This is a genomic window from Ruegeria sp. SAZD013 (assembly GCF_059612525.1).
In genome coordinates this window covers 57,672-114,619 of sequence record NZ_JBXWQT010000013.1, presented here as the reverse complement: position 1 = coordinate 114,619, position 56,948 = coordinate 57,672, and the positions used below count along the sequence as shown (strand labels likewise).

At 57.2% G+C, this 56,948-nt stretch carries 53 protein-coding genes and 1 tRNA gene (1 of these 54 only partly in view); 18 read left to right on the top strand and 36 right to left on the bottom strand.

Translation table 11 applies throughout. The annotated features are described in order from the left end of the window. The first annotated feature begins 133 nt into the window (after positions 1-133). Complete coding sequence (locus AC2FLU_RS02625; RefSeq protein WP_496808329.1) at positions 134-1,261, top strand: CAP domain-containing protein; 1,128 nt, start codon at positions 134-136, stop codon at positions 1,259-1,261. A gap of 48 nt (positions 1,262-1,309) precedes the next feature. Here the strand turns inward: AC2FLU_RS02625 and ppk2 are convergent, their stop codons facing one another. Beyond that, entirely contained in the window at positions 1,310-2,248 is a 939-nt protein-coding gene (ppk2, locus tag AC2FLU_RS02620; protein WP_267365547.1) for a polyphosphate kinase 2, read from the bottom strand. Positions 2,249-2,500: 252 nt separating this feature from the next. Here ppk2 and AC2FLU_RS02615 point away from each other — a divergent pair, with 252 nt between their 5' ends. Continuing rightward, positions 2,501-3,340 (top strand): CPBP family intramembrane glutamic endopeptidase, encoded by an 840-nt coding sequence (locus AC2FLU_RS02615; RefSeq protein ID WP_496808330.1) that lies wholly within the window; start codon positions 2,501-2,503, stop codon positions 3,338-3,340. Between the two features lie 3 nt (positions 3,341-3,343). On the opposite strand, the gene AC2FLU_RS02610 is transcribed toward AC2FLU_RS02615, so the two are convergent. Next, entirely contained in the window at positions 3,344-3,802 is a 459-nt protein-coding gene (locus tag AC2FLU_RS02610) for an Lrp/AsnC family transcriptional regulator (protein ID WP_209506641.1), read from the bottom strand. A 135-nt stretch (positions 3,803-3,937) separates the two neighbouring features. Between AC2FLU_RS02610 and ald the strand changes: the two genes are divergently transcribed. Beyond that, entirely contained in the window at positions 3,938-5,056 is a 1,119-nt protein-coding gene (gene ald / locus AC2FLU_RS02605) for an alanine dehydrogenase (protein ID WP_267366958.1), read from the top strand. Between the two features lie 161 nt (positions 5,057-5,217). On the opposite strand, the gene AC2FLU_RS02600 is transcribed toward ald, so the two are convergent. Together AC2FLU_RS02600 and mscL are read right to left on the bottom strand one after the other, a co-directional pair. Continuing rightward, on the bottom strand, positions 5,218-6,006 hold the full coding sequence (locus tag AC2FLU_RS02600; RefSeq protein ID WP_480506817.1) for a mechanosensitive ion channel family protein: 789 nt from the start codon (positions 6,004-6,006) through the stop codon (positions 5,218-5,220). A gap of 130 nt (positions 6,007-6,136) precedes the next feature. Further along, positions 6,137-6,565, bottom strand: coding sequence for a large conductance mechanosensitive channel protein MscL (gene mscL, locus AC2FLU_RS02595; RefSeq protein ID WP_480474950.1), 429 nt, complete (start codon positions 6,563-6,565; stop codon positions 6,137-6,139). Between the two features lie 143 nt (positions 6,566-6,708). On the opposite strand from mscL, the gene AC2FLU_RS02590 reads away from it, so the two are divergent. Beyond that, positions 6,709-7,407: a glutathione S-transferase family protein gene (locus tag AC2FLU_RS02590; protein WP_496808331.1), complete on the top strand. Its 699-nt coding sequence runs from the start codon at positions 6,709-6,711 to the stop codon at positions 7,405-7,407. Between the two features lie 47 nt (positions 7,408-7,454). Here the strand turns inward: AC2FLU_RS02590 and AC2FLU_RS02585 are convergent, their stop codons facing one another. After that, positions 7,455-7,904: a YtoQ family protein gene (locus AC2FLU_RS02585; RefSeq protein ID WP_480494371.1), complete on the bottom strand. Its 450-nt coding sequence runs from the start codon at positions 7,902-7,904 to the stop codon at positions 7,455-7,457. 75 nt (positions 7,905-7,979) lie between these two features. Further along, the gene (locus AC2FLU_RS02580; protein ID WP_496808332.1) at positions 7,980-8,612 is read right to left on the bottom strand and encodes a class I SAM-dependent methyltransferase; all 633 of its coding nucleotides are present in this window, start codon (positions 8,610-8,612) and stop codon (positions 7,980-7,982) included. Between the two features lie 86 nt (positions 8,613-8,698). Between AC2FLU_RS02580 and AC2FLU_RS02575 the strand changes: the two genes are divergently transcribed. After that, positions 8,699-9,583: a LysR family transcriptional regulator gene (locus AC2FLU_RS02575; RefSeq protein WP_480554257.1), complete on the top strand. Its 885-nt coding sequence runs from the start codon at positions 8,699-8,701 to the stop codon at positions 9,581-9,583. Between the two features lie 43 nt (positions 9,584-9,626). On the opposite strand, the gene pheT is transcribed toward AC2FLU_RS02575, so the two are convergent. From pheT to AC2FLU_RS02535, 8 genes are all read right to left on the bottom strand, one after another. Then, a complete protein-coding gene (gene pheT / locus AC2FLU_RS02570) occupies positions 9,627-12,023 on the bottom strand; it encodes a phenylalanine--tRNA ligase subunit beta (protein ID WP_496808333.1) in 2,397 nt (798 codons plus the stop codon). A gap of 78 nt (positions 12,024-12,101) precedes the next feature. Beyond that, positions 12,102-12,908 (bottom strand): CE1 family esterase, encoded by an 807-nt coding sequence (locus AC2FLU_RS02565; protein ID WP_496808334.1) that lies wholly within the window; start codon positions 12,906-12,908, stop codon positions 12,102-12,104. 315 nt (positions 12,909-13,223) lie between these two features. Next, positions 13,224-13,505, bottom strand: coding sequence for a hypothetical protein (locus AC2FLU_RS02560; RefSeq protein ID WP_496714689.1), 282 nt, complete (start codon positions 13,503-13,505; stop codon positions 13,224-13,226). 224 nt (positions 13,506-13,729) lie between these two features. Next, a complete protein-coding gene (gene pheS, locus AC2FLU_RS02555) occupies positions 13,730-14,803 on the bottom strand; it encodes a phenylalanine--tRNA ligase subunit alpha (RefSeq protein WP_496714690.1) in 1,074 nt (357 codons plus the stop codon). A 71-nt stretch (positions 14,804-14,874) separates the two neighbouring features. Continuing rightward, the gene (locus tag AC2FLU_RS02550; RefSeq protein WP_496714691.1) at positions 14,875-16,245 is read right to left on the bottom strand and encodes a glutamate--cysteine ligase; all 1,371 of its coding nucleotides are present in this window, start codon (positions 16,243-16,245) and stop codon (positions 14,875-14,877) included. Between the two features lie 66 nt (positions 16,246-16,311). Continuing rightward, the gene (locus AC2FLU_RS02545; protein ID WP_496714692.1) at positions 16,312-16,839 is read right to left on the bottom strand and encodes a hypothetical protein; all 528 of its coding nucleotides are present in this window, start codon (positions 16,837-16,839) and stop codon (positions 16,312-16,314) included. Next, positions 16,836-17,564 carry an endonuclease NucS domain-containing protein gene (locus tag AC2FLU_RS02540; protein WP_480518330.1) on the bottom strand — a complete coding sequence of 243 codons (729 nt, stop codon included), beginning with the start codon at positions 17,562-17,564 and terminating at the stop codon, positions 16,836-16,838. The genes AC2FLU_RS02545 and AC2FLU_RS02540 overlap by 4 nt, the downstream gene beginning before the upstream one ends. Before the next feature lie 9 nt (positions 17,565-17,573). Continuing rightward, the gene (locus AC2FLU_RS02535; RefSeq protein WP_496808335.1) at positions 17,574-18,299 is read right to left on the bottom strand and encodes a 16S rRNA (uracil(1498)-N(3))-methyltransferase; all 726 of its coding nucleotides are present in this window, start codon (positions 18,297-18,299) and stop codon (positions 17,574-17,576) included. Positions 18,300-18,310: 11 nt separating this feature from the next. Here AC2FLU_RS02535 and ubiA point away from each other — a divergent pair, with 11 nt between their 5' ends. The 3 genes from ubiA (at position 18,311) to AC2FLU_RS02520 (ending at position 21,579) form a co-directional block, all read left to right on the top strand. Further along, positions 18,311-19,273 carry a 4-hydroxybenzoate octaprenyltransferase gene (ubiA, locus tag AC2FLU_RS02530; RefSeq protein ID WP_209598711.1) on the top strand — a complete coding sequence of 321 codons (963 nt, stop codon included), beginning with the start codon at positions 18,311-18,313 and terminating at the stop codon, positions 19,271-19,273. A 64-nt stretch (positions 19,274-19,337) separates the two neighbouring features. Continuing rightward, positions 19,338-21,257: an OmpA family protein gene (locus AC2FLU_RS02525; RefSeq protein WP_480474925.1), complete on the top strand. Its 1,920-nt coding sequence runs from the start codon at positions 19,338-19,340 to the stop codon at positions 21,255-21,257. 1 nt (position 21,258) lies between these two features. Further along, positions 21,259-21,579, top strand: coding sequence for a hypothetical protein (locus AC2FLU_RS02520; protein ID WP_267365430.1), 321 nt, complete (start codon positions 21,259-21,261; stop codon positions 21,577-21,579). Positions 21,580-21,633: 54 nt separating this feature from the next. Here AC2FLU_RS02520 and AC2FLU_RS02515 read toward each other — a convergent pair whose 3' ends face one another. The 3 genes from AC2FLU_RS02515 to pgsA are packed head-to-tail and all read right to left on the bottom strand — an operon-like array spanning position 21,634 to position 22,998. Beyond that, complete coding sequence (locus AC2FLU_RS02515; protein ID WP_480474924.1) at positions 21,634-22,077, bottom strand: molybdenum cofactor biosynthesis protein MoaE; 444 nt, start codon at positions 22,075-22,077, stop codon at positions 21,634-21,636. Between the two features lie 3 nt (positions 22,078-22,080). Further along, positions 22,081-22,326, bottom strand: coding sequence for a molybdopterin converting factor subunit 1 (moaD, locus tag AC2FLU_RS02510; protein WP_480474923.1), 246 nt, complete (start codon positions 22,324-22,326; stop codon positions 22,081-22,083). A 3-nt stretch (positions 22,327-22,329) separates the two neighbouring features. After that, the gene (gene pgsA / locus AC2FLU_RS02505) at positions 22,330-22,998 is read right to left on the bottom strand and encodes a CDP-diacylglycerol--glycerol-3-phosphate 3-phosphatidyltransferase (RefSeq protein WP_480518324.1); all 669 of its coding nucleotides are present in this window, start codon (positions 22,996-22,998) and stop codon (positions 22,330-22,332) included. Between the two features lie 174 nt (positions 22,999-23,172). Between pgsA and AC2FLU_RS02500 the strand changes: the two genes are divergently transcribed. Further along, entirely contained in the window at positions 23,173-24,057 is an 885-nt protein-coding gene (locus tag AC2FLU_RS02500) for a DMT family transporter (protein ID WP_496808336.1), read from the top strand. Here AC2FLU_RS02500 and uvrC read toward each other — a convergent pair. The 6 genes from uvrC to AC2FLU_RS02470 form a co-directional block, all read right to left on the bottom strand. Further along, positions 24,054-25,916 carry an excinuclease ABC subunit UvrC gene (gene uvrC, locus AC2FLU_RS02495; RefSeq protein ID WP_496808337.1) on the bottom strand — a complete coding sequence of 621 codons (1,863 nt, stop codon included), beginning with the start codon at positions 25,914-25,916 and terminating at the stop codon, positions 24,054-24,056. The genes AC2FLU_RS02500 and uvrC overlap by 4 nt on opposite strands. Positions 25,917-26,206: 290 nt before the next feature. Next, positions 26,207-26,986: an SDR family oxidoreductase gene (locus AC2FLU_RS02490; RefSeq protein ID WP_496808338.1), complete on the bottom strand. Its 780-nt coding sequence runs from the start codon at positions 26,984-26,986 to the stop codon at positions 26,207-26,209. A gap of 21 nt (positions 26,987-27,007) precedes the next feature. After that, the gene (locus tag AC2FLU_RS02485) at positions 27,008-27,970 is read right to left on the bottom strand and encodes a calcium/sodium antiporter (RefSeq protein WP_480518634.1); all 963 of its coding nucleotides are present in this window, start codon (positions 27,968-27,970) and stop codon (positions 27,008-27,010) included. Between the two features lie 171 nt (positions 27,971-28,141). Next, positions 28,142-28,939, bottom strand: a complete 798-nt coding sequence (locus AC2FLU_RS02480) for a S49 family peptidase (protein ID WP_480554264.1) — start codon at positions 28,937-28,939, stop codon at positions 28,142-28,144. Between the two features lie 114 nt (positions 28,940-29,053). Beyond that, positions 29,054-29,815 (bottom strand): ABC transporter permease, encoded by a 762-nt coding sequence (locus AC2FLU_RS02475; protein WP_209598717.1) that lies wholly within the window; start codon positions 29,813-29,815, stop codon positions 29,054-29,056. Then, entirely contained in the window at positions 29,812-30,741 is a 930-nt protein-coding gene (locus AC2FLU_RS02470) for an ABC transporter ATP-binding protein (protein WP_496714698.1), read from the bottom strand. Before AC2FLU_RS02470 ends, AC2FLU_RS02475 begins: the two co-directional genes overlap by 4 nt. Before the next feature lie 170 nt (positions 30,742-30,911). On the opposite strand from AC2FLU_RS02470, the gene AC2FLU_RS02465 reads away from it, so the two are divergent. Beyond that, positions 30,912-32,000 (top strand): CaiB/BaiF CoA transferase family protein, encoded by a 1,089-nt coding sequence (locus AC2FLU_RS02465; protein WP_496808339.1) that lies wholly within the window; start codon positions 30,912-30,914, stop codon positions 31,998-32,000. An 81-nt stretch (positions 32,001-32,081) separates the two neighbouring features. On the opposite strand, the gene hemE is transcribed toward AC2FLU_RS02465, so the two are convergent. After that, on the bottom strand, positions 32,082-33,116 hold the full coding sequence (gene hemE / locus AC2FLU_RS02460; protein WP_496808340.1) for a uroporphyrinogen decarboxylase: 1,035 nt from the start codon (positions 33,114-33,116) through the stop codon (positions 32,082-32,084). 106 nt (positions 33,117-33,222) lie between these two features. On the opposite strand from hemE, the gene hemC reads away from it, so the two are divergent. Beyond that, positions 33,223-34,188, top strand: coding sequence for a hydroxymethylbilane synthase (gene hemC / locus AC2FLU_RS02455; protein WP_496808341.1), 966 nt, complete (start codon positions 33,223-33,225; stop codon positions 34,186-34,188). Between the two features lie 223 nt (positions 34,189-34,411). Here hemC and AC2FLU_RS02450 read toward each other — a convergent pair whose 3' ends face one another. The 6 genes from AC2FLU_RS02450 to AC2FLU_RS02425 are packed head-to-tail and all read right to left on the bottom strand — an operon-like array spanning position 34,412 to position 41,998. After that, entirely contained in the window at positions 34,412-35,683 is a 1,272-nt protein-coding gene (locus AC2FLU_RS02450) for an aspartate aminotransferase family protein (RefSeq protein ID WP_496808342.1), read from the bottom strand. A gap of 1 nt (position 35,684) precedes the next feature. Then, a complete protein-coding gene (locus tag AC2FLU_RS02445; protein WP_496808343.1) occupies positions 35,685-36,788 on the bottom strand; it encodes a mandelate racemase/muconate lactonizing enzyme family protein in 1,104 nt (367 codons plus the stop codon). Continuing rightward, the gene (locus AC2FLU_RS02440; RefSeq protein WP_496808344.1) at positions 36,785-37,891 is read right to left on the bottom strand and encodes a mandelate racemase/muconate lactonizing enzyme family protein; all 1,107 of its coding nucleotides are present in this window, start codon (positions 37,889-37,891) and stop codon (positions 36,785-36,787) included. The genes AC2FLU_RS02445 and AC2FLU_RS02440 overlap by 4 nt, the downstream gene beginning before the upstream one ends. Beyond that, a complete protein-coding gene (locus tag AC2FLU_RS02435; protein WP_496808345.1) occupies positions 37,888-38,466 on the bottom strand; it encodes a dimethylsulfonioproprionate lyase family protein in 579 nt (192 codons plus the stop codon). The genes AC2FLU_RS02440 and AC2FLU_RS02435 overlap by 4 nt, the downstream gene beginning before the upstream one ends. Further along, positions 38,463-39,545: an alcohol dehydrogenase family protein gene (locus AC2FLU_RS02430; protein ID WP_480604624.1), complete on the bottom strand. Its 1,083-nt coding sequence runs from the start codon at positions 39,543-39,545 to the stop codon at positions 38,463-38,465. The genes AC2FLU_RS02435 and AC2FLU_RS02430 overlap by 4 nt, the downstream gene beginning before the upstream one ends. Beyond that, positions 39,545-41,998: an FAD-dependent oxidoreductase gene (locus tag AC2FLU_RS02425; protein ID WP_496811852.1), complete on the bottom strand. Its 2,454-nt coding sequence runs from the start codon at positions 41,996-41,998 to the stop codon at positions 39,545-39,547. Before AC2FLU_RS02425 ends, AC2FLU_RS02430 begins: the two co-directional genes overlap by 1 nt. A gap of 68 nt (positions 41,999-42,066) precedes the next feature. Between AC2FLU_RS02425 and AC2FLU_RS02420 the strand changes: the two genes are divergently transcribed. From AC2FLU_RS02420 to AC2FLU_RS02410, 3 genes are all read left to right on the top strand, one after another. Beyond that, positions 42,067-42,954 carry a MurR/RpiR family transcriptional regulator gene (locus AC2FLU_RS02420; protein ID WP_480518298.1) on the top strand — a complete coding sequence of 296 codons (888 nt, stop codon included), beginning with the start codon at positions 42,067-42,069 and terminating at the stop codon, positions 42,952-42,954. Further along, positions 42,951-44,039, top strand: a complete 1,089-nt coding sequence (locus AC2FLU_RS02415; RefSeq protein WP_496714705.1) for an aromatic ring-hydroxylating oxygenase subunit alpha — start codon at positions 42,951-42,953, stop codon at positions 44,037-44,039. Before AC2FLU_RS02420 ends, AC2FLU_RS02415 begins: the two co-directional genes overlap by 4 nt. 237 nt (positions 44,040-44,276) lie before the next feature. After that, complete coding sequence (locus AC2FLU_RS02410; protein ID WP_480604617.1) at positions 44,277-44,660, top strand: carboxymuconolactone decarboxylase family protein; 384 nt, start codon at positions 44,277-44,279, stop codon at positions 44,658-44,660. A gap of 6 nt (positions 44,661-44,666) precedes the next feature. Here AC2FLU_RS02410 and AC2FLU_RS02405 read toward each other — a convergent pair whose 3' ends face one another. Next, entirely contained in the window at positions 44,667-46,286 is a 1,620-nt protein-coding gene (locus AC2FLU_RS02405; RefSeq protein WP_496808346.1) for a hypothetical protein, read from the bottom strand. 32 nt (positions 46,287-46,318) lie between these two features. After that, positions 46,319-46,630, bottom strand: coding sequence for a hypothetical protein (locus tag AC2FLU_RS02400; RefSeq protein WP_480622989.1), 312 nt, complete (start codon positions 46,628-46,630; stop codon positions 46,319-46,321). Positions 46,631-46,698: 68 nt separating this feature from the next. Between AC2FLU_RS02400 and AC2FLU_RS02395 the strand changes: the two genes are divergently transcribed. Further along, the gene (locus AC2FLU_RS02395; RefSeq protein WP_496808347.1) at positions 46,699-47,640 is read left to right on the top strand and encodes a YcaO-like family protein; all 942 of its coding nucleotides are present in this window, start codon (positions 46,699-46,701) and stop codon (positions 47,638-47,640) included. Positions 47,641-47,648: 8 nt separating this feature from the next. On the opposite strand, the gene AC2FLU_RS02390 is transcribed toward AC2FLU_RS02395, so the two are convergent. After that, positions 47,649-48,857 (bottom strand): DUF8225 domain-containing protein, encoded by a 1,209-nt coding sequence (locus AC2FLU_RS02390; protein WP_480554278.1) that lies wholly within the window; start codon positions 48,855-48,857, stop codon positions 47,649-47,651. A 184-nt stretch (positions 48,858-49,041) separates the two neighbouring features. Beyond that, positions 49,042-51,024 carry a phosphatase PAP2 family protein gene (locus tag AC2FLU_RS02385; RefSeq protein ID WP_496808348.1) on the bottom strand — a complete coding sequence of 661 codons (1,983 nt, stop codon included), beginning with the start codon at positions 51,022-51,024 and terminating at the stop codon, positions 49,042-49,044. Between the two features lie 433 nt (positions 51,025-51,457). Here AC2FLU_RS02385 and AC2FLU_RS02380 point away from each other — a divergent pair. Both AC2FLU_RS02380 and AC2FLU_RS02375 read left to right on the top strand, forming a co-directional pair. Further along, positions 51,458-51,547: transfer RNA gene (locus AC2FLU_RS02380), tRNA-Ser, on the top strand. A gap of 399 nt (positions 51,548-51,946) precedes the next feature. Next, entirely contained in the window at positions 51,947-53,287 is a 1,341-nt protein-coding gene (locus AC2FLU_RS02375) for a DUF7986 domain-containing protein (RefSeq protein ID WP_496808349.1), read from the top strand. Between the two features lie 673 nt (positions 53,288-53,960). Here AC2FLU_RS02375 and AC2FLU_RS02370 read toward each other — a convergent pair. Beyond that, a complete protein-coding gene (locus tag AC2FLU_RS02370) occupies positions 53,961-54,875 on the bottom strand; it encodes an HNH endonuclease (protein WP_496811851.1) in 915 nt (304 codons plus the stop codon). A gap of 79 nt (positions 54,876-54,954) precedes the next feature. Beyond that, positions 54,955-55,413, bottom strand: a complete 459-nt coding sequence (locus tag AC2FLU_RS02365; protein WP_496811871.1) for a very short patch repair endonuclease — start codon at positions 55,411-55,413, stop codon at positions 54,955-54,957. A gap of 106 nt (positions 55,414-55,519) precedes the next feature. Here AC2FLU_RS02365 and AC2FLU_RS02360 point away from each other — a divergent pair, with 106 nt between their 5' ends. Beyond that, a protein-coding gene (locus AC2FLU_RS02360) for a DNA cytosine methyltransferase (RefSeq protein ID WP_496811850.1) crosses the window boundary here: on the top strand, positions 55,520-56,948 show its 5' portion. 104 nt of this gene lie beyond the right edge of the window; the window shows 1,429 of its 1,533 coding nt (coding positions 1-1,429); its start codon is at positions 55,520-55,522; the stop codon falls past the right edge of the window.

The window sequence follows — 56,948 nt, the reverse complement described above, 5'->3', positions numbered from 1 at the left end:
AGCGCAGCGAATCTCGTCTCGGTAGCATCGGGCCGCCAAAACTCGCCTAAATTGCGCCGCCCTCTATCACCCGCGACGTCCCCGCCTCTAAGTGAGCCCGTCCGCAAGGACACAAACACAAACGGAGGCAAATATGTCGACTGCAAGTACATACGAACGCGAGATGCTGGCGCTGATAAACCAGGAGCGCACATCCCGCGGTCTCAACCCGCTGCAACTTGAAACGCAGCTGAACGACTCGTCCGAAGATCACAGCACCTGGATGCTGAATACAGACACCTTCAGCCACACCGGTTCAGGCGGTTCCAGCGCAACCCAGCGGATGCAAAACGCGGGGTTCGATCTTGAAGGAAGCTGGCGCACCGGGGAAAACATCGCATGGCAGTCCGAACGCGGCGCGCCGGGTATCAGCGACGATGTCGCCCAGTTGCATCAAAACCTGATGAACAGTCCGGGTCACCGCGCCAATATCCTGAACCCGGATTTCAAGTATGTCGGGATCGGGATCGAAACCGGTGACATGCAGGGCTTCGATGCGGTGATGGTCACGCAAAACTTTGCTGCGACTGACGCGGCTGTCATGCTGGACAACGGCAATACAAACACACCGCCCGTTCCCCCGACAACACCGGATGAAGTTGCAGAGCCAGAGGAACCGGAAACCGAAACCCCAGATACTGACGTCACCGTGACCGAAGAGCCTGGGACTGAGACCCCCGAAACCGAGGAGCCGACACCCGAGACACCGGACACCGACGTCACAGAGACGGAAGAACCGGACCCCGAATCGCCTGATACCGACGTCACTGAGACCGAAGAACCGGAACCTGAAACCCCCGGTACCGAGGAACCAACACCGGAAACACCGGACACTGACGTAACCGAAACTGAAGAACCGGAACCTGAAGCGCCCGATACTGACGTAACCGAAACCGGGGAACCGCAACCTGAAACGCCCGATACCGAAGTCGTTGATGGCGGTGAGCCGGAAGCCTTCTGCTTTGACATTCAGGCCTTCCTGGATGAAATCGCCAGCTTCCTTGAAAACCTGCAAGCGCAGTTTGACGAGTTTGATTGGGCCGACGACATGAATGGCGGCACTGATGTGGCAGATGTCGACGACGTCGATATCATGCCGACCCTAGATACCACCCCGGAGACCGAGATTGAGCCTGTCGACACCGAAACATCCGAAGACGATAGCTGCGATGTCTTCATGATCAATATCTTCACCCATGACTGCATGATGGATGCAGCCTGATCACTTGAAATTGTGCGAGGTCGGCCCTGCCGACCTCGCATGCGTTGCTCAGTAGATCTTTGGAACGTAAAGCTCGTCTGGCAAAACCCGCCGCTCGTATTCAGGATTGTACCGCCGGTCCGGCAAATTGACCTTTTCCTGTGGCACGTCTTCGTAGGGGATTCTGGTCAACAGATGCTCAATACAATTCAGACGTTCGCGTTTCTTGTCATTGCCCTCAACGATATACCACGGTGCTTCGGGTATGTTGGTTCGGAACAACATGTCTTCCTTGGCCTTCGTATACGCCTCCCAGCGAATACGGGATTCAAGATCCATCGGTGACAGTTTCCACTGTTTCATCGGGTCGTGAATACGCATGAGGAACCGCAGTTGCTGCTCTTCATCCGTGATCGAAAACCAGTATTTCAGCAGAATGATCCCTGACCGCACCAGCATCCGTTCAAATTCGGGAACGTCCTGAAAGAACTGTTCGACCTGATCCTCGGACGCAAAGCCCATCACTCGCTCAACCCCCGCCCTGTTGTACCACGAGCGGTCGAACAACACGATTTCACCAGCCGCAGGCAGATGCGGCACGTAGCGTTGAAAATACCATTGGCTCTGCTCGCGGCGACTGGGGGCTGGCAGAGCGACCACACGGGCGACACGGGGGTTCAGGCGCTGCGTGATCCGTTTGATCACGCCCCCCTTGCCCGCACTATCACGGCCTTCAAACAGGATACAAACCTTGGCGCCAGTGTGCTGAACCCAATCCTGCACCTTGATCAACTCGGCCTGCAACCGCAGCAGGTTTCGGAAATAGACTTTGCGATCCAGCATTTCGGGGTGCTGGTCCCGATAGATTTTGCGGACTTCCATCGACAGCATAGGCTCGCTGAACTCGATTTCGAAATCTTCATCCAGCGTGTCTTCCAATTCGGCCTCAAGCCAGTTCTTGGTGCCCCCATCGTTCTCGTAAGCCAAGATCAGCTCCTTCTCAGTCATCGGGTTCGAACCATATCGGGCCTGTGTAACCGCCTGATGTCGTCGGATAAATCGAAGCCGATCCGTTGCAGCAGTCTCTATCGGAAATCAGGGTCTGGACGGGTATATGGTCTTTTACCCGAATGTGTACGCCTGGCCCAAAGGATACAAGCACAAGAATTGACACAAGGCGCCAATCGCGCGCTTTCAGGTTGCTTGCATTGCCTTGTTTTTGTGCGGCATGACTGGGTCCACAATTCAGACGAGAACGCCTTGACGTATTTCTTTTCGACATTGCCGGTCACCTGGCCCTGGCTGATCTTGATCACAGCGCAAGTCGCGGCGATGGGGCGACAATCCGGATTTGCGTATGCCCTGCTGATTCTGTTCGTCAGTGTCGCCTCGGTTACCGGACTGATGTCACCGACAACAATCGTGGCGGTGGCGCTTGGTCTGATCGTGGCCTTCTTCCTCCCACGCCGGACAGGTCTGCTGGCTATTGCGGGGCATACGCTGTTGATCCTGTGGTGCCTGGCATTGGGGGCACATCTGTTCCCAGGGTTCAACAATTTGAAACTGCTGGATCAAGTGCAGGCAAGTGCCTCGAGCACAAGTTTCACACTGCACCTGAATCTGGACAAACCCATGGTCTTCTTTGCCGTTCTTTTGGCTTGGCCCGGAATGCTGAACAGCGCAATCCAGACCAGAATAAGACCTTTGCTAGCGGGTTTTCTGATTCTGCCCGGCCTGTTTCTGCTGGGTCTATCGCTGGGCGCCGTGCGCTTGGACCTCTCAACCCCTTATTGGTGGATGGTATTTTGCCTGTCCAACCTGTTTCTGACTTGTCTTACGGAAGAGGCGTTCTTTCGCGGCTACTTGCAGTCGGCCATTACCTCGCGCCTTGGGGCAACAGGCGGTCTGGTCGCTGCCAGCCTGCTCTTTGGATTGGCGCATATCGGCGGAGGACCCGCGCTTGTAGTATTCGCAGCCCTTCTCGGGCTGGGGTGCGGGTTGGGATATTATGCTACCGGTCGGCTCTGGGTGCCTGTTGCGATGCATTTCGGGTTTAACCTGACCCACCTGCTGCTGTTCACCTATCCCGGCTCATTATGACGGTCAGACCGGCAAGGCCGTGGTCTTGAACACGGTACGCAGCGCAAATGAACTTTGCATCTGCGCCACCCCAGGCAAGCGCGACAAGTATTGCCGGTGGATACGCGCGAAATCTTCTGTGTTTTCCGCCACGACCTTCAGAATGTAGTCTGCGGTTCCGGCCATCAGATGGCACTCCAGCACATCTGGTATTCGGGCCACCGCCTTTTCGAACACATCCAGAACCTCTTCGGCCTGGCCTTGTAGCGTGATCTCGACAAAGACAGTGGTAGGCACGTTCATTTTCCGCGCATCCAGCAGAGCCACATAGTTGCGGATATAGCCGTCAACCTCCAACCGTTGAACGCGGCGGTGGCACGCAGATGGAGACAGGTTGACCTGTTCAGACAGTTCCGAATTCGACATCCGGCCATTCTTCTGAAGTGCGGCCAGAATCTTTCGATCAGTCGTATCCAGGCTCATTCCTGCAATTCCTTTGCGAGTTTTTTGAATAGTACGGGAAATTCTTCCAAAGAAAAGTCTACTGACACGTTTTCTTTCACAGAAATTGCGCCACGAAATGCACATAATTTAAGCAGCTTATGAACGGAGAGCCCAATGAAAATCGGTTGCCCCAAGGAAATCAAACCTCAGGAATTCCGCGTCGGGATGACGCCCAATGCTGCTCAGGAAGCGGTCGCTCGCGGACACCAAGTCCTGATCGAGTCCGGCGCGGGCATCGGCGCAGGTTTCGACAATGACGCCTATGTCGCCGCAGGCGCGCAAATTATCGACACCGCGGAAGAGGTGTTTGCCACCGCCGACATGATCGTCAAGGTCAAGGAACCGCAGGCCGTGGAACGCAAGATGCTGCGTGAAGACCAGCTGCTGTTCACCTATCTGCACCTGGCTCCGGACCCGGATCAGACACATGACCTGCTGGAATCGGGTTGTACCGCAATTGCTTACGAAACCGTAACGGATGCCAACGGCGGCCTGCCGCTGCTGGCACCTATGTCCGAGGTCGCCGGTCGTCTGGCCCCTCAGGTCGGATCCTGGACCCTGCAGAAGGCCAATGGCGGCCGTGGGGTTCTGATGGGTGGCGTTCCAGGCGTCGGCCCGGCCAAAGTTGTTGTGATTGGCGGCGGTGTCGTCGGAACACACGCAGCCAAGATTGCCGCCGGAATGGGGGCTGATGTTACCGTTCTGGATCGGTCGCTGCCGCGCCTTCGCTATCTGGACGATGTCTTTGGTGGAACTTTCAAGAACCAGTATTCGACGGCAGGCGCGACCGCTGAACTGATCCAGGACGCCGATATGGTCATCGGTGCTGTTCTGATCCCCGGCGCAGCCGCACCGAAACTGGTGTCGCGCGCTCAACTGTCGACGATGAAACCCGGCGCAGTACTGGTGGATGTCGCCATCGACCAAGGCGGGTGCTTTGAAACGTCAAAAGCCACTACCCATGCCGATCCGATCTACGATGTCGATGGCATTATGCATTACTGCGTTGCCAACATGCCGGGCGCTGTCGCGCGCACCTCGACCATCGCACTGGGCAATGCCACGATGCCGTTCATGCTGTCGCTGGCCGACAAGGGATGGAAACAGGCATGTCAGGACGATCCGCACCTGCTGGAAGGTCTGAACGTTCATGCTGGTAAACTGACCTACTATGCCGTTGGCAAGGCCCTTGGCATCGACGTCGTTTCGCCAAACGTGGTGGTCAAATCGTAAGCGCCTCCACTCCTGAAGTTGCCTGTTGATGGTAATTCTCAGGGTGGCGCGGTCGGTATCGAACCGACGACTTTCACAAAAAAGGGCACCGCGTTTCTGCGCGGTGCCCTTTTCAATACGCGGAAAGGATGAATGCTCGCCCAAACAATGGGCGCCAGCTGTCACCCCTGTTTCTGAATTTCGACCGAATGCGGATACGGAATCGAAACACCTTTGGCGTCAAACGCCTCTTTCACCGCCTTCGTAAGCTCGAACTTGACGTCCCAGTAATCGGCTGCGGCACACCATAGCCGCGCAGTCAGATCGACTGAGCTGTCGCCCAGATTCGTGACCCGCACCCAGGGTTCAGGATCGCTGTGAATGCGCTGGTCGGCCTTGGCCACATCCAGAATGATCTGCATGGCGGTATCTGCGCTGTCCCCGTAATCAATTCCAAACACCAGATCGACACGTCGTGTGTCATGGGCTGAATAATTGGTGATGATCGACCCCCATGCCTGACCGTTTGGAACAATGATCTGCACATTGTCGGGGGTCACAAGCTCGGTCGTGAACAGGCTCAGGTCCATAACGGTTCCTGCCGTGCCACCGATATCCACATACTGTCCAAGCTTGTAGGGCCGGAAAACCACCAACATTACACCGGCCGCAAGATCACTCAACGTACCCTGAAGTGCCAACCCGACAGCCAGCGAGGCAGCACCCAGAATAGCGACGATACTGGTGGCTTCTATCCCGAAGATCCCCAGAACGGCGACCAGAACTATGGCCAGAATTGCCCACTTGATCACACTGGCGGCAAAATTCCCAAGTGTCGGGTCGATCTGTGGTGTTTTGTTGATCCGGCGGCGTACTACACCCGCAATCGTTCGGGCGGCGATCCAACCCAAAACAAGAACGATCAGAGCTTTCGCTGCATTCAAGGCAATGGGCAAGTATTGATTGGCCATACCAATCGCCTGCTCAGCCAAGTCGGCGGTTTGTTCCATCTCGAATTTCCTCGTGTTTTCTGTTCGGCAATTCTAATAATACAGGCTCCGCGATTGGTGCGGAGCCCGATGTCGCGACGAAACGACAGGTCTACTTCTTCAAAGCGTCCCGGATTTCCATCAGGATGTCCAATTCGCTAGGACCTGTGGGGGCTTCTTCAGCCGCTTCTTCCTCTGCTTCGGCAGCGTCTTTGACCTTGTTCACCATCTTTACCAGCATGAAGACAACCCAGGCGATGATCAGGAAATTGATGATCGCCATTATGAAAGCACCATAGGCAAAGACGGATGCGCCTGCTTCACGTGCCGCTTCAAGGCTGGCACCTTCGGCCACATCGCCTGCCAGAACGGCGTAGTTGTTCGTAAAGTCGATACCCCCTGTGAACAATCCAATAAGCGGATTGATCAGGTCGCCCACCAACGAGGTAACAATTGCGGTAAATGCGGCACCGATAATGATCCCGACCGCCATGTCCATGACATTGCCCTTGGCAATGAACGTCTTGAATTCTTCCAGCATAGCATCCCTCTTGCTTTTTTAAGACCACGCCTCTGTTCACGCATGAGCGCATAGGAATTGTGCGTTAAACGCATGAAGAAGGGTATGTTTTTTAGGGGAAAGCCACCCTACTTTTCCCCAAACGGCATTACTCAGGAGGTTTCATGTCTCAACTTACGCCTTTTTTCGTAACCGACAGATGGCCTGCGAAGGATCCCAGCATCCTTCAACTTTACTCCTATCCAACGCCAAACGGCGTAAAAGCCTCGATCATGCTTGAGGAAACCGGCCTGCCCTATGAGGCGCATCTGGTGACACTGGCAGATGCGGATGTCAAAAGCTCCGAGTTCCTGTCGCTGAACCCGAACAACAAGATCCCGGCGATAATCGACCCCGACGGTCCGGATGGCGTGCCGCTGGCCCTGTTCGAAAGCGGTGCCATCCTTCTGTATCTGGCCGAGAAAACAGGTAAGTTCCTTGGCCAAAACGCGGCAGACAAGCACCGGATCACACAATGGCTGATGTTTCAAATGGGCGGCATCGGGCCAATGTTTGGCCAGCTAGGCTTTTTCTACAAATTCGCAGGCAGCGCGATAGAAGATCCGCGCCCGCGCGAGCGTTACATCAACGAAGCCAAGCGCCTGCTGAACGTGGTGAATACGCAACTGGAAGGACAGGATTGGATCGCGGGCGAGTATTCCATCGCGGATATCGCTCTTGCTCCGTGGCTGAATGCACTGGATTTCTATGGCGCTAAGGATGTTGTTGACTGGGACGGTTATTCCAATATCGTCGCTTATGTCGATCGTTTCTTCCAACGCCCAGCGGTTCAGCGCGGCAAAGCCATACCCGCACGAGACTGATAACAGTTAAAAGAAATGGGGCGCCAAACCGGCGCCCCTTTTATCGATCAGCCGGGCAGAGCGCCTGTCAGCACGTAACGCAGAATTTCGACCACCTGAACGGGTTCTTCCGCCACAGCCAACGCGGCGGCATCAACCTCTTTCAGCGCGTGCTGGTGATCCGAGCCATGCAGAACGATGATCGACTTGCCCAATGCTGCAGCATAACCCGCGTCAAAGGCGGCGTTCCACTGCTTGTATTTGTCGCCAAACCTGACGACGACAACATCCGCATCTGCAATCCCCTTACGGGTCCGGATCGCATTGACCATCGCTCCCTTGTGGTCGTGCCAATACTTGTTCGGCTCGGCCCCAAGAATGGCCACACCACAATCATCACTGGCCGCGTGATCAGTAACAGGGCTGTTGAAGGTCACGTCCAAGCCTTGCGCCCCATCGATGATCTGCTCACGCCAGTCAGTGTGGATTTCTCCGGAAAGATAAACGTTCAGGCCCATGGCAAACTCCGCTGTTGTTTCCGACCAATTTAAGGGTCCCACACCCAAAGCCCAACGCGAATTCCGGAAAAACCCCTACATTTTGCGAGCCACTAGGAATCGGCGAGCGTCACGTACGGGGAAACTGTCGCTCTCGATGATGCGGAACCCGGCGTGTTCAATGGCCGCATCAAGATCCGCCTCAGACAGGAATCGCACAAACGGAGCCTTACCAAAGAACTGCATGATCGGAAGCGCGAGGCGAATAGCGTAATACTTCAGGCTCGCTCCGCTGGACGGTCGGCAAAATGTTTTCGAAATAAACAGTCCGCCGGGTCTAAGGACCGAATGTACTCGGCTCAATGTCAGATCCAGATCTTCGACCAGGTGCAAAAGATTGAATGCCAGCGCCGCATCAAAAGAACCCTCAGGCGGTCGATTTGCATCAGCCTCGGTAAAGGTGACGTTTTCGATGCTTTGCGAAGCGGCGTTTCGACGTCCAACGGCCAACATACCGGGGGACACATCGGTTGCAGTGATAGATCCTACATATCCGGACAGCTTCAGAGCAGTCATGCCTGTGCCGCACCCAAGTTCCAGAACATCATCGGATTTCTTCAGGTAAGACGCTGTCCGTTCCAGCGTATGCTCGTACGAAGCCATGTCTTTTATGGGCGAGCGGGCATATTTCTCGGCCACTCCATCCCAGAATTTCGCAGTGGTGGTCATTGAGGAGTCTCCTTTCGGCGAGAATTTATTCATGCGCAGACCGAATATAAATTGCCGAAATTTGCAGGTTTACTATACATTTTTGTATGAATGAGTTTGGCGATTTTGATTGGAACCACATCCGGGCCTTTCTGGCGACGGCTGAAACTGGGTCATTTTCCGCGGCGGCACGGCAGCTGCGGCAAACGCAGCCTACCCTGAGTCGCCAGATAGCAGCGCTTGAACAGGACTTGGGCGTGATGCTGTTTGAACGGGTTGGCAGAACCCTTGAGATCACTCAGGCCGGATTGGAGCTGCTGGATCATACTCGCAAAATGGGGGACGCCGCCAACCGCATCGCGCTGACGGCATCCGGACAGGCACAATCCATTGAAGGCCGGGTTCGCATCACCGCCAGTGACGTGATGTCGGCCTATGTCTTGCCCGACCTGCTGCGCGAAATCCGGGCGCAAGCCCCGCGCCTGCGGATTGACGTGATTGCCTCAAACGATATTCAGGATCTTATGCGGCGCGAGGCAGATATCGCGATCCGCCATGTCCGTCCTGATCAACCCGACCTAATCGCGAAGCTGGTACAGGAGGCGTCGGGGCATTTCTATGCAACCACAGAGTATCTCAACCGTGCGGGACGCCCAAAATCAAAGCAGGACCTTTCACGGCATGAGTTCATCAGCTTTGGCGACAACAATCAGATGATCGCCTATCTGAAGCCGCTTGGCATTCACCTGACCAACGAGAATTTCCGGCTTGGGTCTCAGAACGGAATAGTGGCTTGGGAATACGCCAAACAAGGCTTTGGCATCGCGCCCATGTCGCAGACCGTCGGCGATGCGACACCAGGTATGGAGCGTGTATGCCCCGGGATGGAGGCTATCACATTTCCGATCTGGTTGACCACGCATCGCGAGTTGCACACCAGCCGCCGCATCCGGCTGGTCTATGACTTACTGACCAAGTTCCTGTCCAAATAAAAAACGCGCCCGAAGGCGCGCTTTCCATTGGAGCCTCAGAGCTCTAACCGCGCAGAACTCCGCCCGTCGCCTTGGCAACCTTAGCAATGATCTTCTCGGCCACGGCTTCGATGTCTTTTTCCTTCAGCGTCGCCTCAGTCGGTTGCAGGCGCACGGTAATGGCAAGAGACTTTTTGCCTTCGCCAAGGCTGCCGCCGATGAATTCGTCAAAGACACGCACGCTCTCGACCAGCGCCTTGTCGGCACCCGCGGCTGCGTTCACCAACGTCAGCGCTTCGACATCGGCATCGACGACAAAGGCAAAATCACGCTCGACCGCCTGCAAGTCGCGTAGTTCCAGCGCAGCGCGAGTGGCACCGTATTTGCGGGGCAAAGGCACTTCGTCCGGCCAGATGGTGAACGCCATTGCCGGACCTTTTATGTCCATCGCCTGCAAAACGCGCGGATGCAGCTCTCCGAAGACACCCAGTACTTTTTTCGGACCCAGACAGATTTTGCCATGGCGACCCGGATGCCACCATGGATCGCCGTCGCGCAAAATCTGAACCTTTTCGGGCGCACCAATGGCAGCCAGTACAGCCTCGACATCAGCCTTGGCATCGAACACATCCACCGGACGCGCAGCACCGTGCACATCCTTGGGGCCCGAACGTCCAACCAGCAGGCCGGTGATCTGGGTTTTCTGATCACCCGGCTCGCCATTGTGAAAGACCGGGCCGACCTCGAACAAGGCGACATCCGCGAAACCGCGCGCCTGATTGCGGGCCGCAGCCTGCAACAAGCCAGGCAGCAGATCGGGGCGCATATGGCTCATCTCGGATGAAATCGGGTTTTCGAGCATGGTCGTAGTATCGCCACCACCGAACAAAGCCGCCGAGGCCTGATCAATGAACGTATAACTGACGCATTCGTTGTAACCCAGCACCGTGCAGGTACGGCGCGCCATGGACTGACGGCGTTGTGTCGGGGTCATTACCGGTTTCGGTATCCCCTCGGTCACGCGCGGCAGCGGCCTGCCTTGCAGCTTTGTCAAGGAAGCAATCCGCGCGACTTCTTCCACCAGATCGGCCTCGCCCAGGATATCCGGGCGCCAGCTGGGGACATGGGCCATCTCACCTTCCAGACGAAAGCCCAGACGGGTCAGGGTCTGTCGCTGTTCGCTTTCGGGAATATCCATCCCGACCAGAGACTGCACCTTTTCCGCATTCAGCTTGTAGGCGCGTGCATGGTTCGGTGCTTTGCCCGCCTCTACCACGTTGGAGGCTTCTCCGCCGCAGATATCCAGAATCATCTGGGTCGCGTGTTCCAGCCCCTCGCGGGTGTATTCCGGGTCGACACCGCGCTCGAACCGATAGCGTGCGTCAGAATTGATCTTGAGCGCACGGCCCGTCAGAGCGATCTGAACATGATCCCAGAACGCGCTTTCAAGGAAGACGTTTACCGTTTCCTCGTTACATCCGGTTTCCTCACCGCCCATGATGCCCGCAATCGACTCCGGACCTTTGTCATCCGAAATCACCATCATTCCGGGTTGCAGCGTGTATTCTTTTTCATCCAGCGCGACCAGCGTCTCGCCGCCTTTGGCGCGGTGCACCCGCAGGTTGCCCTGAACCTTGTCGGCGTCGAATACGTGCAGCGGGCGATTGTGATCGTAGGTCATATAATTGGTGATATCCACCAGCGCCGAGATAGGACGCAGACCTATGGCCTTCAACATATCCTGCAGCCATTGCGGGCTGGGGCCATTCTTCACGCCACGGATCAGACGGCCAGTGAAATGTGGCGCGCCATCCAGCGTGTCTTCGTCGATCGTCACCTTGATCGGGCAATCGAAATCACCCGGAACATGCGTATAGTCACGCTGCTTCAACGTGCCAATTCCACGCGCGGCCAGATCGCGCGCAATCCCTTCAACCCCCAGCGCATCCGGGCGGTTCGGAGTGATCGCGATTTCGATCATCGGGTCGACTTTGGAAGGGTCGTTTTCTGCAAGCCAGTCCACAAATGTATCACCCACTTCGCCCGAGGGCAGTTCGATGATGCCGTCATGTTCATCCGACAGTTCCAGCTCACGCTCGGACGCCATCATGCCAAAGCTTTCGACACCGCGGATCTTGCCGACGCTGATGGTCAGGTCCAGGCCAGGGATGTACATGCCCGGTTTGCAGACCACGACCGTGATCCCTTCACGCGCATTGGGCGCACCGCAGATGATCTGTAGCTCACCCTCGTCTGTATCGACCTTGCAAACGCGCAGCTTGTCCGCATCAGGGTGTTTTTCCGCGTGCTTCACATAGCCCAGCGTAAAGCCTGCCAGCCGTTCGGCCGGGTTCACGATCTCTTCGACCTCAAGCCCGAGATCGGTCAGCGCCTCGGCGATTTCATCAACCGAAGCATCAGTGTCGAGGTGGTCTTTCAGCCAGGACAGAGTGAATTTCATTGCACGGGGCCTTTTTTGGCAAACATCCAGTCGGCACAGGCAATGGCAAAGAATGCGCCGGGGTGCAAGCTCTGCGCGTCACGGATAGGTGGGGGTGCGGCCCAAAAGCTCATCCAGCTGCCATCCGATCCAGCCATGGGGGATGAAATGCCCACCGGGATGCGTGTCCAGCGTCACCTGCCCCTGCGCGCAATCGGTCCATTCCACTCGTCTGAGCGTCAGGAACGGTTCCACACTCCAATCACCGCGCGGAGTCGCTGCACCGCAGCCAAATTTCTCACGCCACAGCGCCACCGGGTATGTCATGTCGCCACCCGGACCAAACGGGAAATCCATTACCGTGTCATCTGTCCCATGGACATGCCGCGCCTCTCGCGGGGCTTGCGGGCAGGTCTCGGTCTGGCGGAGTGTTCCCGCCACACCCAGCAGTGCCGCGATATCATCGCCGGTTTCGCAGACAAAGCGCCACGCCATCGCACTGCCAAAGGAATAGCCTGATACATAGATGCGGGTCGGGTCTATCGGATAGCGCCTGGCGATATCCTCAAGCACCCGGTCGGCAAAAGGCACATCATCCGAGCTTGCGGACCAGAAATCCCAGCTTTTGCCCAAACCGTTCGGGGCCACCAGCAGCACACCCCGACGCTTCGTGGCCCCGGCAATCCGTTCGTGGTTCACGACCACGGCGCCCTGCCGGGACCAGCCATGGAAATGCAGCAGCACCGGCAGAGGTGTTTCACCATCCCAGCCATCAGGTTCAAGAACGTGATACGAGCGGTCACCGAGACCACAGGCAATATCGCCGTGGCATTCGGTTTTCCAGGGACCCATGGCAAAGGCAGGCGCGGTCATAAGCAGGAGAAGGCAGAGCAATCGACAGATCATGCGCCCGACCCTAACGGGGCATTCCGCCCTGTCACTTAACATATCGGTGTAGTCCGAACGTAGGCCGGGCTTCAGCCCGGCACCCACCCATCGCACATGGCGGGCTGAAGCCCGCCCTACATCAGGTCAAAACACCAAGCCGCGCTATGGCCAGACCGCGGGATGGCGATCCTTGGGTTGTGGTGGGCAGTTTATGCTGGCCAAATCCGCGCGCTGTTCGAGCGTTGTACTGTCGGGGACAAATCGCCAGCCCGTGCGGGCGGTCTGGCGATAGCGCGGCGGCCTGTCGGCCTTTGCTTCGCGCTCTAGAAACCTTCAACGCGTTTCCTTTACATAAGCCGACAGACGAGATCGATTTGCTGCACCGACAAGAAACGAAAATCCGACGTGTCGTTTGATATCTAGTTTGACTGCTTCAACAAACTTCTTCTCTGAAGTTTGATATGAAGAACCAAGATCAGACAAGATGTCTATATCAGTCTGCTCAGGATTCTCTTTGTTCAATACAGATCGCCGTTGAGCGTCCAACCTAATCAAAAAGGCTAGCATTGCTTTGGCTTCAAGCAGCACATCAGACGGAGCCCCGGCGATTTCCATCCCCAATAGGTCCCGTTGACACCTAGCAATGAACACCTCGTTTCGCTCATAGTCCATAAGGGTGCTGGCCCTCTGGTGAAACTCAGCACAAGACTCGACGTAGTTTGTATATGAACGCCTGAGTTCTTCTTGGAGCTTTGTGTTGCGATCAATGTTCTTCTGCCACCGATAAACAATCGTTGCGACGAAAATCGCTACTAGGCCAAGAAAAAACTGCCCTAATGTCACCTACTCAACCCACCATGCAGGTTCGGCATATCCAGCGCTGCAAACCCGTAGTGGCGCAGCCAGCGCAGGTCGCTGTCAAAGAACGCCCGCAAATCCGGAATACCGTATTTCAGCATCGCCAGACGGTCGATCCCAATCCCAAAGGCAAAGCCCTGATAGACGTCCGGGTCGATCCCACCAGCGGCGATCACCTTGGGGTGGACCATGCCGGAACCAAGGATTTCCATCCAGTCGTCGCCCTCGCCGATCTTCAGCTGGCCGTTATCCCACGAACAGCGGATATCAACCTCGGCCGATGGCTCGGTGAAGGGGAAATGCGAGGCGCGGAAGCGCAGTTCGACATCGTCGACCTCGAAGAACGCCTTAACGAACTCTTCCAAAACCCATTTCAGGTTTGCCATCGAGATGTCCTTGTCGATGGCCAGCCCTTCGACCTGATGGAACATCGGCGTGTGGGTCTGGTCGTAATCGGCGCGGTACACGCCGCCCGGACAGATGACGCGTATCGGTGCACCCTGCTTTTCCATCGACCGGATCTGTACCGGCGAGGTATGGGTGCGCAGCACGTGCGGCGGGCGGTTATCACCCTCGGCGCGGTGCATATAGAACGTGTCCATCTCGGCCCGTGCGGGGTGGTGACCGGGGATGTTCAGCGCGTCGAAATTGTACCAGTCGTCTTCAACACGCGGCCCTTCGGCCACCGAGAAGCCCAGTTCAGCAAAGATCGCGGTCAGTTCCTCGGTCGCCTGGCTGATCGGGTGGATTGACCCCTGACGGCGCGGGCGGGTCGGCAGGGTGACGTCCAGCCATTCGGTCCGCAGGCGCTCATCCAGTGCAACATCGGCCAGCGCGGCTTTTTTGGCGGACAGCGCCGAGTTAATCTCATCCTTCAGGGCATTCAGCGCCGGGCCTGCGACCTGACGTTCCTCGGGCGTCATCTTGCCCAGCTCGCGCATCTTCAACGCGACCTCGCCTTTTTTGCCAACAGCCGCGACGCGGATCGCCTCAAGCGCGTTTTCGTCGCCTGCCTCGGCGATTTGGCCCAGATACTTTGCCTTAAGATCGTCCATGACGGCCCTCTGAATTTGGTCGAGAACCTGCTATCGGCCCCGCCCCGCGAATGCAAGCGGGACGGTGCGCATCAATAGCTGTATTCGGGATAAATCCGGGTCAGGTCTCCATTCCAGTCGCCATTGTAGTGTTCCAGCAACTCATCTGCGGGAACCTTGCCGGTGTCGATGCTTTCCTTCAGCGCGTTCAGGAAATGCGTCTCATCCGGGACCAGCCCACCAGCACCAGGGCGCGCACGGGCTTTCAGGCCCGCCTCGGAAATTGCCACGACTTCACGCGCCAGATCATGCATGTTGACGTTGCCAACCTGCGCCTGAAGACCGTCTTTGGCCGCTGCAACACGCAGCCCCTCGCGCGTTTCAGCATCCCAGCCCTTGACCAGATCCCACGCCGCATTCAGCGCGGTTTGGTCATAGGTCAGCCCAACCCAGAAGGCCGGCAAGGCGCAAAGTCGTCGCCAAGGGCCACCATCCGCGCCGCGCATCTCCATGAACTTCTTGATCCGCGCCTCGGGAAAGGCCGTCGTCAGGTGATCGGCCCAATCCGACAGGGTCGGCGTTTCCCCCGGCAATGCAGGCAATTCACCCTTGAGGAAATCGCGAAACGACATGCCCAGCGCGTTGATGTACTGCCCGTCGCGGTAGACGAAATACATCGGCACATCGAGCGCGTATTGGACATAGCGTTCGAATCCAAAGCCATCCTCGAACACGAAGGGCAACATGCCCGTGCGCGCATCGTCCAGATGTCGCCAGATATGGCTGCGCCAGCTTTTCTGGCCGTTCACCTTGCCTTCGAAGAACGGAGAATTGGCAAACAGCGCCGTCGCCACCGGCTGCAACGCCAGCGCCACGCGCAGTTTCTGTACCATGTCGTCCTCGGACCCGAAGTCGATATTGACCTGAACGGTACACGTCCGCCGCATCATGGCGCGGCCCATGGTGCCGACTTTTTCCATATAATCGTTCATCAGCCGATACCGCCCCTTGGGCATCAGCGGCATCTGGTCATGCGTCCAGATCGGCGCCGCGCCCAGGCCGATGAATCCAACGCCGATCTCATCGGCGATATCCTTCACCTCGCGCAGGTGAGTGTTCACCTCATCGCAGGTTTCATGGATCGTCTCCAGAGGGGCGCCCGACAGCTCCAGCGCGCCACCCGGTTCAAGGCTGACATTTGCGCCGTCCTTTTCCAGACCGATCAGATGACCGGATTCACGGACCTCTCCCCAGCCGTGGCGATCCCGCAACCCCTCCAACACGGCGACAATGGATCGCTTTCCTTCAAAAGGCAGAGGTTTCAGCGTGTCCTTGCAATAGCCGAATTTCTCATGCTCGGTGCCGATGCGCCAATCTTGCTTGGGTTTGCAACCCGATTCCAGATATTCGGCCAGTTGTTCATGGCGTTCGATCGGACCGCCGCCGGACTGAGGGATGGACATGAACCGTGCTCCGATCCTGCTGTGTCTGTTTTGAAGGTCAAGTGGTGGTCGTAAATGGCGCCAGTGTCAATGCAACGGCAAATGCGCCGGACGCGACGGTGTGCGTTCCCAGATAACGACCGGATGCCGCGATTTGCCGTTGAGTTCCGACAGCATTTGCTCGGTTTTGAGGCCCGGCAGGTTTGAGAATACGTCGAACAACGCCTCGGCTCCTTCCGCATTCACAGGAATGTGAAGCGCAGGTTGGCCCGGCTGATCCAGAACCCAATGTGCGGGGTCGGAGGTCGGGTCAAGGGCCAGACGCTCAATTTCGCGGGACGCGACGATGCCGCCATCCAAGGGGCCCAGATAAGTGATCTGACCTTCATCAATCGTCACGACACCTTGCCCGCCCGCGCCTGTTCTGAAACGCGCGCGCTGTATGCCGATCACAGCCAAAGCCGCTGACACGACAATCAGAAACCAGCCTACCCAGGCCAACAGCCCACCCGGCCCGCTGATCCAGCTCAGACCAAGGATCAGGATAAAAGCCGCGACCAGAACCTCACGCCAACGCCAAAGCGCCAGTTTTGCTTCGGGTCGGATGAAACTCATGCCATCGCCTCAAACGAAAATGACACCGCATAGCGAACAAGCTTCAGGTTTGGCACGGCCTTTGCAGCCGATACTGTGCGTTTGTCGAAGTCGTGGGCGACAATGATGCCCCGGATTGACTCATCCTCACCTTCTTCCAAAAGATCGCCCATATAGCCCAAGATCTGAGCCACAACCTTTGGGTCCGTCCTTCCCGCTTTCAACTCAATAACTACTAAGCCGCCTTCTACATCTCGACACAAAATATCAATAAAACCAGAGACTACTGCGCGTTCGGCGCCATCATCAATGATTGACAGGCTTCCATCTAACAAAGAAATCTCTCGTCGCAGGGCAGACTGCATATCCCGCTCGAGCGCAAATCTCTGGCGCTCAGAGGTCAGAGCTTCTATTGGGGCGGCAGGATCGTTCGCGGGTGCCTCTTTGTTTTGCGAACTAGCTTCGCGCCGAAATCGAGCGTAACGCTGAACCGCGTTTTTGTAAGACTGAAGTCCATTTCGCAAATTGCCGTTTATTGGAATTCGAGAAGGGTTCTTTCGACCGCTGCGCTCGTCTGCGGTGGAATAATTCAAGCCTAAAACAACGTCCTGCAGCTTTCCAGCGTTAAAGGCATCATCTAATGAACCATAGTGCTCTTCCACTTTCTGCACACGATGAATCTGGGCGATACAGGTGTTTTCGGCATACCCTTCCGAAACAAGCCAATCATGATAATTTTTATCCATACCGATTCCTTAAGTCCAATCCCCCAATGCCTGCTGCCACATGGTCAACGCGGCCACCGCCGCTGTATCCGCCCGCAGAATACGCGGGCCAAGACTGACCACATGCGCATAGGGTAAAGCCGACAACCGTGCGCGCTCAGCGTTGGAAAACCCGCCTTCCGGGCCGATGAGAATCGCCCAGGGGCGCCCTTTTTCGTGCGCTGCCAGCCGCAGGGCCGAGCCGACCTCGGCTTCGTTGCAGAACATCAACTGCCGACCTTCAGGCCAGGTCTTCAGCACGCGGTCCAGCCGCTGAAGGTCTGCCACCTCGGGCACGTAGGTTCCTCCGCATTGTTCAGCGGCTTCGATTGCATGAGCCTGAAGCCGGTCTTGCCGGATACGGTCTGCGTTGGTGAATTCGGTCTGAACTGGCAGGATGCGTGCCGCGCCCATTTCAGCTGCTTTTTCAACAATGAAATCGGTGCGCGCCTTTTTGATTGGCGCAAACAGGAACCACAGATCGGGGGGCAGCTGCAAAGGTTTGGTCTGCCTGATACAGGTCAGAGCGCCGCCACGCTTTCCGGACTCGGCGACCTCGGCCAGCCACTCGCCATCCTTACCGTTAAACAGCGCCACTGCTCCGCCAACCGGCAGTCGCATGACGCCAAACAGATAGTGCGCCTGATCGCGCGTCAAAGGAACCGATTGCCCCTGACCCAAGGGCTGCTCTACATACAGTCTGATTTTCGCACTCATGAGACCTACATATGCAAGGCAATGCCCCAACACCAGATGGTCAAGTCGCCGATGCCGTCACCGGCAACTGGGTCGACACCCATGCCCCAGCCTTTGCCCGACCGTATCTGCGGCTGAGCCGCGCGGACCGGCCCATCGGCACATGGCTGTTGCTGCTTCCATGTTGGTGGGGGCTGGCGCTGGCCATCCTGCATGACGGCCAACCGCGTTGGGAAGATCTGTGGATTGCCCTAGGCTGCGCATTCGGAGCCTTTTTGATGCGAGGTGCCGGTTGCACGTGGAATGACATTACAGACCGGGAATTCGACGCACAGGTTGAACGCACACGATCACGCCCGATACCGTCGGGGCAAGTCAGTGTCCGGCAAGCTGCGGCCTGGATGATCCTGCAAAGTCTTCTGGCGCTTGGCATTCTGCTCAGCTTCAATCAGGCGGCCATTGCCATGGGTGTGTTATCTTTGCTGCCGGTGACCGTTTATCCGTTTGCCAAGCGGTTTACCTGGTGGCCTCAGGTTTTTCTGGGTCTGGCCTTCAACTGGGGCGCATTGCTGGCCTGGACGGCGCATAGCGGGTCGCTCGGCTGGCCTGCTGTCACACTGTACCTGTCCGGCATCGCGTGGACCCTGTTCTATGACACGATCTATGCACATCAGGATACCGAGGATGATGAACTGGTCGGCATCAAATCCACCGCGCGCCTGTTCGGCACCGACACGGCGAAATGGCTGAAGTATTTTCTGGTCGCAACAGTATCGCTGATGGGGCTGGCCATTATTGATGCCGGGGTGCCTGACGCGTCGATTCTGGCGTTGGGGATCGCGCTTTGCGGTCCCTGGGCCATGGGCTGGCACATGATGTGGCAATTGCGCGGGCTAGATACCGAAGACAACGCCAAACTACTGCTGCTGTTTCGGGCCAACCGCGATACCGGCTTTATTCCGCTGATCTTCCTCTGCGTCGCCTTGCTGCTCTGATTGCACCCGCTGTACGGGGCCTGTAAAGATCGGCGCAAACGCCTGAGGAGTGCCAAACCCAAACATGCGTCTGCCGTATTTTATCGCTGTTTCCCTGATCTTTCTCGTATCAGCAGGCCTGTCGCTTCTGGCAGCCAGCTATGCCGTTACCGAGATCGAAGAATCATCAGAACTGGCTGTACGGCGCTCGCTGGACCTAAAAGGACATGATTGGGCCGAGGTCGAGGCCGATGGTTTGCGGGTGGTCCTGACCGGTACAGCGCCAGATGAGGCGACCCGCTTTAACGCTCTGACCGCCGCGGGAACCGAAGTTGATACATCTCGCGTAATCGACGAAATGGAGGTTATCGCAACTTCTGCCCTCGCAGCACCGCGCTTTTCGGTAGAAATCCTGCGCAATGACAGTGGAATCTCGGTGATTGGTCTGATCCCGGCCAGTGAGAACAGGGACAAGCTGATCCAACGGCTGGGCAATCTGGACAGATCCGTTGCCGTGTCGGACCTGATGGAAACAGCGGATTATCCAAAGCCCAAAGGATGGGATGCCGCAATTTCTTACGCGTTAGAGGCCCTAACCCACCTGCCCCGCGCCAAAATTTCCGCCAACCCGGATTTGGTCAGGATCACGGCAATTGCCAACAGTCAGCAAGAAAAACAAAAACTGGAACGCGACCTGACCCGTACGGCACCGCCCAGCCTGCGGGTTGGGCTGGCAATTTCAGCACCTCGCCCGGTCGTCACGCCTTTTACTTTGCGTTACCTGATCGACGAAGGAGGTGGGCATTTTGACGCCTGTTCCGCCCAGGATGAGAAGGCACGTGACCGTATCGTGGCCGCCGCGAAAAACGCGGGGTTGACGGGGTCTTATTCCTGCACCGTCGCCTTGGGCGAACCATCGCCACGCTGGCCAGAAGCAGCCGAGAAAAGCATTCAGGCGCTGTTCAGGATCGGCCAGGGTTCGGTCACCATTTCCGACGCAGACATTACCCTGATTGCTGCCGAGGGCACCGATCCTACGGTGTTCGACCGGGTTGTGGGCGAGCTTGAAACCGAGCTGCCTGCGGTTTTCGCACTGCACGCCGTTTTGCCAGAGCCTGAAACAACGAACGCAAACGGCCCGGTCGAGTTCTCGGCCACCCGCAGCCCTGAAGGGCTGGTGCAATTGCGCGGACGGCTGGGTGATGAAACTCTGCGCGACATGGTCGACAGCTACGCGCGCGCGGCCTTTGGGTCCGATCAGGTGTATACTGCCACCCGCATCGTTTCGGATCTTCCGGCGGACTGGCCAGTACGTGTACTGGCCGGTCTGGAGGCTTTGGGTCAGCTCCACAACGGCGTATTGACCGTAACACCCGATACGGTCGAACTGATCGGCCTCAGCCACGAAGAAGACGCCAAGGCCCGTATCGCAGGTCAACTGTCCGACAAGCTGGGCGAGGGGCAGGAATACACCCTGACCATCACCTATCAGCCCCCACCGGAACCCGAGGACGCCCTGCCCGACCCGGAAGTCTGCGAGGCCCAGATCGCCGAAATTCAGGCCACCGGTAAGATCGCCTTTGAGCCCGGATCGGCCACGATTGCATCAGACTCGCGCGATGTGGTGAACCAGATTGCGGATATCCTGCGCGACTGCGGTCCAATCCGTATGGAGATTCAGGGCCACACTGACAGTCAGGGCCGGGAAGAGATGAACCAACAACTCAGCCAGGCGCGGGCACAATCCATTCTGAACGAATTGCGCGGGCGGCGCATTCCTACCAGCAGCTACACCGCTGTGGGATATGGGGAAACGCAACCCATCGCTGACAACGACACAGAAGAGGGCCGGGAAGAAAACCGCCGGATCGAGTTCCGTCTGATCCGCCCTGAGCCTGTTGCAAGTACCAAAACAGGGCTTGAAGCGCTTGAGACCGAGGCTGCGACATCCGCAGAGGACCAAACCGACACGACCGCACCTGATGCGGATGCAGGGGACCAGTAAGTTGAACAGAACAGAATTCGTCATTGTCACTGCCATTATCCTGTTCGCGGCCTTCTGCATGGGCTGGTTTGCCAACTGGCTGGCGCACCGCCTGTCCCGCGTAAGTCAAAGCGATGTCGCTGATCTGGACCGGATGAGTCAGGAGTTGCACGAGGCCGAGGAAACCCGCGATCAGGCCATCACCTATTTGCAGCAACGTGAGGCCGAATTGACGAACCAGCTAACCCAGACAGAGGCCGAGCTGGCAGCCGCAATGGATGGCCTGCGGGCCGCGCGTCAGGAGGCCGAAGAACTGCGCGGACGGATCAACAACGCGGATTAAGCGCACGACCTTGCGCCGTCGCCGAAGTTTGCAAGAATAAACGGTCGCTAAGTACTACCACCGGGTCAGCGCGTCTTCGTCTTCGTCTTTGGCTGCGACCCATTCCGCACCAGAGTGGGTGATTTCCTTCTTCCAGAAGGGTGCGCGAGACTTCAGATAATCCATCAAGTATTCCGCTGCCTCAAACGCATCTTTACGATGCGGCGCAGCGGTGGCCACCATCATGATCCTGTCCCCCGGGGCCAGTCGGCCATGACGGTGAATCACCAGGACGTCACCCAATGACCACCGCTCCTTGGCTTCCCGGGCAATCTTGGTCAGGGCCCGTTCCGTCATACCCGGATAGTATTCAATCTCCATCACGTCCAGATCACCGCTTGCCAAGTCGCGCACAACGCCAGTGAAGGTGACAATGGCTCCGTTGGCATCATCCCCGGCGGCAAAAGCATTGGCCTCGGCCCCCAGATCGAATGCTTCCTGCTGAACAGCGATCCGCATGGGTCAGCCGCCTGTCATTGGTGGAAAAAATGCCACTTCCCGAACGCCCGACAGCGAGGCGTCGAAATCCGACAACTCCTGATCCAGTGCAACGCGCAGGGCGGACAAATCGGCAAATGCCGCGGCATAGCGATCTTCCCGCGCGCTCAACTCGGCCACCAGGTCATTGACTGTGACTGCCTGCGTCTCGACCTTTTCCTTTGGCAAGCCGATACGCTCGCGAACCCATGCAAAATACAGCACATCCATCCCTTAGATCTCCTTCAGATGTGGCATGGCTTTACGTAGGTAATCATAGCCGGTGATCAATGTCAGCGTCGCCGCAATCCACAGCAACCACAGCCCGATCTGGCCCGCCCAAAACATGCCATGGATGTTCCAGCGCAGGTGGTTCACATCTTCAACCTGGCCCGCGATGACCTGTTCTACCAGCGCAGCGTCCATGCCGAAACTCGCCATCACGGCATAGTGTTCAAAGATACCCTGCGAAAACAGCACGGCAATGGCGATCATCTGCGCTGTTGTTTTCCACTTAGCCAGCTTTGTAACCTTCAGCGTCCCCGCAACATCGCCCAGATATTCGCGCAGACCCGAGACAAATACCTCGCGGAACAAGATTACGGTGGCGGGTAGCACGAGCCATGGCGTCCAGTGTTCGGTCGAATAGCCAACCAGAATCATCAGCGCGATCACCACCATTGCCTTGTCGGCAATAGGGTCCAGCATCGCACCCATCTTGGTTTCCTGTTTCCACGCACGGGCCAGATAGCCATCAAACCAATCGGTGATCGCCGCCGACAGGAACAGGATCAAAGCGAACCAGTCCGCATAGGGCCGCGTGAAGTACAAAAACATAACGGCCAGACCGGGCGCAGCCAGCAGGCGTAGAACCGTCAGGATATTGGGCAAATTCCACTTCATGGCTTGGACCCTATATCGCCGGTTCAAGACAGAAAAGACAAACTGGTAAAAAACTACATCACTCACAACAGCTTGGTCAAAGCGCCGCAGGTCCGACGCTTTGGACCTTGTGCACTTGGCGTTTCACGTCTTTGCGGTCAGATTGCCCGTCAACTGCAAAGCGGAACGTACAGGATGACAGCGCATATTCAAACCGACGCCCGGTCGAACATGGTCGGCAGCCTGTGGATGGTGGCCGCAATGGCGGGCTTTGCGCTGGAGGATGCGTTGCTGAAAGCAGCTTCGACCGCGCTTCCGATCTGGCAGGTAATGGTGCTGTTCGGGACGGGCGGGTCCGTTATCTTTGCCGCGCTGGCGTCAGCTCGTGGAAAACGCCTGATGCACCCAGACGTTCTTTCCCGCCCGATGAAAGTTCGGGTGCTGTTCGAAGTCTTTGGTCGGCTGTTCTATGTGCTCGCCATCGCATTGACGCCCTTGTCCTCGGCCACGGTGATCCTGCAAGCGACGCCGTTGGTTGTGGTCGCAGGCGCGGCGTTGTTCTTTGGTGAAACGGTTGGTTGGCGGCGATGGAGCGCGATTTTTGTCGGTATGATCGGCGTCGTCATTATTCTGCAACCCACTGGAAACAGTTTTTCGCTGCTGTCGATACTGGCCGTGCTGGGTATGTTAGGGTTCGCAGGGCGCGATCTGGCCAGCCGCGCGGCCCCTGCCACGCTTGGAACCGAAGTTCTAGGGTTTTATGGTTTCCTCAGCATTATCTTCGCGGGCGTTGCCTATCAAGTGTGGGAAGGCCTGCCCATGACACCGGTTGGCCTGCACGCCAGCCTGCATCTGACGGGCGCGGTTCTGATGGGCGTCATGGCCTATGCCTCGCTCATGAACGCGATGCGCACGGGAGAAGTGTCTGCCGTAACCCCGTTCCGCTATACCCGACTGCTGTTCGGTATTGGGTTGGGTATCGCCCTGTTCGGCGAAAGCCTGAACCGTACCATGTGGGTCGGCAGCGCGCTTATTGTAGCCTCGGGCCTCTATATCCTGTGGCGGGGGCGACAGGTCTAACCCTTGTCGTGGAAGAAATCATAGACTTTCTGAGCCAACCCGGCCGAGATCCCCTCGACCGCTTTCAGGTCCGCCAGATTGGCCCGGCTTACCGCTTTGGCGCTGCCGAAGTGAGTCAGCAAGGCGCGCTTGCGTGCTGCCCCGACACCTGGGATTTCATCCAGCGGCGTGGCACCAACGGCCTTGGCGCGTTTCGCACGGTGGGTGCCAATGGCAAAACGGTGCGCCTCGTCCCTTAGCCGTTGAATAAAGTACAAGACGGGATCGTTGCGTTTCAGCGCAAAGGGGCGCTGACCGATCCGGTGAAACTCTTCCTTGCCGTGGTCACGGTCGACCCCTTTGGCAACACCGACCATCGGAATGTCTTCGACCCCGTGAGCCTGCATGATCTCGTGCACAGCGCTGACCTGCCCGGCACCGCCATCGATCAGCAGCAGGTCGGGCCAATGCCCCTTATCCCGATCCGGGTCTTCTTTTTGCAGGCGGGTGAAGCGACGGTTCAGAACCTCTTTCATCATGCCGAAATCGTCACCCGGGGTCAGGTCATCGCCACGAATGTTGAACTTGCGATAGGCGTTCTTCATGAACCCGTCGGGCCCTGCCACGATCATGCCGCCAACAGCGTTGGTACCCTGAATGTGAGAGTTGTCGTAGACCTCGATCCGACCGGGCGGGCCGTCCAGATCAAATGCTTCGGCCACACCGCGCAACAACTTGGCCTGTGTCGCGCTTTCCGACATGCGCCGGGCCAGAGACTCTCGCGCATTGCGCAATGCACCTGCAACCAGTTCCTGTTTTTCCCCGCGCTGCGGCACGAGAAGCTCGATCTTACGACCGGCTTTTTCCGTCAAAGCTTCCTGCATCAGATCGGCGTTTTCGATCCCGTCCGACAAAATCAACTGCCGTGGTGGTTCCTTGTTGTCGTAGAACTGGCCAAGGAAAGCTTCCATCACCTCGGCCGGAGATACATCTGGTCCTACACGCGGGTAAAAATCCTTGTTGCCCCAGTTCTGGTTGGCACGGATGAAGAATACCTGAACACAGGCTTGCCCGCTGTCCATATAAAGGCCGATCACATCTGCTTCGGTCACACCACGAGGGTTGATGCCTTGTGCGGTCTGTACCTGCGTCAGCGCCCGGATACGGTCGCGCAGACCGGCGGCGCGTTCGAACTCCATGGCCTCGGACGCAGCCATCATCTGTTCGGCCAGTTCCTCCTGAACCTTGGTCGAGCGCCCCGACAGGAAACGTTCTGCATCCTTCACGCTTTCACTGTAATCCTGTTCCGAAATCAAACCGACACAGGGCCCCGAGCACCGTTTGATCTGATAAAGCAGACAGGGCCGCGTGCGGCTGTCGAACATGGAATCCGAACAGTTGCGCAGCAGGAATGCCTTTTGCAGCTGGTTCAATGTGCGGTTTACAGCACCCGCGCTGGCAAATGGTCCGAAATAGGCGCCCTTCTCCTTCTTGGCCCCACGGTGTTTCTTGATCTGCGGAAACTCATGATCCTTGGCGACCAGGATATTCGGAAAGCTTTTGTCGTCCCGCAGCAGCACATTGTATTTCGGTTTAAGCTGCTTGATCAGGTTCTGCTCCAGCAGCAGCGCCTCGGTTTCAGTTCTTGTGGTCAGAAACATCATCGAAGCGGTCGAAGCGATCATCTTCTCGATCCGGCCCGAATGACCCGGCCTTGTATAGTTCGACACCCGCGCCTTCAGGTTTCGCGCCTTACCCACGTATAAAACCCGACTGTCGGCATCCAGCATCCGGTACACCCCGGGTGAGCTGTCCAGCGTCTTTGCGTGGCGCTGAATGCAGGCATAACCGGTCAGGGACGATTCACTGTGGGTAGTCATGGGATTCCGATATGATTCTCTTTTACTGGCTGCAATCTTGCGGGCCTCAGATCAAGAGAAAACAAATCCACGATTCCTGTGGATAAGTGTGAAGATAAGTTTTCACAGCCATAGAATTTCCCTTGTTTCATTACCACTTCATTAACATGCACAAAAAATAGGCACATTTTCAAGATATTGATTTTTAACAATATTTTTTCACACATTTAGCAAGTGTATGAAAAAAAAGACATTTTTGTAACACGCGGGTAACACAAACGTGCGCGGTGCAAAACTTGCAGCGATATTGCTTATTCAACTCCCAGAACATCCGGCGTTTTCCACCCAAGGTGCTGACCGCCATCCACGCAAATAAGTTGTCCCGTTACCGCGTGCGCATCCAGAAAATACCCCATGGCGGCGGTGATATCCGATGGATTTGACCCGCGTTCCAGAACCGTATTCGATCTTTGCGCCTGGAAATGCTCGGCGCTTTGACGATGCCCCTGTACCGTCGGTCCGGGCCCAATGGCATTGACTCGGATTGCCGGGGACAGCGCCTGTGCCGAGGTACGGGTCAGCGTCCATAACCCCATTTTGGCGATGGTGTAAGAGATGAACTCGGGTGTCAGCTTGCGTACGCGCATGTCCACCATGTTGATGATCAGACCGGTCGCAAGGGGTTCACCGTTTTCGTCTGTATCCGGAACCAGCCCCTGCCCGGCCATGGCTTGGGTCAAAACGAACGGTGCCCGCAGATTACTGTCGAGATGGCGGTCCCAGCTTTGGCGGGTCGCTGTGTGAACGCTGTCATATTCAAAGATCGATGCGTTGTTTACCAGACAGGTGATCGGCCCACCCAGAGCCTCGGCTGCTTTGGGCAGCAGGTCCTGCACCTGTGCCTCGTCCAGCAGATCGGCCTGCAGTGCCACCGACCGTCGATCCAATGCCTGTACCTCCGCCACGGTCTCGTGCGCGGGGCGTTCTGAGGACGCATAATGAACGGCGACATCATATCCACGACCCGCCAGATAAAGCGCCATGGCCCGACCCAGACGAATACCGGCACCGGTCACTAAAGCTCGGGTCATGCTTCACCTCGTTTCGTCAGATCACACCAGCAATACAGTGACATAAAGCGCATAAAGGAGGGTCAGCACCAGACCCCAAACGCGAGAGATATCCTGCTTGAAGACAACAAAGGGAACCAGAAGCAGTGATGCGCCCAACATGACCCAAAGGTCAAAATGCAGGAAACCGGGATCGACCGGGATACGCCCGAACCAGGTTGCGATCCCGATAATGGCCAGAAGATTGAACATGTTTGAGCCAATCACGTTGCCTAGGGCCACATCAGCCTGCCGGCGCAAAGCGGCCATGACAGTCGTTGCCAATTCGGGCAATGACGTTCCGACCGCAATCAAGGTCAGACCGATAACCGTTTCACTGACACCATAGTTCCGGGCGATGACCGTCGCATTTTCCACCAGCAGGTGCGCCCCCATCGGAAGACCCACAAGCCCGAGGATCAGGTAAACTGATACCTTCCAGTAAGGCATGTCAGGATCGGCTTCTTCCAGGCCGTCTAGATCGTCATCATCCGCACAGGCTTCGCCACAGGCCTTGCGGTGCGCCTTTGCTTCACGAAAGGCATTCGTCAGAACCAGGCCCAAAGCCGCCAGCAGGATCAGGCCGCTGACGACGGTGAATGTTCCACAAAACGCCAACCCTATGAACAGGGCCGTCGCCATCAGCATGAAGGCATAGTTCCTACGGCTGTCGCATTCGCTGGTATGGATCGTTGCCAGCATCGCTGGAAGACCAAGAACCAACAGGATATTGGCCGTGTTTGATCCGACAACATTGCCCAGCGCGATACCCGGTGCGTGTTCCTTGACGGCGCTGATAGCAATCAGCAACTCGGGCGCTGACGTGCCGAAGGCCACAATCGTAAGGCTGACGATCAGGGCTGGGACACCCAAACGCAGGCTCAGGTTCACTGCGCCCCGCACCAAGGCATCGCCTGCCAGCAACAGGATCAACAGGCCAAGACCAGACAGCAGCCACGTTGTGATCAAGCCCGGCCTCCTTTTTCACAGGCACAGGGGCCCTTTCCGATGCGGTACCGACCGCATCGCGGACATTTTGCCGAGCTTAGCCTTTTCTGCCCGGGAAACCGCAACTTGCCGAACATTGCCAATACGCCCATTGCGATCAGAAAAAGAGTGACAGCCTTTACGATCACGTCACAAACCGAAACGCGCGTAGGCTGCCCGCTCCTCTAACCCTGCGATGGCGTCCTGCGCCAAGCTGGCCCCAAACCGGGTCCAGATCGGTTTTTTCACGCCATAGCGGCGAAATTTGACCTTGTCGCCGAAACGGTCCTGCATCTTTGGCTTCAGATGTGCGATGCCGTCGATCAACCCCAATTCCTGCGCGCGACGCGCCAGCCAAACCTCGCCCGTGAACAGATCAGCTTCCTGATTCAGCTTGTCCCCGCGCCGATCTTTGACATGCGCAATGAAATTCTCGTGGATATCACCCAACAACCCTTGCAGGCGGGCCACGTCCTCTTTCTTTTCCGGTGAAAACGGATCGAGCATGGACTTCGATTTCCCGGCGGTATGGACCCGCCGCTCAAACCCTTGCCGCGCCAGAAAGACATGCGCACCAAATCCAGCCGAGATCACACCGATCGATCCCAGTACGGAACTGTCATCGGCCCAGATCTCATCCGCTGCGGCGGCCAGCCAATACCCACCGGATGCAGCGACGTCTTCGACAAAAGCGATGACCGGCACGTCCAGTTCTTCGGACAAACGCCGAATGCGCGCACCGATCATTGAACTTTGGACAGGGGATCCGCCCGGTGAATTGATCTCAAGCGCCACGGCCGCAGGTTTTCCCTTGCGAAAGGCTTTCTCGAGAACCGGCGCCAGCGTGGCGTCGTTCAAAGATCCGCGCCCGGCCATTCCAATGGCGCCGGACAGGCGGACGATGGCCACACAGGGGTGATTTTTGACGAACGGCAGGCTGAGCTTCATGGGTGCCGATGTAGAGTGCCACCAACCCGTAAACAAGGGACTCTTCGAACCTTGAACGCGACGTGAACCAGATTCGCACACTCGACGGGCAAAAATGCAACGCCCCGGCGCGGGTTAGCTGCGAATGCGCCAGCCGGTTTTGAAGATCCAGCCAATGACCGCCAGACACACCCCAGTAAAGGCTATGATGGCCAGCAAACTCAGGGCGATGGGCACATCCGCAAGCCCGAAAAACGACCAGCGAAACCCTGAAATCAGATAGACGACCGGATTGAACAACGTGATCGTCTGCCACAAGGGCGGCAGCATCGAGATTGAATAAAACGTACCACCAAGGAAGATAAGTGGCGTAACCACAAGCTGCGGCACCAGTGACATCTGTTCAAAATTACTGGCCCATATGCCGATGATAAAGCCCAGCAACGAGAAGCTGAGACATGACAGGATCAAGAACGCCGCCATGGCAAAGGGGTGTTCGATCCGTATGTCGACGAAGAAGGTCGACGTGGCCAGAATGACCAACCCCACAAACAGTGCTTTGGTGGCCGCCGCACCGACATACCCAATCACGATTTCTATAAAATTCACCGGTGCCGACAACAGCTCGTAGATGGTGCCCAGAAACTTGGGAAAATAAATTCCGAAAGACGCGTTCGAGATCGACAGCATCACTACAGACAGCATGATCAAGCCCGGCACGATGAACGCGCCGTAGGATACGCCCTCGACCTCCTGAATTCGACTGCCGATGGCGGTGCCAAACACCACGAAATACAGCGAAGTGGAAAGAACCGGCGACAGGAAGCTTTGCGCCAGGGTGCGAAAGAAGCGGGCCATTTCGAACCGGTAGATTGCAGCAATTGCGGTCCAGTTCATGCCGCCTCTCCGGATACCAAATTGACAAATATCTCCTCCAGGCTCGATTGCCGTGTCTGCACATCGCGCAACACCAACCCGGCCTGCGACACGTCATTCAAAAGGGTCGTAATGCCTGTGCGATCCGCATGGGTATCGTAGGTATAGATCAGGCTATCCCCGGCGCCATTGAGGGTCAGATTGTGGTTGGCCAAATCATCGGGAATCTTGGCGATTGGCTCGGTCAGCATGACGACAATCTGCTTTTTGCCCATCTGCGCCATAAGCGTGTCTTTGTCCTGCACCAAAAGCAACTCACCCTTGTCAATGACGCCGACGCGATCCGCGATGGCTTCGGCCTCTTCGATATAGTGGGTTGTCAGAATGATGGTGACACCGTCCCGTTTCAGCTCGGCCACGATTTCCCACATATCCTTGCGCAGCTCGACATCCACACCTGCCGTCGGTTCATCCAGAAACAAAACACGTGGTTCATGCGCCAGAGCCTTGGCGATCAGCACGCGGCGTTTCATGCCGCCCGACAGCTCCTTGATGGGGTTCTTGCGCTTGTCCCATAGCGAGAGCTTGCGCAGAATGTCCTCGATCCGGGCGTTGTCTTTGCCCAGCCCAAACAACCCGCGTGACAGCCGAACTGTGTTCCAGACCTTTTCAAACGGTTCCAGCGCGATCTCTTGCGGGACAAGCCCGATCATCCTGCGCGCTGCGCGATAATCCGACTGAATGTCGTGCCCGCCGACTGAAACCGCACCGGATGTTGGCGTGGTTATTCCGCAGATCGTCGAGATCAGAGTGGTTTTCCCCGCCCCATTCGGCCCCAGAAGCGCAAGAATTTCGCCTTCTTCAATGTCCAGAGACACACCTTTCAGCGCCTCGAACCCATCGGTGTAAGATTTGCGCAGATCTCTGATGGATAAAATGGTCGTCATATCCGCTCCCCGTTCTGGCCCAGACCCTATCGCCCCGAACACAGGGATAACAGGCCCATTCCGTACCATGTGATGAACAACTGCCAAAAGGAAGACCGTCCTCGTCGGCAATCATCCGGCTTGCAATCCCGACACCAGCTAGCAAACTCTGCCGGGAACGGAGGGCCCTGATGCTGAACGGAATACGTGTTGTCGAACTCGAAGGTCTGGGCCCCGGCCCGTTTGGTTCCATGTTACTGGCAGATCTGGGCGCTGACGTGATAACAATCCACCGCAAAGGGGGCGCCGCAACACCGGGTATGCCGGAACGTTCCCTGCTGGACCGCGGCAAAAGATCCATCGCACTTGATCTGAAGGACGCCAATGATTTGGATATCGCGCTTCGCCTAATCGACACAGCCGATACGCTGATCGAAGGATTCCGTCCCGGTGTGATGGAAAAACTGGGGCTCGGCCCGGATGTCTGCCTGACCCGCAATCCAAAACTGGTCTACGGGCGCATGACGGGCTGGGGGCAGGATAGCCCGCTGGCCGACACGGCGGGGCATGACCTGAATTACATCGCCCTGTCCGGTGCGCTCTGGTATGCTTCGCATCCCGGCCATGCACCGCAGACCCCGCCAACGTTGGTAGGTGATATCGGCGGTGGGGCCATGTATCTTGTGGCGGGCATTCTGGCCGGGCTGATCAATGCACAGCGAACTGGCGCAGGTACTGTCGTTGATGCGGCAATCTATGACGGCTCAGCCCATATGATGAACCTGCTTATGACAATGCGCCAAACCGGCAACCTGTCTGAAACCCGGGGTCAAAGCCTGTTGGACGGTCCCCACTGGAGCAGCACCTACGCCTGCGCCTGCGGCGGCTTTATTTCCGTGCAATGCCTCGAACCAAAATTCTATAAGCAGTTTCTGAACTTACTGGGCCTCACAAACGATACCGAGTTTCAGCGGCAATACGACCGTGTTCTGTGGCCTTCGCTTTCACGCCGTCTAACCGACATCTTCGCCAGTCAACCGCGCGACCATTGGGAGGCCCTGTTTCGCGGAACAGATGCCTGCGTTGCTCCTGTCCTCAGCCCGGACGAAGCCCGCTCACACCCGATGAACCGCCATCGCAACAGCTGGCAGGATTTTGACGGCACGTTCCAGGCCGCCGCCGCCCCACGGTTTTCAGGCCATGACTGGACCCCGAAACCCAGCCCCAAGCGCGGCGAGCATACTAATGAGATCCTCGCAGAGCTCGACGGCCTGCGCTGATCCGTACTTCATCTGGCCCAAAATATCCCGGGGGGTGGATTGGCCTCAGGCCAAGAAGGGGGCTGGCCCCCTTTAACCTGCTTACTGCCCGCGTACCGTATCGATCATCAGCTGAACATTCTCAGGATCGGCATCCGGCGTGATCCCATGTCCCAGGTTGAAGATGTGCGGTCCCTTAGAGAACGCCTCGACAATCCGCCGCGTCTCATCCACCAGAGCCTGCCCACCGGTCACCATATGCGACGAGGCCAGGTTTCCCTGTACACAACCATCAATCTGTACATGTCTGGCGGCCCAATCGGGCGACACCGAATTGTCCAGCGCGACGCAATCCACACCCGTCGTCTTGGCAAACCCGACATACCCCTCCCCCGCCTCGCGCGGGAAACCGATCACCGGGATGCCGGGGTGACGCTCCTTGATGGCCTGTGTAATCACACGACACGGTTCCACCGCGTATTTGCGAAACGCGTCACCTTTCAGGGAACCCGCCCAGCTGTCGAAAATCTTGACCACCTCGGCCCCAGCGTCGATCTGAGCTGACAGATACTCAATTGTTGCCTCCGTGATGCGATCCAGAAGCGCCTCGAATAAAGCAGTATAGCTCTCTCGCAGAGCGTGAGCTGGTCCCTGATCGGGTGTTCCACGCCCGGCGATCATGTAGGTCGCGACCGTCCAGGGCGCGCCGGCAAACCCGATCAGCGCGGTCTCAGACGGCAATTCTCGCGACAGGAACCGAACCGTTTCATAAACGGGCGACAATGTCTCATGAATCGCGTCCACCGGCTTCAGCGCTTCAAACTCGGCTTGCCGCGTGATCGTCGACAAACGTGGGCCTTCGCCGGTCACAAACCACAGATCCGCACCCAACGCCTGCGGCACCAGCAGGATATCGGCAAACAGGATCGCAGCGTCAAACCCATAGCGCCGGATTGGCTGCAATGTGACTTCGGCGGCCAGTTCCGGGTTATAGCATAAAGACAGAAAATCCCCGGCCTGGGCACGGGTGGCCCGGTATTCCGGCAGATACCGACCCGCCTGGCGCATCATCCAGATTGGCGGCACATCCTGTACTTCACCCGCCAGCGCCCGCAGCAGCTTCTTTGTCTCGGCCATATTCGCCCCCAATCTTCCGGTTTTGGCAACGGGTCGTCCTTCGGCGGCAATTTGTCAAGCTCAGCCCCCATTGTCAGGGCAATGTGACGCGACTAAAGCTGTGCACATGACTTTGACCCTGCCCACTCCCGCATCGCCCCTCAGAATTGGCACCCGTGGTTCACCGCTGGCTCTGGCTCAGGCCTATGAAACCCGCCAACGCCTGAGCGATGCTTTCGATCTGCCCGAAGCGGCCTTTGAAATCGTCGTGATCAAAACAACCGGCGACAATCGCGCAATGATCGATGCGGATCGTCCCCTGAAGGAAATCGGCAACAAGGGCCTGTTCACCAAGGAAATCGAAGAGGCGATGTTGCGCGCTGAAATCGATATCGCCGTGCATTCAACGAAAGACATGCCTGTTGAACAGCCCGAAGGGCTGGTTCTGGACACATTCCTCCCGCGCGAAGATGTGCGTGACGCTTTCATCTCACCGCGCCTTAACTCAATCCACGATCTGCCCGAAGGGGCCGTTGTGGGCACCTCGTCATTGCGGCGCCGGGCGCAGCTGCTGAACCGGCGGCCGGATCTTAAAGTGGTCGAGTTTCGCGGGAACGTGCAGACACGGCTGAAAAAGCTGGAAGCCGGGGTCGCGGATTGCACTTTTCTGGCCATGGCTGGCATTCACCGTCTGGGCATGGATGAGGTTCCAGCCAGCGCCATTTCTCCGGATGACATGCTGCCCGCGATTGCACAGGGTACCATTGGCATCGAACGGCGCAGCAACGATATGCGCGCGGCTGAAATGCTTGAAGCGATTCATCACGCGGAAACAGGATGGCGGCTGGCCGCCGAACGCACCTTGCTGGCCGCGCTGGACGGGTCTTGCGAAACTCCGATCGCTGGCCTGGCGGAACTGGACGGAGACAACTTAAGGCTGCGCGGCGAAGTCCTGCGCCCAGATGGGTCGGACACCGTGAACAGAGAAGTGACCGGTTCTGTCAAAGACGGGCCAGAAATGGCCCGCACGATGGCGGCGGAACTGCTGGAACAGGCGGGTCCGGGTTTTTTCGATTGGAAAAAATCAAATTAAATTGAGGCAGTGTGAACTTGATCACTGTGGCTGCCAGGAATCTCAGGCATTAATGTGACATACCAATGAGGAAGTCGGGTCAGTCTCGAAAGTATCGAAAAGTTTTCAGATTGCCGGTGATTTAATCAGTATTCGAGGGGGCGAGGCTGACCCCCGACTTCCAAAGGTAGCGGGTCGCTGTTGAATTCAACGGCGACCCGTTTACGTTGTATACATCCAACCTTCAGGAAATGGCATCAACAGCGTGACGGACAGCGTGGCGGGTCTGTTCCAGATCCGCATCGGTGATCGCCAGCGACGGATAAAGCTTGCCCGGAGACTTGAAGATTCCATGGGCGCGCAGCACCGCATTGTAAGTGGCGTTACGCTGTTGATCATCATGGTTTGCACTGCGATAATCACGGCATTCAGCGTTGGTGAAATAGATGTCAAACAAAGTCTCGTCACCGCAAATCCGATGCGCGATGCCCGCTTCATTCAAGGCGTCCGACTGAATCTGCTGCAAGTGTTTTCCAATTGCGCGCAAACGCTCATACGCGCCGTCACGCCGCAGAATCTCCATCGTCTTCAGACCAGCTGCCGAGGCGACCGGATTCCCCGATAGGGTCCCCAACTGCATCAGCCAACCTTCTTCCCCGACCTTCGATTTATCGAAATGCTTCATGATCTCGACGCTGGCACCGAGCGCAGCCAGAGGGAAGCCACCGCCCGTGATCTTACCCAAAGTGCAGATATCCGGTGTGACCCCGTATCGTTCCTGCGCCCCGCCATAAGCCAGCCGGAATCCGGTGACAATCTCATCAAAGATCAGCAACACACCATGTTGATCACACAGGGTTCGAAGGCCTTGCAAATATCCCGGCATTGGCGGAATGATCCGTTGCAAAGGCTCGACCATAATCGCGGCAACGTCGTCATTTTCATCCAGCAAAGCAGCGACGGCTTCCAGATCGTTAAAGGGCGCGATCAGCATTTGCTCGGCCACGCTGTCGGGGATACCGGCGCTGTCGGGAACAGCCTGCGGGAAATTAACTCTGCGGCTTGGGGCAAGGCTCATCTGCGCCTCGGCGCTCATACCGTGGTAACCGCCTTCAAACTTCAGGATTTTGCTGCGCCCGGTATAAGCCCGCGCCAGGCGAATCGCATACATGTCGGCTTCGCCTCCCGACGCGACAAAGCGCACCTGCTCGCAGCAGGGAACGGCGTCGATGATGGCCTCGGCCAGTTCGATTCCTTTTCTGTTATTGGCAAAAAACGTCATCCCTTTGGGCAGCTGTTCCAAAACGGCTTCCATCACTTCAGGGTGGCCATGACCCAGCAGCATCGGACCCGACCCGATCAGGTAATCGACATATTCGTTGCCATCCTCGTCCCAGACACGGCTGCCTTCACCACGGGCGATGATGATGCCCGGATCAAAGTTGCCAAACCCGCCGGCAGGTAGAACTTCGTTCGCGCGAGCAATCCATTCGGATTGTGATTGGATTTTCAGCATCTCAGTCGATCTCCAGAATTGGGGTGCCAAGGATATCGAGGTCCGGCACAACACCTAAACCCGGACCTTCGGGCGGAGCAATCCGGCCGTTTTCACGAATTGGTGCATCAGGACACAGACGCGGGGCCACGTAAGAAGACAAGTCACACGTGTTCATCAGAGAACCTTTCGGCGTCGACGCCGCAAAGTGAAGTGAAGCCGCAGTAATAATGTCAGACCCCCATGTGCATTCAGCGCAAATCTCGGCACCAAGATGCACGGTCAGATCCCGTGCACGACGCATTGCTGACAATCCGCCGAATTTCGAAAGTTTAAGCGCCACCGCATCCATGCAACCCAGTTCATACGCACGCAAAAGCGAGGCAAGGTCAAAGGCACTCTCGTCGATTTTCATCGGAAGACCAGTAGCCTGACGGACAGCGGCACAGTCTTCCAGCGTTTTGCAGGGCTGTTCCAACATCACGTCCAGATGTGCCACCGCACGCCCGGTACGGGTTGCCTGCAATCGCGATGCTCCACAATTCCAGTCACCATATACCAACGGCCCGGTTCCCACGGCTTCGCGCACTTTGATCAGCCGCTCGGCATCCGCCTGCCAATCTCCCTCGACGCCCAGCTTGACCTGAAACTGGCGGATGCCGGTTTGAAAAGCGGATTTGGCAATGCGCGCCATCTCGTCCGGTGCAATGCAAGTAATTGAATGATAGAGTGGCATATTTGCCTGCGTTCGCCCACCCAACACCGCATAAACCGGCAACCCTGCCGCCTGACCGAACAGGTCCCAAAGCGCGATATCGACGATTGATTTCGCGTATTGATGCCCTTGCAATAGCCCGTCCAGCTTGCGCATTGGGGCGTCTATACCAAAAGGAGTGATCCCGAGGATTTCAGGCCCCATCTCAGCAATGGCTCCCGGCACCCCATCCGCATAGGCCGGCAGGTAATGCGGGATCGGGCAGACCTCACCCCATCCCCTGTGACCGGTATCCGTTTCAAGGCTCAGAATATGGGATTTCACAGTGGCACAAGTCTTGCCGTCAGCCATGTGGTACGTTTCGTGACTTGTCAGATCGACAGACCAGAGCGTTATCTTGTTGATTTTCAAGCGTATACTCCCACTGGATCACCTAATGTGCTTTCATCCGGATGAACGCCAAGTCCAGGCTCTTCTGGCAGGTGCAAGTGGCCATCAACATTCCGAGGCCCACGCCCCCCGGCAATATCGACCGTGATCATGTCCTGACAGGCCCATACTGCAAGGCAGTTGTTATCCGGGATGGTCGCGGCCAGATGCAATGCTTCGGTATCGGCCAGAACCGTACCGCCAGTGGCCATTACGAACATGTCTATCCCATGGGCCAATGCGATATCCCGAATGCGCGCAGCCTTGGTCAGCCCGCCGACGCGGTTCAACTTGATCCCGAAAATCTGAGTCAGACCATCGCGGGCGATAAGGGCCGCATCCTGCAAAGTCACAAGGCTTTCGTCCACTGAAACGGGCGACGAATGAAGCCCCGAGATTGCAGCAATGTCATCCAGCGTCTCACAAGGTTGTTCGAACATGACATTAAGTTCCGCGCAGGTGCTCATCACACGCAACGCTTGCTGACGCGTCCAGCCTCGATTGACATCATAAAGAACGATCTCGCCGGGTCGCCGAATACTCTCGACATCGCGAACACGCGCGATGTCCCGTTCAACGTCACCGCCGATCTTTACGGAATAGGCGATGTAGCCCCGCTGGCGATAACGCTCTATGACCGCGCGCGTTTCGTCGACGGTTTTCGCCCCGACCGAGGACGCAATCGGGCGCGGTGTCCGCGATCCACCCCCCATCAGATCGGCAATCGGCACGCCCGCCGCCTGACCCGCGATATCCCAGCAGGCCATATCAATTGGGCTTTTGGCATAAAGGTGCCCGGGCAAGGCAAGATCCATCGCCCGTTCCACCTCCAAAACCCGTCGCGGATCCAGGCCCAGAATGAACGGCGCCATCGTTTCAATTCCAGCGCGGATACCCGGTCCATGCGCGGGCACATAGGTATGGCCCCATGGGGTCCCTTCACCCCAGCCAACAAACCCCGCATCGGTCTCGATTTTCACGAGTGTCGCGTCAAGGGTTTCGAATTTCAGCCGCCCACCAGACAACCAATATGGATGCTCAAGCGGGAGATCGATGTTATATACAGTGATAGCTTTGATCTTCATGCGATATCCATCCGGGGCAAGTCACCCATGCCTTCACCGCGCCACAGGACATAGGTCAGGATCGGCTGATATGTGGTGACCATGGCATGACTTTGCCAACTTGCGTGCAAGCGCGTTTGATTGGCACCAATATAAGTTTCGACCCCATCGACCTTGAACAACGCACCTCCGCCAAGAACGAGGTAGAGTTCTTCGGCCTGATGGCTGTGCCAATCGTAATTCAGGCCAGCCCCCCAATACGCGATGTAGCCGCGCAGCAGGGTCGAGTGAAAATGTCCGGTTGGACCGAACAGCTCATAATAGCCGTATCGGTTCAGGAAATCCGCACCAACTTCGTCTTCAGTGTAGGTGTGTTTCCAATGTGCCAGATGCGCCGTCGCTTTGACCGCCGTGATCAGGTCACGGGTTGGCGCGTCTTCAACAAGGTCGAAGGCTGCCACCAGTCTCGTTGCGGGAATGGGTGCGGGATCCAACCCCGTCGGGGTCAGATTACCCGGCCAAGACGCGAACGCAGCCAGATCCGGATGCGCATGGTGCATTTGCCGGGCAGCTTTAAGAACATCGTCAAGCGTCATGGCATCACCACGATGTTGCCGGCGTGCTCTTTCGCAATGAACGCGGCTTGCGCATCTCGGAGATCCTCCAACGGGTATGTCGCGGCAAGCGCTGGCTGGATCTCACCAGCCTCGATGTATGTTACGAGGTTCTTCATGACCTGAGGGTCAATGACGGTCGAACCGGTGAAGGTCAGGTCGCGCAGGTAGAATGTGCGCAGATCAAGTTCGACGATCGGGCCTGCAATTGCGCCCGAACAGGTATAGCGGCCACCCCGTTCCAATATGTCGATCAGGTTCGGCCAGTATGGTCCGCCCACGACATCTGCGACCACACTGATCTTTTCTACGCCCAGCGCCTCGCGCAGGTTCGCAGGAGCGCGTGGCAGAATGACGTCAGGGCCAAGCCTGGCCACGTCCGCGTGTTTGGATTCGGATGCCATCGCGATCACCCGTGCGCCGCGCCGTTTGGCCAGTTGCACAAGCGCACCGCCCACACCGCCGGAAGCACCTGGAACCAAAACCGTATCCTCGCCGGTCACATTGGCACGGGTCAACATGCCTTCGGCGGTGGAGTAAGAGCAGGAAAAAGTTGCCAGTTCAGCATCCGTCAGGTTCGAGGTGATTGCCACAGCATTCACCGCCAGAGTTGTCGCGTATTCGGCAAAACCACCATCCCGTTCCGAGCCGAAATAACCAGTCTTGTCCATATTGTCGGGTTCCACCGGGTCGCGCAGCCAGCCATCCGTGATAACACGCTCACCAATACGCCCCCGGTCAACACCGTCGCCGACGGAAACGATATGCCCGCAGATATCGGCCCCTTGAATTCGCGGAAAGGTGATCGGATTACCGCCCCAGGTGGGATCTTCTTCGCCAACCTCTTCAAACGCACCACCGGTCGTTGCGGCTGAGACCGTCTTAGAGTACCAACCCGACCGCGTGTTGACGTCCGTATTGTTCAGCCCACATGCCGCAACCTTGATCAGCACTTCACCCTCCGCAGGTTCAGGACGCGGCCAGTTATCGTGCCAAACTATCTGCTCTAAACCTCCATGGCCCATCGTGACCATGGCTTTCATTGTGGTGGGCAGGTTCATCAGGCGGTCTCCACTACTGCGTCTATGCGGGGCAGCAGGCTGTCTGGATCGTAGGCGGGCTTATCCAGTACTCGGGCCGGACGCGGCTTGCCGTGAATCACGACCTCCAATTCGGTTCCCGCTTTTGCTGCTTCGGGTTTGATGTATGCAAAGGCCAATATCTTACCGACCGTGTGACCGAACGCGACCGAAGCCGTCGAGCCTATGACACGCCCGTCCAGCATCACCGCCTCGCCTCCATGGCCGTCAATTTCGCCATCCGGCTCGATTTGCAGATAGGCACATATCCATGGCAAATCGGCGTTCAGCGTCTTGTCCCTGCCCAGGTAGTCCTTGCCCGTACGGGCAAAGCGCAGCGCGTCAGCTTCGGCCAGCGTGACCTCGTTGGTCAGCTCACCTGCCCCTTTGAAGCCCTTCTCCATCCGCATCACGTTCATGGCGAAACTGCCATAGTCTGCGATGCCATACGCCTCGCCCGCAGCCCATAGCGCATTGTAGACATCAAGGCAGGCGGCGTTGGGCATATGCAGCTCCCAACCCAGTTCACCCGCATAAGACATGCGAAACGCCCAGAGTTTATGACCGGCAATCGTGACCTCTTGCGCCGACAGCCAGCGGAACCCGGCATTGCTCAGATCGGTATCCGTACAGCGCGCCAGAACTTCGCGTGATCTGGGGCCGTTCAGCGACAAGGCAGACCAATCGGAAGACAGCGCGGTGATCTGCACATCTTCACCCTTGCGCTGATGCGCCAAATGATCAAGCAAACGCTGTTCGAAGAACGCAGCACAGACCAGATAGAAGCGGTCTTCGGCCATGCGGACAATCGTAGTCTCCAACTCGATCCGGCCACGGCGGTTCAGCATATGGGTCAGTGTGATCGAGCCAACCTTTTGCGGCATCCTGTTAGCAGTCAACCGATCCAGCAGAGTATAAGCATCGGGCCCCGATACTTCGACTTTGGTGAAGGCAGTGACATCCATGATCCCGACACGTTCCCGCACGGCTTTGACCTCGGTCGCGACCATATCGTCGGCAGGAGTGCGGCGGAAGGAATAGTGATCGCGTTGTTCCACGCCATCGCGGGCGAACCAGCGGGGGCGTTCGAAGCCATAGACCTCTTCATGTACCGCGCCTTTTGATTTCAACAACTCATACAGTGGCGACGGCTTGATCGGACGCCCTGCAAGTCGATTGAAGTGTGGAAACGGGATTTCGTGACGTAAGCAATAATCTTCCTCGGCCTTGATCACCTGCCAGTCTTTGCTGGCATAGCTGCCAAAGCGGCGCGGATCGAAATCCCGCATCGAGATATCGGCAGCCCCATGCACCATCCAGCGGGCCAGTTCACGGGTCAGACCCGGCCCCCAGCCGATGCCGATCTGCGTCCCGCAACAGCACCAGTAATTTCGCACACTCGGCGCAGGACCGATCAAGGGGTTGCCGTCCGGCGGATGTGATATCGCCCCATGCACATCACGTTGAATGCCCAGTTCGGAAAAAATCGGCATCCGGTTCAGACTTTCCTCAAGCCATGGCATTACCCGGTCATAATCCGCGTCGAACAACCAGTTCTCGTACTCCCAAGGGCAATGATCATGCCAGACCGAGTTCGGATTCTCTTTCTCGTATATTCCGATCAGGCCGCGCTGCTGCTCCATCCGGATATAGCCCGAGACTTTGCGGTCATCGCGGATCACCGGCAGTTCCTTGTCCAAGTTCTGGAATTCGGGCACTGGCTCAGTCACGAAATAATGGTGCGTCATTGACGTCATGGGCAGTTGCAGCCCGGACCATTCGCCCATCTGGCGCGCGTAGGTGCCGCCCGCGTTCACCACATGCTCACAGATGATGGTGCCCTGTTCGGTCTCAACAATCCATTCGCCGTTTGCGCCCTGCGTGATGTTCGTCGCCCGGCAGCTGCGGAAGATGCGCACGCCCTTCTGGCGTGCCCCGGCTGCCATCGCCATGGTCACATTGGTCGGGTCCACATGCCCGTCATCCGGTGTATGCAGCGCGCCCAGAACACCTTCGAGGTTATAAAACGGATGCAGTTCAGCCACCTTCTCGGGACCGACAAGTTCGATATTGAAACCCAGCGACCGGCCCACCGACAGGGTATGGCGCAGCCAATCCATCTCATCCTCGGTATATGCGAGACGGAACGAGCCGCAGCCATGCCATGTGACAGGCTGACCTGTCTCGGCCTCAAGCAGGCCGGAATACAAACTGATGTTGTAATCGACGCATTTGCCCAGACCAAAGCTTGAGGTTGAATGCGTAATCTGCCCTGCCGCATGCCATGTACTGCCGCTGGTCAGCTCGGCCTTTTCCAGCAGAACAGTCTCTTCGCCCCAGCCTTCATGGGCCAGATGGTAGGCCAGACCAACGCCCATGACGCCGCCTCCGACGATGACCACGCGTGCGTGTGACGGCAGTTCATTCCCGGACATGATTTTTCCTCTTCCCGAGTCGCTTTTCTGCTCGACAGGCTAATTCCACATTTGTACCATCGTCAATCATGAATGACACAAATGTATCATCAACTGTTCTGGACCGCCTGACCGAAGAGTGGGACGCCCTGACCCCTGAGGCGCAGAAAGCCGCGCGTTACGTTCTGGAGAACCCTACGGATGTAGGGGTCTCAACCGTGCGCGAAATTGCCGAGGCGGCAAAGGTCAAACCCAACACATTCGTGCGCATGGCACGGCAAGTGGGGTTTGAAGGGTACGAAGATTTTCGCGAACCCTTTCGCGACGCGATCCGAAAAGGGCGCGTGTCGTTTCCAGACCGTGCCAGATGGCTTCAGGACATCGGCAAATCCGGTGAATTGGGCGGCCTGTATGCCGATATGATCGGCGCCGCGATCCGGAATATCGAGGAAACATTTGCAGGGATCGACGCGAACCGCCTGAAATCTGCTGCCGAAGTCATCTGGAATTGTCGCCAGATTTTCACACTCGGCGTGGGCGTCAACAATTCCAACGCGCGCAACTTTACCTATCTGGCTTCGACCGGGATGAAGCAGTTTCATGCAATCCCCCGCCCCGGTTCAACCCCGGTAGACGATCTTGCATGGGCGGATGAACAGGACGTGCTGATTGCGATCACCTGTCATCCCTACCGAACCGAAGTGATCGAGGCGGTCAAACTGGCACGTCAGCAGGGCCTGACTGTCATAGGTATCTCAGACAGCCCGGCCAGCCCTGTGATCCGGAACGCCCATCACGGGTTTGTCGTCGCAGCAGATACGCCGCAGTTTTTCCCATCATCCGTTTCGACCATCGCGCTGCTGGAAACGCTGCTGTCTTTCGTGATCGCGGTATCCAGCGACGAGATCGTCGAACGGGTCGAACGTTTCCATCGTCGCCGCCATCAGCTTGGCATCTATGCGGAGGAACCCGAATGAATGTACCCCTGACCCATTCACTGGACGCGCGCTACTATACGGATCCCGCCATTTTCGAGAAGGAGATACAGGGGCTTTTGGCCCGAACATGGCAGTTCGCAGGCCATGTCGCGCAGGTTCGGGAAACAGGGGATTACTTTGCTTTTGAGATCGCCGGGCAAAACCTGTTCTGCATTCGCGGACGCGATGGCGAAATTCGCACTTTCTATAACGTCTGCCAGCACCGCGCGCACGAAATGGTCTCGGGCGCAGGAAACACCCGCGTCGTCGTCTGCCCTTACCACGCGTGGACTTACGAGTTGTCCGGCCAGCTGCGCGCGGGTCCAAATATCAAATCCGTCCCCGGATTTGACCGCAGTGCAATCTGCCTGACGGCGGTCCGGACCGAAATCTTCAATGGGTTCATCTTCGTCAATCTCGACGAAAACGCAGCCCCGATGGATGACTGGTATCCCGGAGTGCGGCAGGAAATCCGTACATTTGTCCCACATATCGACGAGCTTGAGCCGCTGGAATGGGTCGAGATCCCTGAACACTGCAACTGGAAGGTCAGCGTCGAGAATTATTCGGAATGCTATCACTGCCCGACCAACCACCCGACTTTTGCTGAAGGTGTCGTCAAGCCCGAAACCTACGACATCCAACCCGATGCAGGCGGCGGTTTCGTGCTGCGCCACACGACCGAATGTCAGAGCCTCGACAAGATGACTTACCCTATCGACTTGTCGGTGCCTCATGCGGGCGAATACCAATCGTGGTTCCTGTGGCCTATGTTTTCGTTCCAGTGCTACCCGGGCAATGTGCTGAACACATATCACTGGCGCGCAAGTGACACGGATCACTGCACCGTCTGGCGCGGTTGGTACACCGAAGGTGGTTCGGAAAGCGCGGTGATCCTGCAACTGGCCGTTCAAGACAGGGAAACAACGGTCGAAGAAGACATCCGGCTTGTGGAATCCGTGCATCGCGGCCTCAGATCGCGCGGTTACCGCCCCGGCCCGCTGGTGCTGGATCCGGGTTGCGGTGTGATGTCTGAACACTCAATCGCGAAGTTGCAACAATGGATGCGCGAGGCCGTGGAATGAAACCCGCCCCAGGCAGACATAACCTGTTTGCCCTGCCCTTGAGCGGATAGATCAACCACGCTGATGCCCAAGGAATGGCACCTTTGCGAAGTCGACCGGTCCTGGCCTAAAGCCACGTAGGTATATCGAGATAATGGACCATCCACACCGGTTAAAACAGATGTGCCACTGGATAATTTCGCACTACGATCCCGCATACAACCACCACCTGACACGCTGACAAACCGGAGACCCGCAATGGCCGACTTATTTGACGAAGACCTGTTCCTGAAAGGGTTGGAACAACGGAAGAATACACTGGGCGCGGACTATGTGGAAAAGAACCTTGCAGCAGCTGACGATTTCACCCGCCCGTTTCAGGAAGCCATGACCGCCTGGTGCTGGGGTTTTGGCTGGGGGGATGACGTGATCGACGCAAAAACGCGATCGATGATGAACCTGTCCATGATCGGCGCTTTGGGAAAGATGCATGAATGGGAAATCCACTGCCGCGGCGCCATCACCAACGGGGTCACCAAAGAAGAAATACGCGCCATCATCCACGTGGTCGGGATTTATTGCGGCGTTCCGCAAGCATTGGAGTGTTTCCGCGTCGCCCGTAAAGTGCTGGAAGACAAATAAACGCCATCAAAGACCAGCTTCGGCCAACAGTCGCGCGCCTTCGTCATAGTATTTTCTGTTTTTGAAACAGCCGGGCCAGGCCCAGCGCTCGGCCGTAAATCCGGGCTGCAATTCCAGGATGCGACGGGCGTGCCGACGTGCCAGTGACTGGTTGCCTGCCGCAGCGGACAACATGCATAACACGACCCGCGCCCGCACGCTGCCGGGGTCCACTCGCAAGACATTATGCGCGTGCTGCCATGCTGCCTTGTCTTCCGAGAGGGCAAGGGTCATTGACAAGTTCGCCTCGATCCAGATCGGCGGGTGCGGAGTTAACGCAAGAGCTTGCCGATACGTGGCTATTCCGTCCTCAAGCCGGTCGTCATACATCAACAAGACACCATAATAGCCCAGCAATTCGGGGCTGCTGTGGAACCGCTCAAGAACCTTGCGCATCAGCTGGCAAGCCTTGGCAGTATGGCCAGCAACATTTTGGGTAAACGCTTCGAGCGCGGCACAATAGGGATCCGCCGGGTGTTTTTCACGCATGATGGCGCAGTCGGCCTCGACCAGAGCCAGCGTTTGTTCCGGCGAATCTTCCATGCCCAACCGGATCAGGTCCAGGCGGCAGAAACCGACAGCGATCCGCGCAGGCAGATAGTCCGGATCGCGCTGCAAACAGACCTCATACTGGCGGATGGCACGAAACAGGCCGTCCTTGGTCGTAAGGCTTTCCTGAATGCGGCCATTCTGAAATGCCGTCCAAACTTCGGTGGATGTAGCGTGTGCTGACCAGATATCGGACCAGTGACCATCCCGCAGCCGCAACTGAAGCGCTTCGACAACTTTCATTGCGATTTCTTCAACGGCGTCAAACGTATCCTTTTCCCGAAACCGGAAACGTTCGGTCCACAGGCACACCTGATCCACAGTTGACGTCAATTGTGCTGCCACGCGCAGCCCTTCGGCCCCTACCACGCTGCCGCTTAGCATATAACCGTCGACAGGCCCTTCCTGTCTTCGCGCATCGCGCAATTCAATGACATCCGACAACGTGCCCAAAAGGAAAAGCAATTCGTCCCGGATCGAGGCCGCCGCCACGTTGATGTTGTTATCGTCACCAATTACTTCAAACGGCTCGACAACAATTGCTGGTCTCTGGCGCCCCCAATGGGATGGAAAGCGCGCGCCAACCGGAACGGGCGCGTTTTCATCAAAACCAACATCCCAATAAGCTTGCCGTTCAACGGCCAACCAGTCTTCAAATTCCGGGTCTGCAACATCCAACCCTTCCAGAAGCTCGGCGCGATCCGGTTGAAGCGGTTCATCAAACAAATCAATTTCAAGCGCTTTCAGGTCGATGGAGACATTCTCGCGCCCGATGTCCAGAAACCCCAGACCGAACCCGGCCAGATGCTTGGTCAGGACACTAAGTTCCTTGCGCAACGATGCCGCACCCTGTGCGGGTGAGCTTTTGCTCCAAAGCTTGTCTTGCAGCCAGGCCCTGCTGCGAACAGCATTTTTAGACAACAACACCAAGGCGAGAAGCGCTTTCGCCTTGGTGCCGCGTGGTGTTGCATCCTGGCCGTCGTCGCAAATCACCTGAAACGGACCGGTCAGGAATATCTTGGTTTTTGCCTTACTCAAATAAACTCCTCAGGCAAGTTCAGACACTGCGGTCAGGAACCACAGCCATAAACGACAATGCCACCCATCGCTTCGTAGGCCAGCTTGCAGCACCATGACTGGTGATCGGGATTTGGGTCTGGCTCTTTATCGCTCAGATCGGGGATGACAATGTGAACCCTGTCCTTGGAATCATAGACGAACTCCACCGCAGGATTACCAACATCCGAAAGGATGTCATGTATCTTCTGCTCAGCCGCATCGCGATCTTCTGGCGACCCCAGCGCGTTGCTCCGGGCGGCGTTCAAAACTTCACACCCAAGATCCTTAAGTGTGTATTTCGGATTAATAGTCAAACGAGCCATACTAAAAGTCCTTTCTTAACAACCACAACCATTTGTATAACCCGTTACATACCTATCCGGAAACAAAAATGACCGACGCGCTGATTGAACTGGCCGAAAACGCAGGGCTTATTTCCGGACCTTCTTTTGCTGAATTTCCCAAAGGTGCTCCGATCCACACCGCCTTTCGCATGATCAATTTGCGAAACGGAACAGTGCCACCCGCTGGCGCAATGAAACATCGCGTGTCCTTCGGCACTGCGCGTAACCGGAACGAAGCCGCACGGCTTTCGGGTTTCGAAGCGATCGAACGTTATGCGCTGCAATACAGCGCGGATTCGCCTGAAACCCGCGAGAGCCTGATTTCATCGGACGGTGCCACGCATTTTCTGCCACGTGATGCCCTTGCTCTGGGTGCGCCGGGCAGCGACGGGCAGATCACGTCGAAGGGGGGCGCAGCGGGACCAACGCATGAGGCCGCTGCGCTATGGGCCTCGCTCGAATGTCTGGAACACGCGCTTGGACCACGTGGGTTCGACCAGGTGTTGCCCGAAACAGCGCTGCCGCGCGATCTGACCCGCTGGCTGAACACCTACCTGCGCAATCTGAGCGTTCACCTTCGCGTGGTTCCGGCGGTCGGCTTGCTACTGCGTGCGGTCTGCGCCGATGCGGATGGCGGGCGGCCAACCTATGGAACGGCTTTTTCCGCCGATCTGGCGACAGGTGTCTGGCACGCGGCATGCGAGGCGGTTGTGTCCTGGCGCAATATGGTGACGCTTGACCACACCGGCGTGACAGATGACGCGATGAATGAGGAACAGGCACGCTTGTTCCGACTGTATCGCGGCGCGCAAACCAATCGCCCGCCAACTCCGGCATCCTCTTTCGATGTGGATGCCTGGAAAAGCCCCGACCCGACGCTAATGGCTGTATTGACAGCGGCGGCCAACGCTGCCGGGCGTCCGATTGCCATATTCGATATGACGGCGCCGGAAATACCTTTGCCCGTGGTCAAAGCCGTGCCGGTTTGAAACCTTTGTCAGTGACTGAATTGGCGAGTTAGCGCTACGTTGCCAAAGACCTCGGTTTCGGTCCGGTCCGCAAATTCAGAAATCTGTTTGCATCGTTTGGTTTCTGGAAGTCCACAAACGATGGCGCCTGGATCAACAGGCGGGACTTCAACAAATTCGACCCTTGTGATCGCGCGTGGTTTGGCCGCTACTGTTATCAAGGGGCCAACTTCGATCAGGCTGGCAAGCGCGTAACCCGACACAGGCCGTGCGGTTGGCCCTGTTCCCATGGTGATATCGTCCAGAAACCGGGGATCATCGTCGCCCGGCCCGAACTCAAGGCGCATGGGCATTCCAGCTTCACCGCGCGGATAACGCACCCAATCTGTCGGCACATTCACCGCATCCACGAAGAGTTCGGAAATGTGAAACGCCCGAAAATAAAGCCCCAGAGGATTCACGAATGCCATCGCACGCCCTGTCGGTGTCGCCGCGCCCATGGAGAAGGCCAGATCAAGGGCTTCACCCGCCAAACCAGATCCCGCATGGCGACAATACAGATCCTGTCGGTTGGCAAAATGTAACACCTCACAAAGCCGCGCGGGCCTTCTGCTTTCGCCATGGCCGACAACATAGGGGAATGAGGAAAGATGCATTGTGGCGATCAGGTCGCTCAGGCTGTTTGTCTCTGTGGTCATGAACAAAGCATGTTCGATATTCAACGGATGCTCTGGTGGATGGGCAAAATCTGTTCCCACCAGTCTTTTGTGAAAACGAGCGATGCGTTGAGGCACATCCATCTCGCACCAATCTGCTCGCGAAACCTCGAACAGCTCTTCGCAGGAATATGAACATCTGGATACGGTTTCGACGACCGAAAGGAAGTGATTCAGATCGAACACTGCCATGGTTCTCCACCACTCCATCAGTTCGGTCGTGGCGACAAAGCGCTTCGGCCGCATTTTGCCGTCGGAATCGGGACGTAAAATCAGCACATATTCTAAAAATTCATTGTGCAGTTCAGCCCGGCTTGCCCATCCCTGATCCGAAAGACTGGCGGCCAGCTCCTCGCCCAGACAATCCCGGGGTTCGCGCGGGTTGGCAGACCATTTGAACCCCGTCGATATCTGACCGTCGAAGATGTCGTCTGGGTCCATGACCAAGAACGGGCTCACTCCATTGCCATCGAACATCCCTTCAATTCTCGAGTTCCAATCCGACAGGGCAGCTTCACTCACCCCCCTATCGGCGCAACCTGGCGATTGAAAAACAGCCATCACCGAACACCGATCCGTATCTGAAATGCAGGGCTGATCTGCCATCAATAATTGCCACGGCAGTTCCAGCCTGGTTCGAGAGATCATCATCGTTGACGGGCACGGAAGCATCATGAAAAAACTCCCTCCGAAAAAATCTGAAACCTCATCCGCCCCAACCTGCCTGCTCTGGCAGATGGCGGGTCCACCACAACTCAGGCGAACTATTGGCAACGTGGATTTCACTGCCAGAAGACCGATTACCCAAGATGCTGAGATGATCGCCGTCAAAAGTCTCAAGCGACACTTTCGATGACGCCGGTGATTTTGCCATATGCTCTGCCAGTATTCCGACCGCGATACGCTCACCCATCCGGATACTGTCGAAATAATCGCTGTAGAAATGAACGCCCGCCAAGTTGCGCCCAAGTGCAATATTCGCAGCGAGCTTGTTTAACTCGCCATTTAGCGTCAGGCAGTCTGCACTGTCTTCCGGTCGGGTCGAGTTGTTCAGGGTCTTACCCCCCGCAGCTGGCACAAGGACCCGAGGCAGACCAGCCGCAGCCAAAGATACCCGTGATCCATCCAAAGCGTGCGTTCTGAAGAAAGCTTTGAGCACAGTGACGCATGCCCCGGCAACGGCACCATGAGCCGCCCCATAAGACGGGTGCATTGGCGAGCCTTCGGGATAAGCAACCGGCAGCAGCAAGTTACGGTCATTTTGCGGCAGGCCCTTATGGGAAATGGCGTTATGCGCAAACCTCTTCACCGAAGGCGAGGCGGCGATTGCATCCATAAGACTGAAACCTTCGCTTGCCGCAGCTTCGAGTTTTCTCAGATGAGCCGCGGCAAATGACTCGGCCGCGCCAAGAGTTGCGCCGTGACCGTTTGCCATCAAACTCGTCACACTGCCCAGCTTTTCAGGCCGGGCACGATTGTGCACCTGAAACGTCTGACGTTTCGCGGCCCTCAGGGCCCGTGCCCCGGCTTCCGTCAGCAGGGACAAAACATGCGCGCCGCCCCAGGTAGAGCCAGGATCACGCACACCGGCATATCCATCCTCAGGCAGACCTTCGTCTGTCGGAGTGCCCTGTCCAAGCATCAGCAGGCAGGCATTGAAAAAAGTCTGATAAATTCTGTCAAAATGCACGTAAGAGGCAAGGTCGCGCGGTGTTTCAATGAATTTCGTTCCGTCGCTCTCAAAGGCTTGTTCGGCCGTCGTGTCCGCCCCGTTCTGAACGTCCAGCCACTCAGCCCAATCCCGCAGATAGTCCACGCCCGCCGCCTGCGGCAAGATCTTCTGGTCGATCCTCAAAGCGCCGAAGGGAACAGGCCCGGCGGCCATTGCCAGCGTCAGCTTATGCTTCTGCCGGCGCGCTTGATCTGCTGTCAGTGGATCGTGGCCTTGTACCAGGAACTGCGACAGATACGGCCCCTGCGCACAGCCCTGCGAGCAACCACGAAACAGGGTTGGAGGGGTCAGGCCGCCACCATCCCGAACCCGCCGCGCCGCCGAAACCTTTCCAATCTCAGCGCCATCGGCGTCCCGAGGGCTGCCATCGCGCCGGAACCATTCCAACTGACCAAGGGCACCAGCCACGTTGGCCGCATCACCGACACCATCCCTGATGGATTCGAACGGTACATCCCGCAGAATGGCCATCGCGTAGATCTCGGCCATCTCCGCCGCCAGCTCATCCGAGCCAAGCCGGGGCGCGGGGGCAATACCCAAACCCCCGGCGTCACATCCGTTGAGACCAAGCCGGTGGCCCAGGATTGGCCCTTCCCACGCACGCCACCTAAATTCACCACCCTCTGATGGCGCGGTGCGGAAGGGCCCGGAGTAGGCTGGCATGTCGAACAACGCCAACCGATTGCCAAAATTGTCGGTGCAGGTCGGATCAGCCACTTCTTCCAGAAACTCGGTATAGACCTGCGCGTCGACAATTCCGTTTACGTCATGACGCAACCCCTTCGAGAAATTCGTGGGCCATGTTCCTTCAAAAAGGTCCGATTCACCGTTGTGATCCTTGAAAACCTCCTGAGAGGAACGCGCCAACACACTCAAACGGCTTCGACCCCGGCCTACCTTTTGATGGGCTTCATAAGGGTTCTGCCATGGTTCAGACGGAACGGTATGTTGCGACATGATGTTCTCCTCATCGACACCAGAACGAATCGCATCACGGCGTTACCGGATCGTGACTTCCAAAAAGGGAATGTGTTTTCTACTTTTTTTCAATAAGTTGCCAGCTTCACGCCGGCGTACAGAACGCTATCACGCAAAAAACCGTGACCCGGTCTCACGTTGCAAAGCCAACCGAGCACTTGAACGCCGCTGTAGACTTGCCACGTCTCAGATTCTCGCAAACCAGGCCAGATGCCACAGGCAAGGCCCGCGATTCTAAAGACATTGCGAACTGCATCAGTCCGGAAGAAAGTGAACCAGTTCGTACCAATGGTGGATGCAAACCGGTGCGATTCCGTTCTATTTCAAAGAGTTCGGATGGATCTGTAAAAAAAACCAAACACTGCGGAATTGACCTTGTATTTCCGTTGCTTGCACGGATATACCCGTCGGCGGAGACGTGGCCGAGTGGTCGAAGGCGCTCCCCTGCTAAGGGAGTAGGCCCGGAAGGGTCTCGAGGGTTCGAATCCCTTCGTCTCCGCCACCACATAATATATTGATTTTAAACGATTTTATGACCTCCGTATTGTGGCGGCATTTCCACGACATGCGAGGCGATCTGCCCCCTAGAGACCTGAAATCACAGGCGAAATAGCCGCCCAGAATGGCGCGAGTCTCCGTTTGGCATTTGGCGCGATACGGTTTTCGGCCACGGCTTTGGGCGCTGGACTTGACTTCCCGCTGTTTGCAAGCTGACGCGTCGCAGAATATTCATGCGAATGGCATTGTTTCCATTCTGTGGACATGGTTGCGGTCGAGGAGGCTACGTCCTTCGGCTATAGTGTGGCCCTCTAGCGTCATCGCTTATAGGGATGACGACGGGCTGCGGGGGGCTGGGCCGAGTGATGGTTCCACGGCCAAATGTTCAGACGGGTGAGAGAAAATGGTCGAACGCAACGACATATCGGGCCTTCTGGCCTTTATCGGCCGGGAAGGCGACTGGCGGGAACGGCTACAGGATGTGGTCGCCGAACATCTGATGCCCGCACTGGAGGAGTTCGATATCGGCCAGGATGACCTCGCCGACCTGCTGGGCGAGCAGTGGTCGGGCGTGCTCTGGGGTTGCGGGTTCGAGGACTTCCTTGGCCAACGCTATGAAGACGGCAACATCGTCGACCTTTACCTGAAACGGCGCGGCTGGAAGGAAACGGCCTTGAACCAGGCCTATTTCGCCGCCCTGCGGGATGCACCGGTCAGTCTGTACGAGGTCAGTGATGTTAAGCCCGGCGCTTCGATGGTGCTGCGCGATCTCTTGACGGATGCTGCGCCGGTCACAGTTAAAGAGAAATCCGCTACGCGCACGTTGAAGCAATGGGACCGCATCGCTGTGCGGGTGGTGCCCGAACGCGATCATCACGTCATCTCGGGGGCGCTGTTGCCCTTTCGCGCCGAGGCAGTGGATTTCCTGTTTGCCGGGCTCCGCGATGTCCTTAGGTTGAAGAAGCGTGACGGGCTGCGGCTCTCCCACGATCAGCTTATGGGTTGCGCGCCCATCTTCACGGTTGCCTGGCTGTTCATCGAGATCGACCGCGCCCTCTCCCCTGCGCTGCCGCAGTTCTCCAATTCGGACGGTGATGATGTCCTGTTCCACGATCTGCGCTTTCCGCTTGCCAGCGGCGTGACGCAGAAGGCCGTGGCGGAAAGCCTGGACCAAGTGAAGGGCTTTCTGCCCGAAGGACCGAAGTTCTGGAACTGGCTGGCGCCGCGCAAGGGGCGCGGCGGCAATGCAGGCCGCGGCATCATGCTGGACACGCAGATGGAAGGGGCCACCGTCCTGGGCTCGTTGGAACTGAAGGGCAAGACGCTGCTGGTGACCGTCAACTCGGCCAAGCGCGCGGCCAAGGTCGAGGCCTTGATCGGCGCGGCCGCCGGAGGTCTGCTTAAGTCACCGTTGACCACGATCCAGACGGTTGATCAGATGCAGGCAGAGGAACGACATGCAGAGCCGGGCGAGGCGGCAGACGAGATCCCGCCAGACATCGCCCGCAAGCTCATGCGGGATCACCTCGACAATCATTACCGCGAAACGCTGGACGCACCGATCCCGGCTCTGGGCGGCAAGTCACCACGCCAGGCTGTGCGCACGGCTTCGGGGCGCCAGAAGGTGATCGCCTGGTTGAAGAAGCTGGAAAACCATAGCGCCGGGCATGGCGAGGGTTCGATTGCGGAATATGATTTCAGCTGGATGTGGGTTGAGCTAGGGCTTCAAGACCATCGCGGATGATCGCGGCTATCGCCAATGTTTGCGGCAGGTCACCTGCCTCGATCAATCCCAGCGTCAACACCACGATCTTGACCGCGGGCAGGATCGGTCATGGGAAGCTGAAAAAACACGCAAATTCAACAGTCTACCCTAATTCCTGCGCTGAAATTGTGCCGTGTTTTCCGAGGGTTAGCAAACGGAACATATCTCTGGTTCGAATCCAGAGTGCTCCGCCACAACTTAATGCTTTGATTTTTAAATTTTTCACGCCTCGTACATTGTGATGTGATTTCCGTGGTTTGCAGTCCGCATCGACCCCTAGAGACATGAAATCACAGGCTAAATAGTCGTTCAAAATTGCGCGAGTCTCTGTTTGGCATTTGGCGCGATACGGTTTTCAGGCAGGGCAACAGGCGCTGGACTTGACTTCGGGCGATTTTGTAGCCGGCGATTGCATGGGTATTTCCCCCTTGTCTCACAGATACAGCAGCTCAGGATGAGGGTTTGACCATGGCGTCTCGGAAATCGACTTCAGAAGTGCGTCACGGGCATCGGAATAATAGAATGTCAACTTTGGTCACCATGTCGTCAGATAGGTGGAAGAGCTGACGTTTGCTTGCGACCGGCATCGAGACCGCTGTGAGGCCTGAAGGGTGGAGTTTCAGGGCGGTTGTGCTGAACTGAACGACTGTGATCACGATAGAGGTCTCCGCGGCCAGTCCTTCAGGCGGCCGAGGTGCTCGAGCAGTGATTGCCTGAGCTTTTCACGTCCTAGGCCGTGATGCAGGTGGCGATGGCAGTTCGGGCAGCAGGCGACCGCATTGTCGATGGTGTCCGGCCCGCCCTCTCCCAGCGGGCGCACATGGTGCACCTCCAGATACGGTTCACCGTCATCGCGCTGGAAAGGGGCTTTGTCACCGCAGGCCTCACAGGACCCACCGGCTTGCTCGAGCACCCACGCGATTACGTTTGGATCCCGAACAAAGCGATCCGATGAACCACTCGCCCTCTTGACGTCATCCTGTCCTTCGGGAGGTGTCTGGCCCTTCGCGGACGAACGTCTCGCCTTGCGGCGCGCGTTGATCACACGCTCGTGGAGCTCTTTCTCATCCGACGTTGGGGCTTCCGTCCAGACCGACGCGCCGTAGCGTCCCGTGAAGATGCCTTCCAGTTGATCCATTTGCATGGAAGCCGCCTCTTGCGAGCGCACAATCAGCTTCATTCTCTTACTGTTGTTGCCAGTGGAATTCGATGTGTTCTGAAACCTGGCGGACTGGCGGCCGATGGCGAGACGTAGTTCGTTGAAGTCGCTCACTGCGGCCATTCTGAGTGGCCGTGGGAAGCCCTCAGGCCAGACAACGCGTTCCGATTCGGGCAGCCGTAGCGCCTTCGCGCTGGCCACTTGGATCTCATCGAGGCGCATGTCATGCTCGGCCATGCGCTTCAGGTGCAGAAGCATTCCATCAATATAGTTCTTGTTTCGGCTGGGGTTCGGGCCATGGTCTGACCCGCCCCGGGACTCCACGGTCAGGGCAAATCCGTCCGGCATCTTCTCGAGCGTGAACTTCGCATCGAGCTTCCGGCCCGTATCATCTCTAGGGTTCAGCACATCTTCACTCCAAAATTGATCGAGCCATTGATACGCCAAACAGACCCGGTGCCAAGGTGTTTGGAGGGCTCTGGCGAGGCTAGGCGCCAGTAGCTGAACGGACATCCGCTCGATTTACGGAAGATGCCTCCTCGTGGCCGATCTGGAGCTGAAGCTCATTCGATCGCAGCCACGCTGACAGGAGGTCGGTGGTGGCGCTTACCTGATCCGGCCTCCGAAGTGCGCACTCCCAAACGGTTGCGACGCGCAACCCGTCTTTCAGGAGTTTTCCAAGAACTGCTTTGTCTCGAGCGACATTCGCCGTGAACTTGGCTTGCCAGAACTCCTGGCGGGTCGATGGACTGGTTGTGTAACGACAGCCCTCATGGCGGTGCCAGAAGCAGCCATGCACGAAGACGATTGCGTGATGCTTTGGAAACACGAGGTCAGGTCGCCCGGGGAAATTTTTCGAATGCAGCCGGTAACGGAAGCCGCGGGCATGAAGTGCCCGCCGAAGCACTAGTTCGGGCTTCGTGTCCTTCCCTTTGATCCCGGCCATCATCCGGGAGCGGGTCTGTTTGTCTACGATATCCGGCACGTGCACCCTGGTCTTCGTTCTGGAACCTGGTATACACCGACTGAATGAATTTCGTCAGGAGCCTGATTTGCCTTCCACTTTCGGCATTGTCGATCTGTTTGCCGGTCCGGGCGGCCTTGGCGAGGGCTTTGCATCCCTCGTCGAGGACGGACATGCGCCGTTCCGGATCGGCATCTCGGTTGAGAAGGAGACATCGGCCCATCGCACGCTGAGGCTGCGCGCGTTCCTGCGTGAATACAAGGCGCGTCAAGGCGCCTTGCCCGATCAGTTCATCGATTTCCATGCAGGGCTTGTCCCCGAGCCGGATTGGTCAGTAGTCGACGCCGAAGCTTGGCGGCTTGCCCTCGATGAGGCTCGCGCACTCGAACTTGGCACTGAGGCTGCCGCGACGGCGATTGACGGTGCTATAGCGAAGCTGCGCAAAAACTATGACGATACAATTCTCATCGGCGGGCCGCCCTGTCAGGCTTATTCCCTCGTTGGGCGCGCCCGGGCCAAGGGCAAGATCGGCTATGTACCTGAAGATGATGAGCGGCATTACCTATTCCGAGAGTACATCCGCGTGCTCGACAGGCTTCGTCCCGCCGCTTTCGTTATGGAAAACGTCAAAGGCATGCTTTCCTCCACTGTTGAAAGTCGACTTGTCTTCGAGATGCTGATGGAGGACCTGACCTCACTTGGTACTGGCCAAGATCATCACTACGACTTGCTGGCAGTGCGAGTGGAAGATGGAAAAGCTAGCCTGCAAGAAGCAGCACGACCGTCTGATTTCATCGTGCGCGCTGAAGAATTTGGAGTGCCACAACGACGTCACAGGGTGATCATCGTCGGGATAAGATCTAACATTGCGGGCAAGGCAGCCCGCGCCGAGATTGCCGTCTCGGGTTTGACGCGGACGGTCAGCGACGTAATCGGGACAATGCCCGACGTACGCAGCGGTATTAGCCGTGGTCGAGACGATTCATTGGCGTGGAGAGAAGAGGTTGTCGAAGCGGCGAAATTACTGGCCGACATACACAAGGGGAAAGAGAACGCTTCACTTCGACAGGCATTCTCATCCGTTGCCAAGCAAATGAAGTCACGGGCTCCGAACCATCGAACTGCGTCATGTCTGCCGGTTGGCTACGGCAACTCAAACGATGAACTACTGAGCTGGCTTGAGCGGCCAGAGCTAAGTGCTATCACCCAACACGAAACTCGCGGGCATATGGCCTCCGACCTCGGGCGGTATCTCTTCGCCGCTGTATTCGGGTCGGTGCATGGCTATAGCCCGAAGGCCGCCGACTATCCTCTCGCGCTAAGCCCGGATCATCGGAACTGGCACAGCGGCGTCTTCAATGATCGGTTTAGAGTCCAACTTGCCGACGCGGCCGCGACTACGGTAACGAGCCATATTTCGAAGGATGGGCATTACTTCATACACCCCGACCCAATCCAGTGCCGCAGCCTGACCGTGCGCGAGGCTGCACGCCTACAGACATTCCCCGATGACTACT

Excerpts from the sequence above, each read along its gene's own strand:
- AC2FLU_RS02625 (WP_496808329.1), top strand. The coding sequence starts at position 134 with ATGTCGACTGCAAGTACATACGAACGCGAGATGCTGGCGCTGATAAAC.
- ppk2 (WP_267365547.1), bottom strand. The coding sequence starts at position 2,248 with ATGACTGAGAAGGAGCTGATCTTGGCTTACGAGAACGATGGGGGCACC.
- AC2FLU_RS02610 (WP_209506641.1), bottom strand. The coding sequence starts at position 3,802 with ATGAGCCTGGATACGACTGATCGAAAGATTCTGGCCGCACTTCAGAAG.
- ald (WP_267366958.1), top strand. The coding sequence starts at position 3,938 with ATGAAAATCGGTTGCCCCAAGGAAATCAAACCTCAGGAATTCCGCGTC.
- AC2FLU_RS02600 (WP_480506817.1), bottom strand. The coding sequence starts at position 6,006 with ATGGCCAATCAATACTTGCCCATTGCCTTGAATGCAGCGAAAGCTCTG.
- mscL (WP_480474950.1), bottom strand. The coding sequence starts at position 6,565 with ATGCTGGAAGAATTCAAGACGTTCATTGCCAAGGGCAATGTCATGGAC.
- AC2FLU_RS02590 (WP_496808331.1), top strand. The coding sequence starts at position 6,709 with ATGTCTCAACTTACGCCTTTTTTCGTAACCGACAGATGGCCTGCGAAG.
- AC2FLU_RS02585 (WP_480494371.1), bottom strand. The coding sequence starts at position 7,904 with ATGGGCCTGAACGTTTATCTTTCCGGAGAAATCCACACTGACTGGCGT.
- AC2FLU_RS02580 (WP_496808332.1), bottom strand. The coding sequence starts at position 8,612 with ATGACCACCACTGCGAAATTCTGGGATGGAGTGGCCGAGAAATATGCC.
- AC2FLU_RS02575 (WP_480554257.1), top strand. The coding sequence starts at position 8,699 with ATGAATGAGTTTGGCGATTTTGATTGGAACCACATCCGGGCCTTTCTG.
- pheT (WP_496808333.1), bottom strand. The coding sequence starts at position 12,023 with ATGAAATTCACTCTGTCCTGGCTGAAAGACCACCTCGACACTGATGCT.
- AC2FLU_RS02565 (WP_496808334.1), bottom strand. The coding sequence starts at position 12,908 with ATGATCTGTCGATTGCTCTGCCTTCTCCTGCTTATGACCGCGCCTGCC.
- AC2FLU_RS02560 (WP_496714689.1), bottom strand. The coding sequence starts at position 13,505 with ATGGAAATCGCCGGGGCTCCGTCTGATGTGCTGCTTGAAGCCAAAGCA.
- pheS (WP_496714690.1), bottom strand. The coding sequence starts at position 14,803 with ATGGACGATCTTAAGGCAAAGTATCTGGGCCAAATCGCCGAGGCAGGC.
- AC2FLU_RS02550 (WP_496714691.1), bottom strand. The coding sequence starts at position 16,245 with ATGTCCATCCCTCAGTCCGGCGGCGGTCCGATCGAACGCCATGAACAA.
- AC2FLU_RS02545 (WP_496714692.1), bottom strand. The coding sequence starts at position 16,839 with ATGAGTTTCATCCGACCCGAAGCAAAACTGGCGCTTTGGCGTTGGCGT.
- AC2FLU_RS02540 (WP_480518330.1), bottom strand. The coding sequence starts at position 17,564 with ATGGATAAAAATTATCATGATTGGCTTGTTTCGGAAGGGTATGCCGAA.
- AC2FLU_RS02535 (WP_496808335.1), bottom strand. The coding sequence starts at position 18,299 with ATGAGTGCGAAAATCAGACTGTATGTAGAGCAGCCCTTGGGTCAGGGG.
- ubiA (WP_209598711.1), top strand. The coding sequence starts at position 18,311 with ATGCAAGGCAATGCCCCAACACCAGATGGTCAAGTCGCCGATGCCGTC.
- AC2FLU_RS02525 (WP_480474925.1), top strand. The coding sequence starts at position 19,338 with ATGCGTCTGCCGTATTTTATCGCTGTTTCCCTGATCTTTCTCGTATCA.
- AC2FLU_RS02515 (WP_480474924.1), bottom strand. The coding sequence starts at position 22,077 with ATGCGGATCGCTGTTCAGCAGGAAGCATTCGATCTGGGGGCCGAGGCC.
- moaD (WP_480474923.1), bottom strand. The coding sequence starts at position 22,326 with ATGGATGTGCTGTATTTTGCATGGGTTCGCGAGCGTATCGGCTTGCCA.
- pgsA (WP_480518324.1), bottom strand. The coding sequence starts at position 22,998 with ATGAAGTGGAATTTGCCCAATATCCTGACGGTTCTACGCCTGCTGGCT.
- AC2FLU_RS02500 (WP_496808336.1), top strand. The coding sequence starts at position 23,173 with ATGACAGCGCATATTCAAACCGACGCCCGGTCGAACATGGTCGGCAGC.
- uvrC (WP_496808337.1), bottom strand. The coding sequence starts at position 25,916 with ATGACTACCCACAGTGAATCGTCCCTGACCGGTTATGCCTGCATTCAG.
- AC2FLU_RS02490 (WP_496808338.1), bottom strand. The coding sequence starts at position 26,986 with ATGACCCGAGCTTTAGTGACCGGTGCCGGTATTCGTCTGGGTCGGGCC.
- AC2FLU_RS02480 (WP_480554264.1), bottom strand. The coding sequence starts at position 28,939 with ATGAAGCTCAGCCTGCCGTTCGTCAAAAATCACCCCTGTGTGGCCATC.
- AC2FLU_RS02475 (WP_209598717.1), bottom strand. The coding sequence starts at position 29,815 with ATGAACTGGACCGCAATTGCTGCAATCTACCGGTTCGAAATGGCCCGC.
- AC2FLU_RS02470 (WP_496714698.1), bottom strand. The coding sequence starts at position 30,741 with ATGACGACCATTTTATCCATCAGAGATCTGCGCAAATCTTACACCGAT.
- AC2FLU_RS02465 (WP_496808339.1), top strand. The coding sequence starts at position 30,912 with ATGCTGAACGGAATACGTGTTGTCGAACTCGAAGGTCTGGGCCCCGGC.
- hemE (WP_496808340.1), bottom strand. The coding sequence starts at position 33,116 with ATGGCCGAGACAAAGAAGCTGCTGCGGGCGCTGGCGGGTGAAGTACAG.
- hemC (WP_496808341.1), top strand. The coding sequence starts at position 33,223 with ATGACTTTGACCCTGCCCACTCCCGCATCGCCCCTCAGAATTGGCACC.
- AC2FLU_RS02450 (WP_496808342.1), bottom strand. The coding sequence starts at position 35,683 with ATGCTGAAAATCCAATCACAATCCGAATGGATTGCTCGCGCGAACGAA.
- AC2FLU_RS02440 (WP_496808344.1), bottom strand. The coding sequence starts at position 37,891 with ATGAAGATCAAAGCTATCACTGTATATAACATCGATCTCCCGCTTGAG.
- AC2FLU_RS02435 (WP_496808345.1), bottom strand. The coding sequence starts at position 38,466 with ATGACGCTTGACGATGTTCTTAAAGCTGCCCGGCAAATGCACCATGCG.
- AC2FLU_RS02430 (WP_480604624.1), bottom strand. The coding sequence starts at position 39,545 with ATGAACCTGCCCACCACAATGAAAGCCATGGTCACGATGGGCCATGGA.
- AC2FLU_RS02425 (WP_496811852.1), bottom strand. The coding sequence starts at position 41,998 with ATGTCCGGGAATGAACTGCCGTCACACGCACGCGTGGTCATCGTCGGA.
- AC2FLU_RS02420 (WP_480518298.1), top strand. The coding sequence starts at position 42,067 with ATGAATGACACAAATGTATCATCAACTGTTCTGGACCGCCTGACCGAA.
- AC2FLU_RS02415 (WP_496714705.1), top strand. The coding sequence starts at position 42,951 with ATGAATGTACCCCTGACCCATTCACTGGACGCGCGCTACTATACGGAT.
- AC2FLU_RS02410 (WP_480604617.1), top strand. The coding sequence starts at position 44,277 with ATGGCCGACTTATTTGACGAAGACCTGTTCCTGAAAGGGTTGGAACAA.
- AC2FLU_RS02400 (WP_480622989.1), bottom strand. The coding sequence starts at position 46,630 with ATGGCTCGTTTGACTATTAATCCGAAATACACACTTAAGGATCTTGGG.
- AC2FLU_RS02395 (WP_496808347.1), top strand. The coding sequence starts at position 46,699 with ATGACCGACGCGCTGATTGAACTGGCCGAAAACGCAGGGCTTATTTCC.
- AC2FLU_RS02385 (WP_496808348.1), bottom strand. The coding sequence starts at position 51,024 with ATGTCGCAACATACCGTTCCGTCTGAACCATGGCAGAACCCTTATGAA.
- AC2FLU_RS02375 (WP_496808349.1), top strand. The coding sequence starts at position 51,947 with ATGGTCGAACGCAACGACATATCGGGCCTTCTGGCCTTTATCGGCCGG.
- AC2FLU_RS02365 (WP_496811871.1), bottom strand. The coding sequence starts at position 55,413 with ATGGCCGGGATCAAAGGGAAGGACACGAAGCCCGAACTAGTGCTTCGG.